Here is a 54,914-nt window from a genome sequence, read left to right on the forward strand (position 1 = left end):
CCCCCCGAAAGCCCAACCAGTCCGATCGGCAAGGGATAATACGTCCATGCGATTGTCCGCCCGGGTCGATTACGCCCTGCGCGCCGCCGCCGAGCTCGCCGTGGCCGGGAGTCACCCGGTGACCGCGGTCCAGCTCGCCGAGGCCCAGCAGATCCCGCCCAAGTTCCTGGAGAACATCCTCGGCCAGCTGCGGCGGTCCGGGCTGATACGCAGCCAGCGGGGTCCCGAGGGCGGCTACTGGCTCGCCCGCCCGGCCGCGGAGATCTCCCTCGCCGACATCATCCGCGCCATCGACGGGCCGCTGCTCGGCGTGCGCGGCGAGCGCCCCGAGCACGTGGGCTACGAGGGCCCCGCCGCCTCCCTCCAGGAGGTGTGGATCGCGCTGCGCGCCAGCGAGCGCAACATCCTGGAGCGGGTGAGCCTCCAGCACGTCGCCTCGGGCGAGCTGCCGGAGCCGGTGAAGAAGCTCACCGAGGACTCGGCGGCCTGGGAAAGCCCGTCCCTCATCTGACGGCCGCTGATCCGACGTGCCCGAGGGCGACACCGTCTACGCGACCGCCCGGCGCCTGCACGAGGCGCTCGCGGGGCACGCCCTGACGGTCACCGACTTCCGCGTGCCGCGGCACGCCAACGCCGACCTGCGCGGCCGCACCGTCCTGGAGGCGGTCTCGCGGGGCAAGCACCTGCTGGTGCGGGTGGAGGGCGGGTTCACCGTCCACACGCACCTGAAGATGGAGGGGGTGTGGCGGGTCTCGCCCGCCGGGCCGGTCCCCCGCTACCACAAGGTCCGCCTCGTGCTGGGCACCAGCCGGTCGCTGGCGGTCGGGTACTCGCTGGGCGCGGTCGACCTGCTGCGCACCGCCGAGGAGGACCGCGTGGTCGGCCATCTGGGGCCGGACCTGCTCGACGAGGCATGGGGGCCCGAACTCGCCGGGCGGGCCGTGGAGCGGCTGGCGGCGCAGCCGGAGCGGGCCGTCGGCGAAGCACTGCTGGACCAGTCGCGGCTGGCGGGGATCGGCAACATCTACAAGGCCGAGATCCTGTTCCTGCGGGGCGTCAACCCGTGGACGCCGGTGGGGTCGGTGCCCGACCTGCCGGGAATGGTGGAGCTGTCGCACCGGCTCCTGTACGCCAACCGGCTCCGGCACGGGCACATCACCACCGGCGACACGCGTCCGGGGCGGCAGCACTACGTGTACGGCCGGGCCGGAAAGCCGTGCCGCCGCTGCGGGACCCGCGTGGAGCGGGCGAACCAGGCGTCCGAGGTGGGGGAACGCATCACTTTCTGGTGCCCGCGCTGCCAGGCCGTATCCACGGCCTGACGAACTGCGCGTCGATGCGCACGGCGACGGCGGGAGGCGCGGGCCCAGCCGGGGCCCGAGGCGGCGACCGACCAAGGGAACGCGCCGCCGGGCCGGTGCGCCGAGGTCTCCACCACCCTGATCAGCGCCATGCGGCGACCCTGACCGAGGGTCGGCGCCCGTCCGGAAGCCGGCGTTTCCGGACGGGTCGCCGCCGTTGCCGGGTCGCCGGATCCCGCGCCCGTACCGGAATCGTGTCGCCGCGAGCTGACCCAAGTCAATTCTCGGGTTTACTTGGCCATCTCCAAGGTCTAGCTTGAGCCGCATGACGCTGGACGATCTCCGCGTGTTCGTGGCCGTGTGCGAGGCGGGCAACCTCAGCGCCGTGGCGCGGGACCTCGGGTGCAGCCAGTCGGCCGTCAGCCAGCACGTCAAACGGCTGGAGCGCGAGACAGGGCTGGCCCTGCTGGAGCGGCGGCCGCGCGGCGTCGCGGCCACGCGGGCCGGGCAGCTCCTGCACCGCGCCGCCGCCGAGGGCCTGTCCGGGCTCGGGGCCGCGCTGCGGCAACTGGACGATCTCCGGCGCGGGGTGGGCGGCACCGTGCGGGTGGCGACCGGCGCGACCACCGTCCGGCACTTCATGGCCGACGGGGTGGCGGCGTTCCGGGCGCGGCGCCCGGAGGTCGCGTTGCAGTTCCAGACCGCCGGGTCCAGCCGCCGTTGCCTGGAGGCGGTGCTCGCGCACGAGGCGGACCTGGCGTGGGTCACCAGCGGGCCGCCCGTGGACGGCATCGAGCAGCGCACCTCCTGCGAGCTGCCCTGGGTGCTGGCCGTCCGGACCGACGACCCGCTGGCCGATCGTGCCTCGCTCGACGTCGCCGAACTGGCCGGAATCGGCCACATCGAGCTGCCCGAGCACTCCACCTCCCGGCTGCACCTGGAGGGCCACCTCGAACGGCACGGTGTGCGGCTCACCTCCAGCACCAGCGTCGCCGACTGGGACACCGCGCTGCTGCTGGCCGAACTCGGCCTCGGACACGCGATCCTGCCCGCCCTCCCGGCCTGGGGCGGCGGCGCGGACGCTGTCCGGTTGATCCCGATCCCAGGGTTGCCGCCGCTCACCGCCGGATGGGCGGCGCGGCAGTGGGCGGCGCTGAGCCCCCTGGCACTGGAATTCGCCGACACCGTCGTGGAGCACCTGCCGTCCGTGTGAGGATCGGCGGATGCGCATCCTCACGTGGAACCTGTGGTGGCGTCGCGGGCCGTGGCGGGAGCGGCGCGCCGCGATCCTGGAAACGCTGCGCGACCTGCGGCCCGACATCGTCGGCCTCCAGGAGGTGTGGGGCGGGGACGGCGAGAACCTGGCGGGCTGGCTGGCCGGGGAGCTCGGCATGGAGTGGACGTGGGCGCCGTTCGACCGTCCCTTCGACGCCGCGTACGGCGAGTACGCCGAGGGCGTCGCGGTGTTGTCGCGCTGGCCGATCGTGGACCGTGACATTCTGCCGCTGCCCTCGCCCGGCAGCCCCGACACCGGCCGGGTGGCACTGTACGCGCTGGTGGACGCTCCGCCGCAGCCGGTCCCGTTCTTCACCGCGCACCTGAACTACCTGCCCGCGGAGTCGGCGGTGCGGTGCGCGCAGGTGCGGGCGCTGAGCGAGTTCGTCGCGGCGCACCAGGGAGAGGCTGCGTTCCCGGCCGTGGTGACCGGGGACCTGAACGCCGCGCCCGACTCGAAGGAGATCCAGCTACTGCGCGGTCCCGCCGTGCCCGGCCAGTACCTGCTCGACGCGTGGGACGCCGCCGAGCCGGGCGCGCCGTGGGCGACGTGGAATCCCGCCAACCCCTACGTCGGCCCGGGACAGCCGGCGATGCGGATCGACTACGTCCACGTCGGGGAGCCCGGCCCGGACGGGTTGGGGCGCGTGCGTTCGGTCCGGCGGGTGGGCGACGGGCCGGTGAAGGGCGTCTGGCCCAGCGACCACGCCGCCGTCCTGGCCGAACTGGACGGCCCTGCCACGACGTAGCCGCGCCCGACCCTGGCGGCTCAGGGGTTCCTGGTCGAGTCCAGGTAGTCCACGCAGCGGCCGAGCAGTTCGACCAGCGTCCGGCGCTCCTCGTCGGTGAAGCAGGCCGCGAGCCCGCGCTCGACCCGCACCGGCCCCTCGTCGGCGCGGGCCAGCACCTCCCCGCCCTTGGCGGTGAGGCGGGTCTCCAGGATGTTCTTGTGCCACTCGTGCGGGGTGCGCTCGACCAGGCCCAGCTCGCGCAGGTTCTTCAGCACGGTGTTCATGGTGGGCGGGGTGACCGCGCACGCGCGGGCGAGGGCCGCCGCCGACATGCCGGGGTTCGCCGACAGGTGCAGCAGCGCCGCGTACTGCGGCGACGTCAGGCCGGCGGGCTTCAGCGCGGCCGTCTTGGCCGCGCTGAGGGCCTGCTCGGCCCGCTTGAGGTGCGAGCCCAGGCGCTCGGAGACGGGCAACGACGTCATCTGGGCATGGTATCGGCGGGCACGGCCACCCTGACGTGCACGCCTTGACGATGATTAGGGTTCTAATTAACGTATGCGTTCATCCGATAGAGAACCACCTTACAGGAGCGGTCATGCCCTTCCCCCTGACACGGCCCGCCGTCACCGCTGGAGTCGCGCTCATCGCGGTGCTGCCCCTCGCGCCCACCGCCCAGGCGGCCCACGCCCCGGCTCCCCGCGTCTCCACCGCCCACGAGCTGCCCGGAGACCGCGTCTACCCCGAAGGAATCGCCGCCGACCCGCGAACCGGCGACCTGTACGCCGGTTCGTACGCGGACGGCACGATCTACAAGATGACCCCGGGGCGGCGCGTGGCCCGGGTGTTCCTGCCCGCGGGCGCGGACGGCCGCCGCACCGCCAACGGCCTGAAAGTGGACCGGGACGGGCGGTTGTGGGTCACCGACTCGACCAAGGGCGTCGCGGTGTACGACACGCGCGACCACCGCCTGCTCGCGCGCTTCACCGTGCCCGGCGACGGCGCGAGGTTCGTGAACGACCTGGCAGTCACCCGCGACGGCAGCGCCTACCTGACCGACAGCGCACGCGCGGTGGTGTACCGCGTCACACCGCGCCAGCTGGCCGCGGGCGGCGGGACGCTCGCGCCGCGCTTCGACCTGTCGAAGCGGCTTGAACCGCACGCGCCGAGCGCCTTCACGCTCAACGGGATCGTCGCGTCCGGCCGTCACCTGTACACGGTGGACATGACGGGCGGCGACCTGTACCGCCTGGACACGGCCTCGGGAGCGGTCCGCAAGGTCGCGCTGAGCGGCGGCGATATGGCAGCCGCCGACGGCCTGGAGATCCGGGGCGGGCGCTTGTGGGCGGTGCACAACACCGCCAACACCATCAGCCGGTGGCGGATCGCGCCGGACGGGGTGTCCGCGCGGGTCGAGCGGCGGCTGACCGACCCCGCGCTGCAACTGCCGACCACGCTGGCGCGCCGGGGCGGGACGTTGTACGTGGTGCGCTCGCAGTTCGACAAGGGCGGGCCGATGGGGCCGGGCGTGCCGCAGATCCCGTTCACGATCGCGGCGGTGCGCGGCCTCTGAAACCGCGTCCCCGGCCAGACCGTCCTAGTCGTCCGACACGATGACTCTCATGGCGGAAGGTTCGGGAATGACGCAATGGCACAGGTTCGAGAAGAAGCAGGGTGACCGGGTGCTCTGGTGGCGGATCCGCCAGGAGGGCATCCGGTGCTTCATGCAGTGGGGGCACGGGACCGAGCGGGCCCACGGGTCGACCAGCATGACGCTCGACGACGAGCGGATGGCCGCCCGCCACCTCCAGCGGAAGGTCCGGGAGCGGGAGCGCAAGGGGTACGCCGACGCGGGCGTCGAGACGGTCAAGCCACGGCGGAGTCCCGGGCCGCCTCTGGAAGGCCGCGAGCCGGTGGCGGGCCGCGAAGGCGTGTACGTGCAGCACTTCCCGTTCGAGGGCGGGCCGGGACCGTTCCGCGACTACCTGGTGATGTGCGGCGACGGCCACGCGCTGACGCTGATCGTGAAGGACCCCGGATACGACGCCGACGCCATGAGCACGCTGCTCGACTTCCTCGAACCGCGCTGCGACCTGGCCTTCGACGGGCGCTCGCACCACAAGGTGGCGCTGCCCGAGCCGATCCTGGGGTTCACGCACGCGCTGTTCTGCTCCCCCGCGCTGGCGGGCGGCGTCTACGCCGGTCAGGGCGTGGGCAAGGTGTTCCCGATCTTCGACTGCGAGATCGCCGGCACCGACACCGAGGTGCTGGTGGAGGCCCGGATCCGCGGGCGGGACAGCCTGCCGTTCAGCACCTGGGACCGCGAGCCGCATCCGGTGCGGGACTTCCGGTACGAGATCGCGTCGGCGAGCGGCGAGCCGTTCGGGTACACCGGGCGCACGGTGCTGCGGGACCCGAAGTTCAAGGCGTACGGGCGGCCGGTGATGCTGGCCGAGCGCCTGGACCTGCTCCCCCTGGCCACCCCGGACAGCTGGCTGGAGATCCGCTCCCACCGCGGGGCGACCCGGACGGTGACCCCGGCCGACCACACGCCCGCCCTGGCCGCCGAACTGGAGACCTTCCTCCGCGAGTGATCGTCACCCAGCGCGACATTATTCTCACTTTCCGGCGCGGGCGTTCGTCCCCCTGGGGCCATGGTGACCAGTGGTACCGGACGGGCATCGTGGGACCGCACCTCCCCCCACCGGAAGGACGACCCATGGCCAGTGAGTTCCAGCGCCGCAAGGTGGCCGGGGTGTTCGCCGCGATGGACGCCGACGGCGACGGCGCCCTGCGCGAGACGGACTTCTCGGCGCTGACCGCGCGGTGGGCGGAGATCCGCGGCTCCGCGCCCGGCTCGCCCGACCACGCCCGGCTGGCGGTCGTGATGATGGGCTGGTGGTCGACGCTGCTGTCGGCCGCCGAGCACGACGACCGCGTCACGCTGGACGACGTGTTGCGGGTGGTCGACCGGCTGGACGAGATGCCGGAGGCGGTGGCCGGGACCGCCGCGACGATGTTCGAAGCGATCGACGAGAACGGCGACGGCCGGATCGACGCCGCCGAGTACCGCCGGCTGATCGAGGCGTGGAGCGGCCGCCCCACCGACACCGACGAGATCTTCCCGCTGCTGGACCTGGACGGCGACGGCCACCTGTCGGCGGAGGAGTTCTGCCGGCTGTGGACGGAGTTCTGGGCCGGGGACGACCCGCGCCACCCGGGCACATGGGTGTTCGGCGACCCGGGCATCCCCGTCCCCCAACGCGCCTGAGGCCCTGCGGGCCCGGAGAGCGCGCGGGCATACGGGCGTGCGCGTCTCAGGGCATGCAGGCCAAGGCGGGCGCGTGCCTGCGGGCATGCGGATCGGGGAGCGTGTGCGTCTAGAGACGTGCAGGCCCAAAGGCACACGGGCCTGACGCGGGCGCGGGCCAGGCACGGGCACGGGGATAAATGGTTCGCGGGTGTCATGATCGCGCTGTTAGCTTCGCCGGGTCCGGTCCCGAGCACGGTGGAGGCGAACATGGCGATGGCCAAAAAGGGAACGCGGCTGATCACCGTTGACGGGATCGGCTACCGCTGGAAGGTGCGCCGCAGGCCGACCCACTCGCAGTCCTGCTACGGCGAGCCGCTGAGCTTCGTGGTGGAGGCGGCTGAGGAGCCGGGCGCCCTCCTGGTGGTGTCGTTGCCGTACGCGCATCCCGGTTCGGCTTGGCAGCCCGCGGCCGTGGTGTTGCCGAGCACGGTGGCCCAGGCCGTTCGCACGGCCCGGCGCGAGGGCTGGCGCCCGGAGGGGCGCGGTCCCGTCTTCTCCTTGAAGCTGGCGGAGTCGGACGTGGCCCTGGTCATCTGACCGGGCGCCGCGCTCATTCCGGCGGGGTCAGGTCCTCCGCCAGCAGGTCCATCAGCAGGCCGTCGTGCCAGCCCTTGCCGTCGGCGTCGCGCTCGTACGCGCGCATGACGCCCACCGGGCGGAAGCCGACCGCGCTGTAGCAGCGGATGGCCGGGGCGTTGTCGGCGGCCGGGTCGATGACCAGGCGGTGGTGGCCCCGGTCGTGGACCAGGTGGCGGGCCAGGGTGCGGACCGTGTCCTGGCCCAGCCCCCGGCCGTGCACGGACGGGTCCAGGAGGATGTCCACGGACGCGTGGCGGTAGGCAGGGTCCTGCTCCTCGCCGTACTGGACGAAGCCGATCACGGTGCCGTCCAGCGTGACGGCGTAGGCCGTGGTGCCGGGGTCGCCGTCGAGGGGCCAGTCCGGCTCGGCGTCCACGTCGCCCCAGCGGGCGCTCACCTCGGGGGTGCGGCGGATGCGCCGCAGGTCGGGCGTGTGCTTGTCGGTCACGGGTACCAGGACGACCCGTTCGCCGGAGAGGGCTGCCATCCGCGCAGCCTAGAGCCGGTCGACGCCCATGGTGTACAGGTGCGGGCGGCAGCCGCGCATCGAGGCCCGGTAGCGCAGCGTCTCCAGCGGGAGTCCGTAGGTCCGCAGGGCGTCCACCAGGATCTCGGCGGCGGCCCTGATGTGCACGCGGTGTGGAGAGGGGAACTCCGCGGTCAGGGTGCGGCCGTCGTTCTCGCGCCAGGACCGCTCCTCGCGCAGCCGTGCGGTGCTGGTCGCCTCCAGGCGGAGCGGGGATCCGCCGTCCACGAGGAAGCGGACCTGGTGGGGGTCCGACGCGTCGGCGGAGACCAGCGACACGACCGTCGGGTCGTCCAGCGCGGGCAGGTCCTCCACCAGCGTCCGCAGCGTCTCCTCCAGCCACTCCCGGAGCTCCTTCCAGCTCTCGGCGACGCAGTGGCCGGGCAGGGACGTCTCCGCGCAGGACGGGTGCGGCGTCTCGCCCAGCCAGATCCCCACCACCTCGGCCGCGATGTCCCGGTCGCCCCATTCGACGGCGCGGTGCTCGTCGGCCTCCACCACCTCGGCCGGGCGCAGGCACACCTCCACGCTCGACGCCGTGCGCTCCAGTTCCAGCAGGCTCACCGGGCGCCGCCAGCGCAACCAGGGGCCGGGCCCGCCGCGCAGTGGAGCGGGGCCTAACAGGTCCTCGGCCAGGCGGCGGGCCGTCCGGAAGGCCTCGTTCAGGGCCGGGCGGTCGCGGCCCCGGGCCAGCGGGCACGAGAACGACTCGTAGCCGTGCTGGCGGGGCGGCTCCGACAACTCGTCGGGGTAGGCGTGCCCCGGTCCGGTCGGCAGACCGCCGTGGAGGGCGACCGCGCCGCGTCCGGCGGCGACCTTCCAGCCCAGGACGGCCGCCGCCCGGTCCACCGCCGCGCGGTCCCAGTCCCCCATGTCGAGGGCGGCGAAGCGGCGGATCAGGGCCTTGATCTCTGCGTCGGGCAGGCGGGTGACGGTCATGCTCCGCAACCGTAAAGGGACGAACCGCCGGAAGCCGACCCCGGCGCGGGCGGAACGTGGCCGCATCCGGCCCCGCGCCGGTCGATCGTCGGGAGCGTTGAGACGCCGCCGGGCGGGCGGCACAGTGGGGGCATGACCGAGCCCGAGTACTTGGCCGACCTCCTGCTCTCCGCCGGACGGCTGGCGGACGAACGGTGGCGGGACGGCCTGCTGGCGGTCCCCCGGCACCTGTTCGTCCCCGCGCGGGCGTGCGCCGTGCCGGACCGGCCCCGCCACGCCGCCTTCGACATCGACCGGGACGCCGACCCGGACCTGTGGCGGGAGACCGTCTACTCCGACTCCGTCATCGCCGTCCAGGTCGACGGGCAGGGCACGTGGACCAGCTCGTGCTCGGCGCCGGGGATCGTGGTGCCCTTCCTCCAGGAGTTGCGGCCGCTGGAGCACCACCGGGTGCTGGAGATCGGCACCGGGACCGGGTGGACGGCGGCGCTGTTGTCCTGGCGTGTCGGTGAGAAGAACGTGACCTCGGTGGAGATCGACGCGGAGCTGTCGGAGCGGGCGCGGGCCAATCTTGAAGCCGCCGGGTACGCGCCCCGGCTGGTCGTCGGGGACGGGGCCAAGGGCTTCGCGGAGGGCGCGCCCTATGACCGGGTCCACGTGACGTGCGGGGTCGAGCGTGTTCCCTACGCGTGGGTCGAGCAGTCCCGGCCCGGCGCGGTCATGGTGCTGCCCTGGTCTCCCCCGTGGGGGCCGGGCCATCTCGCCCGGTTCACCGTCGCGGAGGGGGCGGCGGTCGGGCGGCTGCTCGGGTCCTGCGGGTTCATGATGCTGCGATCGCAACGACGGCCGCTGGGACCGCCGGACGGGGCCGTCGAGCAGCGGGCCGAGGCCGCCAGATCGGTCACGCGGGTCGATCCGCGCACCCTGGTGGGCGACGCGGCGGGACTCGACCTCGCCATCGCGGGCCTGGTGCCCGGAGTGCGGTCCCTGCTGGAGGGCGCCATGGACGGGTCGGTGCGGCTGTGGGCCATATCCGACGACCCCGCCTGGGCCACCGTGGACTTCGTGCCCGGCCGTGCGGAGTTCGAGGTCCGGCAGCACGGCGCGCGGCGGCTCTGGGACGAGGTGGAGGCCGCCTTCCTGCGCTGGGTCGGCTGGGGCCAGCCCGGACGCGAACGGTTCGGCGTCACGGTGTCGGCCGAGGGGCAGCGGGTGTGGCTGGACCGGCCCGACCAGCCGCTGAGCCTGGCCTGAGAGCCACAGTCCCCGGGCCCGGAAACGCCGAAGGCCCCGGCGGGGCCGGGGCCGTTCGTCGTCGTCTCAGCTCGGACGCGTCTCAGGTCAGGACTGCGCCTGGAACATCCAGTGCTGCTTCTCCAGCTCCGCGGTGATGCCGATCAGCAGGTCCTGCGACACCGGGTCCGGCTCGTCGGTCGCGGCGATGCGGTCGCGGAACCGGCCGATGATCTGCGCCAGCGTGTCGGTGATCGCGGCGACCACCTTGTCGTCGCCCAGGTAGCCGGCCTCCAGCTGGGGCAGCTCGGTGCGGTCGGCGACGGTCTGCGCGCGGCCGTCGGGGCTCACGCCGATCGCGACGGCGCGCTCGGCCACGTCGTCCTGCGACTGGCGGGCGAGGTCCACCACCTCGTCCAGGTGCTCGTGCACGACCTTGAAACGCGGACCGGTCAGGTTCCAGTGCGCCTGCTTGGCGAGCAGCGCCAGGTCGATCAGGTCGACGAGGGCCCCCTGGAGCGCCTCACCGGCGGCCTTCTTCTCCTTGGCGCCGAGCGGGCTCTTGATCTTCGCCATATCGGGCTCCTTCCGCGTCGTTTCCGGACTGGTGTTTACAACGAGGAAGGATGCCCCAATATGCCGTTGTCACTCGTGAGGCCGCCCACACCGGCGGCCTCGGCCGGGTCAAGGAGGTCTCAGGCCGCCACCATGTCGGCGCGGAACTCGCCGGTGATCTCCTCGGGCGTGGCGGGAATGCTCTCGGACGTGATGCGCTCGTGCTCGGGGGGCGCGCCCGCCATGACGGGCTCGTGCTGCAGTTCGGCGAGGGCCAGGGCGTCCGCGACCTCGCGGAGGACGTGGGACAGCGGCACACCGAGCGCCTTGCAGATCGAAGCCAGCAGCTCCGACGACGCTTCCTTCTGCCCTCGTTCGACCTCGGAGAGGTAGCCGAGGGAAACCCGTGCCGCCGCGGACACCTCGCGGAGGGTGCGTCCCTGGCGCAGCCGCAGCTGCCGCAGTACGTCACCGAGCAGCTGGCGAAGCAGGACCATCGTCTCGCTCCCTCCCTCAGTTCGGACCATCTGCCGGTTCCACCGTACCCGGCTTGGCGGTGACCGTGGCAGACCGCTGATTTCGTGTTCGCTCGAAACGTAACGCTGTAATCATCCCGTCTCTTCCCGATCTTCGGTCCCGGCGGCCTCGCCGTCGCCCGGCGGCAGCCCCAGCAGCTCGCGTCGTAGCAGGTCAAGGGCGTGCACCACGGTCATCCGGCGGATGACGGCGCGGATCTCGGGGCCGGTGCCGGGCACCGGGAGGCGCGGGGCGGACACGGTCGGCTCCTTTCCAGGTCCGGCCACGCCGATGTAGACCGTTCCGACCGGCCTGCCGTCCTGCGGGTCGGGACCGGCCACGCCGGTCACCGCCAGGCCGTAGTCGGCGCCGAACCGGTCGCGCGCCCCGGCGGCCATCTGGCGGGCCACCTCCGGGTGCACCGCGCCCTCGGCGGCCAGCAGCTCCGCCGACACGCCGAGCCCGCGCTCCTTCTGCGCGGTGGCGTAGGCGACCAGCCCGCCGACGTAGGTGGCCGACGCGCCCGGCACGGTGGTCAGCTCCGCGCCGATCAGGCCGCCGCTCAGCGACTCGGCGGTGGCCACCGTCGCCGAGCGTTCGAGCAGCAGCCGGTGCACGACCTGGGCCAGCGGCTCCTCGCCCGCGCCGTACACCGCCGGGCCGATCAGGGTGCGGGCCCGGCCCTCGGCCTCGGCCAGCAGGCCGCCGGCGTCCGCGCCGGTGGCGGTGATGCGGACCTTCACCTCGGCCGGGTCGGGCAGGTAGGCGAGCCGGACGCCGTCCATGCCCTCCACGGTCTCCAGGCGGTCGGCCAGGACCGACTCCCAGAGCCCGGCGGTGCGCAGGGTGCGGCGGGCGGCGTCGGGCAGCCCGGCGCGCTCGGCCAGCTCGGGCAGCACGACCTCGTCCATGATCGTGCGCATCTCGAACGGCACGCCGGGCAGCGCGTACACCGCGCCGCCGGGCAGCTCCACGCGCAGGCCGGGCGCGCTGCCCGCGGAGTTGGCCAGCACCCGGGCGCCCTCGGGGACCTCGGCCATGCGCAGCGCCATCGGCTGGAGCTCGCGCCCGGCCGCCGCCGACCGCTCGCGCAGCCGCCGCTCCAGGCCGGCGTCGCGGAGCAGCGGCACCCCGGCGGCCTTGGCGAGCGCGTCGCGGGTGAGGTCGTCGGAGGTGGGGCCGAGCCCGCCGGTGGTGATCACCGCGTCGGCGCGCTCCAGCGCGCTGCGCACCGCCGCGACGATCACCTCCAGCTCGTCGCCGACCACCACGCTGCGCGTGACGGTGACGCCGCGCTCGGCCAGGCGCTGCCCGAGCCAGGCGGCGTTGCCGTTGACCGTGTCGCCGAGCAGCAGCTCGTCCCCGATCGTCAGAAGTTCGACCCGCAGCACGTGTTGCCCCTCATCCTCTTGATCGCGTCTCTCCCCGGAATCTACGCCAGCCCCCTGTCAGCGCGCTTGGGACAGGCGGCGCAGGACCGCCCCGCAGCGGCGCGCGTAGGCGCGCTGCATCACCGGGACGAGCGGCCCGGCGGCCCTGGCCAGCCGGGACGCCGGGAGGCTGAAGGCGGTGACGGTCAGCCACACCTCGCCCTCGTCGTCCAGATGCACCACGAACGACTCCTCGCCGCGCTCGGGATGGCCCGGCAGCGTGCCGTAGGCCCATCCGGCGCGGCGCTCCTCCTCGACCGTCCAGATGATCCGGCACGGCGCGTTGAGCCGGAACGGCCCGACGCCCAGGCCGACCACCACACTCGCGTCCGGCCGGGCGCGCGGCGCGGAGGCGTTCAGGCGGACCGGGATGGCCCGGTGCATCCAGAACTCCATGAGCGCGTCGGCGGCGTTGCGGAACACCACCGGCCCCTCCCCCACCGGTACGCGCACCCGCAGGTGGTTGTAGCCGGGCGGCAGGTCCAGGGTCTCGGTGGCCCCGACCTCGTCGTAGGTGAACCCGTTCACAGCGCCTCCTCCTTCAGGCAGGCCCAGGCCAGGATGCCGCACAACGCGAATCCGAAGGCGTTCCCCACCCCGTGGGTGGCGACCATCCACGACAACGACGGGTGCGGCAGCCCCGACGCCTCCCCCAGCGCCCAGCTCAGCGCCAGGACCATCGTGGCGGCGAGGACGGCGGACGAGACCAGCAGCAGGACGCGGACGGCGCCGCCGGACCGCACCGAGCGCCACGTCAGCCAGCCCGTCAGCCACATCCCGCAGGTCAGCACGACCGCGCCCGCGAACTCGGCCCACTGCCCGGCGAAGTAGCCCGCGAGGACCAGCAGCGTCCCGGCGGGGACGCTGAGCGCGGCGGCGGTCGCGGCCCGGCGGTGTTGCGGCCGGGCCGCCGCCGCCCGCCCGACCAGGCCCGCGATGAGCGCGGCGGCGAACCCGGCGTAGTGGAAGTGCGCGACGGTCAGCGACAGGATCGTCAGCGAGAACCCGAACAGCTCCACACCGCCGCGCTCGGCGACCAGTGCCGTCCCCGCCACGGCCGGGGCGGCGAGCGCGGTGGCGACCGCGATCTCCACCGGGTCCCACCGCCGCAGCCGCCGCACCGCCTGGCCCGCCAGCGGCAGCGTGGCGGCCGCGTAGAGGGCCGCCAGGGCGACGGCGGGCGCGCCGCGCGGCAACCACAGGGACACCGACCCGGCGGCGGCCCCGGCGAGCCAGACGCCGCGCAGCGCGGCGGGCAGCCCGACCAGCCGCAGACCGAGCGGGACCACCACCAGCATCCCGGTCATGACGATCACGTGCACCAGCGCGACCACGGGGCGCCCCCAATTTTTGAACGTGTTCAGACAGGGGCGACGCTACACCCGACTGAACGCGTTCAAAAGGAGGGACGGCCTGGTGTGACCGGCGTTACCGGGGCGCGGAACGGAACCGGCCGCCCCCGGATCGGCGGGGACGGCGGAACGGCACGACGCAGAAAGCGGCGCGGGGCAACAGGCAGCGCGGGCCAGCGGGCGGCGCGGGTCAGCAGGCCGCGCCGGTCAGCAGGCCGCGCGGGTCAGGCTTTCGCGCGGCCCGCCTTGCGCAGCCGCCATGCCTGGACGACGTAGTCCGCGCCCGTCACCACCGTGACCACCAGCGCGGCCGCCATCGTCGCCCAGCGCACCGGGTCCAGCGGGCCCGGCAGGATGTACAGGCCGATCGCGATGACCTGGAGCGTGGTCTTGAGCTTGCCGCCCTTGCTGGCCGGGATCACCCCGTACCGGATCACCACGAAGCGCAGCAGCGTGACGCCGATCTCGCGGACCAGGATCGCGGCGGTCACCCACCACCACAACTCGCCCAGCAGCGACAGGCTGATCAGCGCCGCGCCGGTCAGCGCCTTGTCGGCGATCGGGTCGGCGATCTTGCCGAAGTCGGTGACCAGGTTGTACCGGCGGGCCAGATCACCGTCGATCTTGTCGGTGACCGAGGCCAGCGCGAACACCCCGAACGCCGCCAGCCGCCAGCCGGTGCCCTCCAGGAACAACAACCACACGAACACCGGCACCAGCGCGATGCGCGCCATCGTCAGCAGGTTGGCGATGTTGTAGAGGCTGACCCGGTGCGGGCCGGGGTCCGGGGCGCCCGCCACCGGCTCCGGCGCTCCGGCGATCATGAGACGTCCGCGATCAGGTCCACGCCGTCGTTGCCGGCGACGCGGGCGCGCACGATCTCGCCGATGGACAGGCCCTCGCCGCGCACCAGCACCGTGCCGTCCACCTCGGGGGCCTGGTGCTCGGAGCGGCCCTCGTACTGGCCGTTCTCGGTCTTCTCCTCCACCAGCACGGCGATCTCGGTGCCGATGCGGTCTTCAGCGCGCTGGGCGGTCAGCTCCTCGGCCAGCGCCGACAGCTCCTCCACCCGGCGGGCGACCTCGTCGGGGTCCACCTTGCCGCCGAGCGTCGCGGCCTCGGTGCCGTCCTCGTCGGAGTAGCCGAACACGCCGATCGCGTCCAGGCGCGCGGCGCTCAGGAACTGCACCAGCTCCTCGAAGTCGTCCTCGGACTCGCCGGGGAAGCCCACGATGAAGTTGGAGCGCACGCCCGCCTCCGGGGCCTGGGCACGCACGGCCTCCAGCAGCTCCAGGAACCGCTCGCGGTCGCCGAACCGCCGCATCGACCGCAGCACCGGGCCGCTGGCGTGCTGGAATGACAGGTCGAAGTAGGGCGCCACGCCCTCGGTCTGGCAGATCACGTCGATCAGGCCGGGCCGCGTCTCGGCGGGCTGCAGGTAGCTGACGCGCACCCGCTCGACGCCGTCGACGGCCGCCAGCTGCGGCAGCAGCTTCTCCAGCGCCCGCAGGTCGCCCAGGTCCTTGCCGTAGGAGGTGGAGTTCTCGCTGACCAGCACCAGCTCGCGCACGTCGTGCCCGGCCAGCCAGCGCGCCTCCTCCAGCACCTCCGCCGGGGGCCGCGACACGTACGCGCCGCGGAAGGCGGGGATGGCGCAGAAGGTGCAGCGCCGGTCGCAGCCGGAGGCCAGCTTCAGCGGGGCCACCGGGCCGCCGCCGAGCCGCCGCCGCAACACGCGCGGGCCGGTCGCCGGGGCGAGGCCGTCCGGCAGGTCCGCCGGAGCGCTCGGGCGCGGGGCGTGGCCGGGGATCGCGACCGACGCCGCGGACGCCGAGCGCTCGACGGGGCTGATCGGCAGCAGCTTGCGGCGGTCGCGCGGGGTGTGCGCGTCGTGCCGCCGGCCCGCCATGACGTCGTCCAGCCGCTCGCCGATCGCGGTGTAGTCGTCGAAGCTGATCACCGCGTCGGCCTCGGGCAGCGCCTCGGCCAGCTCGGCGCCGTACCGCTCGGCCATGCAGCCGGCCGCCACGACCTTGGCGCCGGAGTCGTGCGCGGCCAGCAGGGTGTCGATGGAGTCCTTCTTCGCGGCGTCGATGAAGCCGCAGGTGTTGACCACCACCACGTCGGCGCCGTCGGCGGAGTCGGACAGCTCCCATCCGGCGCCCTCCATGCGGGCGGCGAGCTCTTCGGAGTCGACCTCGTTGCGGGCGCAGCCGAGCGTGACGAGGGAGACGGTACGACGTGAGGACATGCCTCTAAAGGTAATGGTCCCCGGCCGCCGAACCGACCAGGACCCGGTGGGAGAAGGCGGTCACAGTCCCTCGGGATCGCCCGGGGTGAACGACAGGTGCAGCACCCGGCCGCTCTCGCCCGGCGCGCCCAGGTCCTTGCCGTTGACGGTCAGCCGCACGCCGCTGCCGTTGCCGATCAGCACGCTGATCTTCTTCTTGGCGGTCCACGCCCGGGTGTCGCCGCCGCGCAACATGCCGCTGAACAGCGCCTTGCCCTTGTCACCGCGGATGTTCACCCACGTGGAGCGCTTGGCCTTGAGCCGCACCTCCACGTTCTTGCGCGGCGCGGCGGCGACCGGGTCCTTGCTCGGCGCCCGCGTCGTCGGGGCCGGGGCGGGCGCGGCGGGCGACCCGGCGGGCGACTCGGCCGACCGTGCCGGGCTGCCCGCGACCTTCTGCGCGGTGCGCTGCTCGGCGGGGCCGCTGACCAGCTGGACGATCCCGTAGACCACGACCAGCGCCAGCGCGACCGCCATCGCCGCGCTCCAGTTCGGCGAGCGCCGCTCGCGGAACGACACCGGCCGCTCGGGCTCGAACGCGGTGACCGCCGAGACGGGCTGCGGCGCGCCGCCGTGGGTCTCGTCGTACTCGCGCACCAGCGGCTCGGGGTCGACGCCGATCGTCCGGGCGATGCTGCGGATGTGGCCGCGGGCGTAGAAGTTGCCGCCGCAGGAGGTGAAGTCGTCCTGCTCGATCGCCCGGATCACGCTCTCGCGGATGCGGGTCTGCAGGCTGACCTGCGTGACCGTGAGACCGGCCCGCTGACGCTCCGTGGTCAAGGTCTCACCGATGCTCACGCCGAGCCTCCCTTAGAGCGCACCACTGTCCAAACCCACACTCCAGCGACACCAGTCTAGAAACCGCAATGCCCGGAGGGCGACAGCCAACACGTTCGAAACAGGGCAAGATTTCGCATCATTCCGGCCATGCCAGTCCCGTCGGCGCTCGGCACCGCGCACGGGGACGGAGCGTGCGAAGAGGACGCACGGGAAAAAGGCGCGACGAGGAAGCGCCGGGCGCGGTGCGCCCGGCGCCGGGTGGCGCGGGACGGCGTCAGGCCGAGCCGCGCAGCTCGGCCAGCACGCCCGGCAGGTCGTCGGGCTTGACGAGCACGTCGCGGGCCTTGGAGCCCTCGCTCGGGCCGACGATGTCGCGGCTCTCCATCAGGTCCATCAGGCGGCCCGCCTTGGCGAACCCGACGCGCAGCTTGCGCTGGAGCATCGAGGTGGACCCGAACTGGGTGGACACCACCAGCTCGATGGCTTGCACCAGCAGGTCCATGTCGTCGCCGATGTCCTCGTCGATCTCCTTCTTGGGACCGGCCGCGGCGGCGACGTCCTCCTGGTAGACCGCCTCCAGCTGCGTCTTGCAGTGCTCGACGACGCCGTGGATCTCCTTCTCGGCGACGTAGGCGTTCTGCAGGCGCATGGGCTTGCTCGCGCCCATCGGCAGGAACAGCGCGTCGCCCTGCCCGACCAGCTTCTCGGCGCCGGGCTGGTCGAGGATGACGCGGCTGTCGGCCAGCGAGGAGGTCGCGAACGCCAGCCGGGAGGGCACGTTGGCCTTGATGAGGCCGGTGACCACGTCGACGCTGGGCCGCTGGGTGGCCAGCACCAGGTGGATGCCGGCGGCGCGGGCGAGCTGGGTGATGCGGACGACCGAGTCCTCGACGTCGCGCGGGGCGACCATCATCAGGTCGGCCAGCTCGTCCACGATCACCAGCATGTAGGGGTAGGGCGTGTAGACGCGCTCGCTGCCGGGCGGCGCGGTGAGCTTGCCCGCCTTGACGGCCTTGTTGAAGTCGTCGATGTGCCGGAAGCCGGAGGCGGCGAGGTCGTCGTAGCGGCGGTCCATCTCGCCGACCACCCACTCCAGGGCCTCGGCGGCCTTCTTGGGGTTGGTGATGATCGGCGTGATCAGGTGCGGGATGCCCTGGTACATGGTCAGCTCGACCCGCTTGGGGTCGACCAGGATCATCCGGACCTCGTCGGGGGTGGCCCGCATCAGGACCGAGGTGATCAGCCCGTTGATGCAGGTGGACTTGCCCGCGCCGGTGGCGCCCGCGATGAGGATGTGCGGCATCTTGGCGAGGTTGGCCACCACCGTGCGGCCCTCGACGTCCTTGCCCAGGCCGACGATCATCGGGTGGTGCTCGTTGGTGGCGGCGGACGAGCGCAACACGTCGCCGAGGCTGACGATGTCCTTGTCGACGTTGGGGATCTCCACGCCGATCGCCGACTTGCCGGGGATCGGGGAGATGATCCGCACCTCGGGGCTCTTGACGGCGTAGGAGATGTTCTTGGCCAGCGCGGTGATCTTCTCGACCTTCACCGCCGGGCCCAGCTCGATCTCGTAGCGCGTGATCGTCGGGCCGCGGGTGAAGCCGGTGACCTGCGCGTCGATGTTGAACTGCTCCAGCACGCCGGTGAGCGCGGCGACCACGGTGTCGTTGGCCTTGGTGCGCGCCTTGGTGACGCTGCCGGGCCGCAACATCGCGGGGTCAGGCAGCAGGTACGCCTCGCCGGAGGCCAGCGGGAGCTGCTCGGAGCTGCGCGGCGCGGGCGTGGGGTCGGGGACGTCGGGCGGCGGGGGCGGCCCGGCCACGACCGCCTCGGGCTCCGGCTCGGGTTCGGGGTCGGGCACCGGCGGGGGCGGGGCGTCCTCGAACGGGTCGAGGTCGAAGATCTCGTCGGCCAGGTCGCGCTGCGGCTTGGCGGCGCCCTTCTTGGGCTCCTCGTCCAGCAGCGGGGTGTCGTAGGGCTTGGAGTGCTCGCCGACCTCCAGCTCCGCCTCGTCGTCGTCCTTCTTGGACTTGCGGCGGCGCTTGGGCCGGTCGGCGTCCTCGTCCTCGGCGGTGAGCCCGCCGCGGCCCTGGAGGGTGGCCAGCGCCCACAGCTCCATGGCCCGGTCGGGCACCCGGGCGATCGGCGTCGCGGTGATCACCAGCAGGCCGAAGAAGGCCAGCAGGAGCAGCAGCGGGACGGCGACCCAGCCGCTGAGCGCGGCGTGCAGGGGCGCCCCGGCCAGCCAGCCGACCACCCCGCCGCCCGCGCGGACGCCGGGCATGTCCTCGGCCGGGGCGGGGCTGCCCGAGCCGATGTGCACGATGCCGAGCACGCCCACCGCCAGCGCGGAGATGCCGATGACGACGCGGCCGGTCTCCTCGTTGTGCTCGGGGTGGCGCAGGGTGCGCCAGGCGAGGGCGGCCAGCAGCACCGGCAGGCCCATCGCCAGCACGCCGATGCCGCCGACCACGACCTGCTCCAGCGCCTTGGTGACCACGCCCTCGGGCTTCCACCAGGTGACCGAGGCGAGCACGATCGCCGCGCCCAGCAGCGCCAGGCCGAGGCCGTCGCGCTGGTGCTCGACGTCCAGGTTGCGCGCGCCCTGGCCGTAGGCGCGGAACACCGAGCCGACCGCGACCGCGCACAGGTGGTAGAGCTTGAAGATCAGCTTGAAGAAGCCGACGACGAGCTGGGAGAAGGGGTCGGGCCGTTGCGGGGGGCGCTGCGCGGGCCGCTTGGCGGGGGCGCGCCCGCCGCCGCTCCGGCCGCCGCCCTTGGCGGCTCCGGCCTTGCCGCGGGGAGCGGGCGGCTTGGCGCCCGCGGGCTTGCGAGCCGCGTTGCCCCCGGTACGAGACGACGTCTTCGCTCCCCCGGACGCACGTGTGGCCATGGTGATGAGGGTAACCAAGGACCCCGAGGGTTCCCAGCACCGCGCCCCTGGCGTGTCAGGCGGCCGGACGGAGCGCGGCGGCCCCGGGACCGGAGGGTGTCCGGTGCCGGGGCCGCCGCGCGTGCCGCCGGGGTCGCTCAGACCTCGACGACCACCGGGATGATCATCGGGCGGCGGCGGTAGTTGTCGCTCACCCACTTGCCGACGGTGCGGCGGATCAGCTGGTTGAGCTGGTGCAGGTCGTTGACGCCGTCGCCGGCCGCGTCGTTCAGCACCGACTCGATCCGGTCGAGGATCTCGTTGAAGTCCTCGTTGGCGATGCCCGCGCCGCGCGCGTGCACGTCCGGCCCGGAGACGATCTTGCCGGAGGAGGAGTCCACCCCCACGACGATGGAGACGAAGCCCTCCTCGCCCAGGATGCGGCGGTCCTTCAGCGAGGTCTCGGTGACCTCGCCGACCGACAGGCCGTCCACGTAGACGTACCCGGCCGGGACCGCGCCGACGATCTTCGCCTGGCCGTCGACCAGGTCCACCACCACGCCGTCCTCGGCGATGACGATGTTCTCGTCGGGCACGCCGGTCAGCGCGGCGAGCTTGGCGTGCGCCCGCAGGTGCCGCCACTCGCCGTGGATCGGCATGAAGTTGCCGGGCTTGGTCAGGTTCAGCACGTACAGCAGCTCGCCGGCCGAGGCGTGGCCGGACACGTGCACCAGGGCGTTGCCCTTGTGCACGATGCGCGCGCCCCACCGGGTCAGGCCGTTGATCACGCGGTTGACCGCGTTCTCGTTGCCGGGGATCAGCGAGGACGCCAGCATCACGGTGTCGCGGTCGGTGATGCGGATCTGCTGGTGGTCGCGGTTGGCCATCCGCGACAGCGCCGACATCGGCTCGCCCTGGGAGCCGGTGCACACCAGGACGAGCTTGTCCGGCGGCACGTTCTCCAGGTCCTTGACGTCCACCATGATGCCCTCGGGCACGTCCAGGTAGCCGAGCTCGCGCGCGACGCCCATGTTGCGGACCATCGAGCGGCCGACGAAGGCGACCTTGCGGCCGTTGGCGACCGCGGCGTCCAGCACCTGCTGCACGCGGTGGATGTGCGAGGCGAAGCAGGCGACGATGAGGCGTTCCTGGGCGGTGCGGAACACCTCGTCGATGACCGGGCCGATGTTGCGCTCGCTGGTGACGAACCCGGGCACCTCGGCGTTGGTGGAGTCCGACATCAGCAGGTCGATGCCCTCGGCGCCGAGCCGGGCGAAGCCGCCGAGGTCGGTCAGCCGGCCGTCCAGCGGCAGCTGGTCCATCTTGAAGTCGCCGGTGGCCAGCACCAGCCCGGCGGGCGTGCGGATGGCGACCGCGAGCGCGTCGGGGATGGAGTGGTTGACCGACAGGAACTCGCAGTCGAACGGGCCGAACGAGCGGTGCTCGCCCTCGGCCACCACCTGGGTGTTGGGCCGGATGCGGTGCTCGACGAGCTTGGCCTCCAGCAGCGCCAGGGTGAGCCTGGACCCGATCAGCGGGATGTCCCGCCGCTCGCGCAGCAGGTAGGGCACCGCGCCGATGTGGTCCTCGTGGCCGTGCGTCAGGATGATCGCCTCGATGTCGTCGAGGCGGTCACGGATGTAGTCGAAATCGGGCAGGATCAGGTCGATGCCCGGCTGTTCGGTCTCGGGGAACAGCACCCCGCAGTCCACGATGAGCAGCCGGCCGCCGTACTCGAAGACGGTCATGTTGCGCCCGATCTCCCCCAAGCCGCCGAGCGCGACGATGCGCAGGCCGTTGTCGGGAAGGGCGGGCGGGCTGGACAGCTCGGGGTGAGGGTGGCTCACCTGTCGACCTCCGGAATGGTGACCTCCGGCACTTTGACTCCCCCTATCGTGAGGTCCTCGCGCAGGCGCGCCGCGAACTCCGGCGGGGCCTCCACCAGCGGCAGGCGCACGGCGCCCCCGCCCGGCAGGCCCAGCAGGTTCAGCGCTGCCTTGACGGCGATGGCGCCCTGCGTACGGGTCATGATGGCGGTGACCACGGGCAGCAGCCGGCGATGGATCTCCAGCGCCCGTCCCTGGTCACCGGCACGGTATGCGTCGATCATCTCATGCAGTTCGGCCCCCACCACATGGCCGACCACGCTGACGAACCCCGCGGCCCCGACCGACAGCCAGGGCAGGTTGAGGTTGTCGTCGCCGGAGTACCAGACCAGGTCGGTGGCGGCCATCACCCGCGAGGCGCCGAACAGGTCGCCCTTGGCGTCCTTGACCGCGATGATCCGCGGGTGTTCGGCCAGCCTGAGCAGGGTGTCGGTCTCGATCGGCACCCCCGAGCGGCCGGGGATGTCGTAGAGCATGCTGGGCAGCCCGGTCGCGTCCGCCACCGCGGTGAAGTGGCGCAGCAGCCCCTCCTGCGGGGGCTTGTTGTAGTACGGGGTGACCACCAGCAGGCCGTGCGCGCCCGCGGCCTCGGCCTGGCGCGCCAGTTTCAGGGTGTGCTCGGTGTGGTTGGTCCCGGCACCGGCGACGATGACGGCGCGGTCGCCGACCGCCTCGATCACCGCGCGCAGCAGGCGCTCCTTCTCGGCGTCGCCGGTGGTCGGCGACTCGCCGGTCGTCCCGTTGACGACCAGGCCGTCATGACGCTGCTCGTCGACCAGGTGGGTCGCCAGGCGGGCGGCGCCGTCGTAGTCGACGCCGCCGTCCGGCAGGAACGGGGTGACCATCGCGGTCAGCATCCGCCCGAACGGAGCGTCCGTCGTTGTGCTGGGTGCCATGCACCGAACGGTACCGTTCCGGCCGGGCCTGTTGGACCCGCAGGTCCCCACCAGTGTGTCATCCCCGGCGGGCCGGGGTGGGGACGGGGGTCCGGCGACGGGCCGGCGGCGGTCACGCGCCGGGCGTGGAACCGGGCACCGAAGCGGTCACGGAGCCGGGCGCGGAGCCGGCCATGGAACCGGCCACGGAGCCGGGCGTGGAAGAGGCCGCCGCCCACGCTCGGGGGTACGCGGACGGCGGCCTCACACCCACATCGTGGCACGCAAAAGCCGCGTTACGGGGTCACTCCGGCCACGTGCCGGACTCGGTTGCATAACGCGCCGGTCCGGGCTTTCGGCGCGATCCCGGGGCGGCGCACCGGGCGCGGTCGGGCGGGCACGGCGGGTCAGCCGAGCCCGGGTTCCGGGGCGAGATCCGGGTCGAGTGCGCGCAGCCGCACGCGCAGCTCGTCCACGTCGAGGGTGCGCACCAGTTCGTTGCCGCGCACCGCCCACCAATGGCCCGAGCCGCCCCGGCCGATCCGCCAGTCGGCGAATTCCGCGGTCAGCCGGCTGACGTGGTCGGTCTCATGCCACGCGGTCTGCTGAATGCTCATCGGCCTCGTTCACCACTTTCCCTTACCATCCGCCAGGGAGGTGCTACGCACCGATGAGTACCCTGTGGACCGCGACCTATCCGGGGTTTCTGACCTGGAAGAACGCGCAAATGGGAACGTGACAAGCAGGGTGCCCTAAGCGCCAAAATTATCTGTCCCGGACGGCAGCCAAGTTGCTCGGTAACGGGCCCATTCCGCCGGATCGGTGGTCCATTCCGCGTAGATCCCGACGCCGTAGGGGCGGCGCGGGGCGCGGTCGAGGGCGTCCAGGCCGCGCCGGACGCCGCGCAGCGCGACGTCCAGATCCTCGGCCCAGGGCATCAGCGGCCGGTAGGTCGGCACGCCCATGATCACGGTGGTGCGGTCGCCGATGAGCCGCAACGTGCGCTCGGTGTGCCAGGCGAAGTGCCGCCCGGCCATGGACCGGGTGGGCAGCGACACGTCGTAAGTCATGATCGCGACCTGGTCGGCGCGGTCGGCCAGCGCCCGCAGGTAGTCGGCGGTGGGGCGGGGTGGATAGTGCACGGGCTCGGCGCCCCAGCCGCGCGGGACCAGCGCCTTCAGGACGGGCTGGACGGCGTCGACGAGGGTGAGCTGCTCGATCGCCACCGACAGCAGGGCCCCGCGCGGGCGGGTCAGCTCGCGGGTGCGGTCCAGCAGTTCCAGGAAGGCGCGGTCGTCGGGGTAGATCGGCTCGAAGTCGTAGTGGATGCCGCCGAACCCGAGGTCGAGGAAGGTCTTGCCGGTGGCCAGCACCCGCCCGCGCACCGCCGGGTCGTCCAGGTCGGTGATGCCCCGGCCGTCCACCTTGCGGATCTGGCCCAGGTACGCCTGGGAGCGCACGCCCGGCGCGTACCGGCGCATGGCCTCCACGAGCCTGCCCGCGTTGCGGTACTTGGCGGCGGGCACGGTGCCGTCGGCCTCGAACGGCCCGGCGTGGAAGTACACGTCGGTGATGCGGTTCTCGCGCAGCAGCGCGCCGAGGCGGCGGTACTCCTCCTCGGTGTGCGGCTCCCCCACCCACTGGTGGCGCGCCCACAGGGCGTTGGTCGTGGTGCCGCGCGCGGTGGGCTCGGTCTGCCACCACGCCCAGATCCCGGCCGTCGCGACCGCCGCCGCCACCAGCGCCAGGGCCGTCAGCCGGGCCGCCCACCGCAACGTCCGGCGGGCGGCGCGGCGCGCTCCGTGTCGTGTCATCCGGCAATGATCACTGACGAACGGGGCGGCGCGCCCTGTTGATCAAGTTTTGCCCCACCGTCCGCGCGTCGCACCTGGCGTTCCGCACCCCGGGTGCACCATGGCCGCAGGTGGCTCAGCGGGCGGAACTCGTGCACGTGCCGGGTGGGCCCACCCCTGCGCCAGCGGGGAACGGAGGTCTGCCATGCCAGGACGCTCCCACCGGAACCGGACCCGCCGGGACCAGGCGCGACGGCGACGGCCCCGGCCGGACGCCGACGCCGGGCCGGGCCCGCTGCTCAGCACCCGGGCCCTGGTGATCCTGCTGACGGGCGGCATCGCGGCCACCGTCGCCGCGATCGTGCCGGACGCCGCCGTGCCGATCGGCGTCGCGGTCGGCGTGGTGACGCTGCTGGCGCAGATCGTGCGCGACTGAGAACCGCCCCCGTTCAGTGCGAGGCGAGTTCGCGCTGCACCGGCTCGTGGATCTCGGTGAACCCGCCCGTCGGCGACATCACGATCCGGCCCGTCTCGCGGCCGTGGGCGGCCTCCTCGCGCTCGCGCCGGGTCAGGGCCAGGCACAGGCGGTGGGTGACGGCGTAGGCCAGCAGCGGGCCCACCAGCACCGCGACGCGGAAGAACCAGGTGACGGTGAACAACGACAGGTGGAACTCGACGGCGATCTGGTCGTTGGCCGACGCCGCCCACAGCAGGCCGTAGAACGTCGCCCCGGCCGCGCCGACGCCCGTGCGGACGGCCGCGTCGCGGGGACGGTCCAGCAGGTCGTGGACGCGGTCGTCGCCGGTGAGGCGGCGCTCCACCCACGGGTAGGCGGCGAGCACGGTGAAGAACGCGCCCGGGATCAGCAGGGCGGGGACCAGGACCGCCAGGGTGAGCGGGTGGCCCGCGACGCTCGGCTCCCAGTTGGGCATGATGCGGATCGCGCCGTCCAGGAAGCCCATGTACCAGTCGGGGACGGCTCCGGCCGTGGTGTCGCCGGGGCGGTAGGGGCCGTAGTTCCAGATCGGGTTGATCTGCGCGACCGTGCCCAGCATCGACAACACGCCCGCGACGAACAGGAACAGCGCCGCCGACGCCGCCCGCGCGGGCACCTCCGGAGCGGGCCGGAAGCGGGTGTGCCCGTTCCGGCGGACCATGCGGCCGCGCAGCAGGAACAGCCCGCCCATCACGACCGGGATCAGCGTGATGTGCAGCCAGTACGCCCCCGGGATGGCGGCGTCGCCGGGGAAGTCCCCGCCGAAGACCAGGTGGGCCAGGTCGGTGCCGACGAACGGGATCGCGAGGGTGATGCTCTGGACCAGGCCGAGGGTGCCGCCCGACAACATGTCGTCGGGCAGCAGCCCGCCGGTCACGCCCGCGACCATCGCCAGCACGAACAGCGCGACCCAGACCAGCCACCCCACGGCGCGGGGCCGCCGGAACGCGCCGGTGAAGAACATCCGGAGCAGCTGGCAGGCGATCGCGGCGGGCAGGAGCAGCGCGGCCCAGTGGTGGATCTGCCGCACCAGCAGGCCGCCGCGCGTGTCGAGGCTGAGGTCCATGGTCGACTCGTAGGCGCGGCTGACCGGGACGCCGCGCAGCGGCTCGTAGGAGCCCTGATACGGGGCCTGGGTCATGTCGGGGGTGTAGAAGAACGTCAGGAACGCGCCGGTGACCAGCAGCACCGCGAAGCAGTACACCGCGATCTGGCCGAACAGGAACGACCAGTGGTCGGCCGTCGCGCGGCGGGGGAGGTGGAGGCGCATGAGCGTCGTCCCTTCGCGAAGGGGATGTCACTCATGAAGACCGCACCCGGCCCCCGGACGTGACAGGCGCGGGCTGTGAGCCCCGTCTCAGACGCCCACCCTCCCCTCACGTACGGCTTTCTCGGGCGTCACGAGGAGCGGCGCGGCGGGGGCCGTCCGGCGCACGCGCGTGCGCTGGGTGAGCGCGACGCACACCAGCACGCCGAGCGCGGCCAGGAGCGTGGCGGAGTCGATCTCGTCGCCCAGCAGCAGCGCCGCCCACGCCATCGTCAGCACCGGCTGGGCGAGCTGGACCTGGCTGGCGCGGGCGATCCCGGCCCGCGCCAGGCCCTCGTACCAAGCGAAGAAGCCGAGGTAGGCCGAGAACAGCGCCACGTAGCCGAAGGCGGACGCCGTGCGGGCGGTCCAGTGCTGGTCGGTGGTCGCCAGCAGCCACCCCGTGGCGGGGAAGGTGATCGGGGCGCAGAGGATCAGCGCCCAGGAGATGACCCGCCAGCCGGGCATCTCGCGCGCCAGCCGCCCGCCCTCGGTGTAGCCGATCGCGGCGGCGGCCAGCGAGCCGAACAGCAGCAGGTCCGCGCCGGTCACCTGGCCCGCGCCCCGGACGACGGCGAAGGCGGTGACGCACGCCGCGCCGCCCATGCTGGCCAGCCAGAACGCGCGGGAGGGGCGTTCCCCGGCGCGCAGCACGGCGGCGACGGCGGTCGCGGCGGGCAGCAGGCCGACCACCACGGCCGAGTGCGCCGAGGACGCGCCCCGGTCCAGCGCCAGCGTGCTCAGCAGCGGGAACCCGAAGATCACACCCGCGCCCACCGCCGCCAGCGCGGGCCACTGGTCGCGGCGCGGCGGCCGGGCGCGCACCGCCAGCAGCGCGACGGCCGCGACGACGGTGGCGACGGCCGACCGGCCGATGCCGATCAGGTAGGGGTCCAGGCCGTCCAGCCCGACGGCGGTGGCGGGCAGGGTGAAGGAGTAGACCAGCACGCCGAGCGCGGCGAGCCCGAGGCCGCCGAGCGCTTTCGACGGCGGGGCAGTAGCGCTATCGTTATCTCTCATGCAACAGGATAGCAGTGCGGCGGCTCTGGCGGATCGGCTGCGGCCCGAGATCGGCCGGCTGCGGCCCGGCGACCGGCTGCCGTCCAGCCGCGCGCTGGTGGAGCGGCACAAGGTCAGCCCGGTCACGGTGGCGCGGGCGCTGCAACTGCTGAGCACCGAGGGGCTGGTGGTGACGCGGCCGGGCAGCGGCACGTTCGCCGCCGCGCGGCCCGGCCCGGCCGCCCGGCCCGCCGACCTCGGCTGGCAGGCGCTCGCGCTCGGCGACCGCGCGGTGGACGCCTCCGGGGTGTCGTGGCTGCTCACGCCGCCGCCGGAGGGCGCGATCGCGCTGAGCGGCGGCTACCTGCACCCGACGTTGCAGCCCACCCGCGCGCTGGCGGCGGCCGCGGCCCGCGCGGCGCGGCGGCCCGACGCCTGGGAGCTGCCGCCGCTCGGCGGGTCGGCCGAGTTGCGCGCCTGGTTCGCGCGGGCGGTCGGCGGGCACGCCGCGCCGTCCGACGTGCTGATCACCAGTGGCGGGCAGCAGGCGCTGACCACGGTCCTGCGAGCGCTACTGCCTCCGGGCGCGCCGGTGCTGGTGGAGTCGCCCACCTACCTGGGCGCGCTGGCGGTCGCGCGGGCCAGCGGGCTGCACCCGGTGCCGGTCCCGATGGACGGCGACGGATTGCGCCCGGACCTGCTGGCCGAGGCGTTCGCGGCGACCGGCGCGCGGGCGCTGTACTGCCAGCCCACCTTCCACAACCCGACCGGCGCGGTGCTGACCGCCGCGCGGCGGGCGGAGGTGCTGGCGGTGGCGCGGAGCGCGGGCGCGTTCGTCGTCGAGGACGACTTCGCCCGGCACCTCGGCATCGAGCCAGGCCCACCGCCGCTGGCCGCGCTGGACGGCGACGGCCGGGTGGTCCACATCGCCTCGCTGACCAAGGCGACCGCGCCCAGCCTGCGGGTGGCGGCGGTGATCGCGCGCGGTCCGGTCGCCGAGCGCATCCGCGCCACCCAGCTGGTGGAGGAGTTCTTCCCGGCCCGGCCGCTCCAGGAGACGCTGCTGGAGTTGGTCAGCTCGCCGGGCTGGCCGCGCCACCTGCGCGCGGTGCGCACGGCGCTGAAGGCGCGGCGCGACGCGGTGGCGGCCGCCTTCGCCGAGCACCTGCCGGGCGTGCCGATCAGCCGCCCGGCGGGCGGCATGCACCAGTGGGCGCGGCTGCCCGACGGCACCGACGACGTGGAGCTGGCCGAGGCCGCGCTGCGCGCCGGGGTGCTGGTGAGCGCCGGGCGACCGTTCTTCCCGGCCGAGCCGCCGGGCCCCCACCTGCGCGTCAGCTACGGCTCCGCGGCGTCGGAGGGCGAGCTGGTCGAGGGGGTCCGGCGGCTGGCCGCCGTGCTCGGCTGAGCCGTCAGGGGCGGAAGAAGGCGAGGGCCCGCTCGGTCAGGAAGGCCGGGTTCTCCTCGGGGATGAAGTGGCCGGAGTCGGGGGCGACCACCTCGCGGACGTCGTCGGCGACGTTGCGGAACGACTGGGCGATCAGGCCCTGCATCGCGTACTGGCCGCCCATCGCGAGCACCGGCATCCTCAGCCGCCTGGCCGCGTTCGCGCGGTTGTCGGCGGCGTCGGCGCCGAAGGCGCGGTAGTACTCGAAGCCCGCGCTGCGGTCGGCGGGGTCGGCGTAGGCGCAGAAGTAGCGTTCCCGGTCCACGGCCTCGGGGTGGCGGGTGCCGTTGTAGATGGAACCGTAGAACGGGCGCACGTCGTCGTTGTCCACGATCTGCTCGGGGACGGGCCTCGGCATCTGGTTGAACTCGATGTGCCAGGTGACGGCGTACAGGTCCGCCAGCCCGAAGCCGGGCAGCGGGGATTCCAGCGCCGCGAGCCGGGTCACCTCGTCGGGGAAGTCGCGGGCGTAGGGATAGCCGATCGAGACGCCGAGGTCGTGGGCCAGGATGCCGATCTTCCGGTAGCCCAGCTTGTGGACGGCCTCGCGCAGGCGCTTGGCGGTGGTGGCCTTGTCGTACCCGCCGGGCGGCGCGGTGGAGTCGCCGAGGCCGGGCAGGTCCACGGCGATCACCGTGTGCTCGCGGGCCAGGGCGGGCATGACCTTGTGCCAGGACCACCAGGTCTCGGGCCAGCCGTGCACCAGCAGCAGCGGCGGGCCGGAGCCGCCGCGCACGTAGTGCAGGACCCCGCCCGCCACCTGCACCCTGCCGTGCTCGAACCCGGGGGCGAAGCGGGCCGGTCCCGTGGCCGGCTCCCCGGGCGGCTCGGCTCCGGCGGGGCCCGCCGAGCCGGTCGCGAGCGCCACGGTTGCGGCCAGCGCGGCGAGGCCCCCGGCCAGGGCCCGCCAGGACCGGCGGGCCCGTGCTTCGATCTTGGACGTTGGACGGCTCCGCGGCATGGGCGCTCCCGTGCGTCGGTCACGATCGGTCAGTGGAGAGGACCGCCGCGACGGCCGGAAGTCATCGCTTCCCGCCCAGATCGCCGCAAAGTCGGGTGAATGCCCAGGTCACTCGGGGCAGAGGCAGAACTCGTTGCCCTCCGGGTCGCGCCAGACGCGGAAGGCGCGGCCGGGGTAGTTCTCGATCGGCTCGCCGGCCGGGGTCGCCCCCAGCGCGCGAGCCCGCTCCCCCGCCTCGTGGATGTCGGGGACCGCCAGGTCCAGGTGCAGGCGGTTCTTGACCCGCTTGCCCTCGGGCACCAGCTGGAACGAGAGCACCGGGCCGCCCGGCCCCAGCGGCTCCAGGTCGGCCCAGTCCCCCTCCAGGGAGGTGATCTTCATATTGAGCAGCGCGCTCCAGAACGTGGTCACCGCGTCAAGGTCGGCGCAGTCGAACACCAGGTTCGTCACCTTCGGGATGGTCATGTCGCTCCTGTTTCCGCCGAACCGTTTCGTCACCAGTGAAAACCGTACGGTGGTGTCACCGGCTGCGCAACCGGCCAACCGGGAAAGCCGGTGTCCCCGCTGCTAGGCTCGGAGGCGGAAGGAAGGACCCCGATGACCGACGTACCGCCGGGCGTCCCCGGTCCCGCGCCGCTGCTGCGGGACTTCGTCAACACGCTCGACGTGGAGTGCGACGCCGACGAGCTGGCCACGCCCGCGCGCCTGGCGCAGTGGCTGAACGCCCGGGAGCTGGGCCCCGCCGACCTGACCGCCACCCCCGGCGACCTGGCCACCGCGCTCGGGCTGCGCGAGGGGCTGCGCGCGGCGATGCTCGACCACCACGGGCCGCCCCTGCCCGCCCTCCCGCCGGGCCTGGACGCGGCGCTCGCCCGGCTGCCGCTGCGCGTCGCCCTCACCGAGGACGGCCCCGCGCTGGTCCCGGTCGGCACCGGCGCCGCCGCCGCGCTGGCCCGGCTCGCCGCCGCCGTGGTGGCCGCCGACGCCGAGGGCAGCTGGTCCCGGCTCAAGGTCTGCCAGGAGGACACCTGCCGCTGGGCGTTCCTGGACACCTCCAAGAACCGCTCCCGGTCCTGGTGCTCGATGCGCGTGTGCGGCAACCGCACCAAGACGCGCGCCTACCGGGCCCGGCGGAAGGCCGGCACGCCCTAGGCTGGGCCCGCATCCGGACGAGAGGACCAGACCCCCATGGCAGATGTAGGCGTACGGCCCGCCCGCCGCGCGGACGCCGCCGCCGTCGCCGACATCCAGGTCCGCGCCTGGCGGCAGGGCTACCGCGACCTGCTGCCCGCCGCCGCGCTGGAGCGGGTGACCGGGCCCGAGGCCCGCGACGCCTGGCGCGAGCAGTGGGCCGCGTCGGTGAGCGCGCCGCCCAGCCCGCGGCACCGGCTGCTGGTCGCGGTCGCCTCCGACCTGGTGGTGGGGTTCGCCGCGCACGCGCCCGCCGAGGACCCCGACCACGACCCGGCGGCCGCCGCCGAGCTGCTGACCCTGCTGGTCGACCCGGTGCACGCCCGCGCCGGGCACGGCAGCCGCCTGCTGGCGGCCACCGTGGACCTGCTGCGCGAGGACGCCGCCGAGACCTTGATCACGTGGGCGTTCGAGGGCGACCGGGTGCTGCGCGGCTTCCTGGCCACCGCGGGCTGGGCCCCCGACGGCGCCGCCCGCACCCTGGACATGGGCGAGCCGGTCCGCCAGGTGCGGCTGCACACCGACATCCGGCCCGCGCCCTGACCCGCGCCCCGAACGGAGGGGCCGGTGAGGGGCATCAAGGGCCCGGCCTTATGTTGGACATCGTGCCCCAGCCCACCTCTCTGACCTCCGAGCGGCCCCTGCGCCCCGGCGGGACCGGCGGCGACCCCGCCCGCCGCCGCTGGCTCGGCGTGATCGTGATCAGCCTCGGCGTCTCGATGATCATCGTGGACGCCACGATCGTCGGCGTGCTGCTGCCGCAGATGGTCGCCGACCTGCGGATGTCCACCGGGCAGGCCGAGTGGGTCACCTCGGTCTACGCCCTGGTGTTCGCCGCGCTGCTGATCCCGTTCGGCCGCGCCGGCGACGTGGTGGGGCGCCGCCGCATGTTCCTGCTGGGCGTGGCGGTGTTCACGCTGGCCAGCCTGGCGGTCGCGGCGGCGGGCGACGGCAGCGCGCTGATCGCGGCGCGCGCGGCACAGGGCGTGGGCGCGTCCATGGTGATGCCCGCCGCGCTCGCCACGCTGAACGCGCAGTTCACCGGACGCGACCGCGCGCACGCCTTCGGCGTCTGGGGCGCGCTGCTCAGCGGCATGGCCGCGCTCGGCCCGCTGGTCGGCGGCGCGCTGGCCACCGGCGGCGGCTGGCGCTGGGCGTTCTGGATCAACCTGCCGGCGGGCGTCGTGCTGATCGCCGCGGCCGTCGCGCTGCTGCCCGAGACCCGGGAGGCCGCCGGGCGGGCGCTGCGCAAGGAGATCGACTGGCCGGGCGCGGCGTTGTCGGCGCTGGCGCTGGGCGCGCTGGTGTGCGGGCTGATCGAGGGCCCCTTCTACGGCTGGTGGACCGCCACCCGCGACCTGTCGGTCGCGGGGTTGTCGCCGGTGCCGGTCGTGCTGGGGCTGGGCACGGTGCTGCTGGCGGCGCTGGTGGCGGTCGAGCGGGCGCGGGCGGCGGCCGGGCGGCCGGTCATGCTGGACCTGTCGCTGTTCACGATCCCCAACTTCCGCAACGGCAACCTGGCGTCCGCGCTGATCAACGTGGGCGAGCTGGGCCTGGTGTTCGTGCTGCCGCTGTTCCTGCTCGGCGTGCACGGCACCTCCCCCGTGCAGATCAGCCTGGCGATCCTGCCACTGGCGGTCGGCGCGTTCCTGTCGGGCGGTTACGCCGGGAAGCTGGCGCGCAAACGCGGCGCGCACCGCGTCGTGCAGATCGGCATGGTCCTGGAGGTCGCGGCGGTGCTCGGCCTCGGCCTGACGATCACCGCGACCACCGGCGGGCTCGGCATCGCGCCGTGGATGCTGGTCTACGGGTTCGGCCTCGGCCTGACCTCGGCGCAGCTCACCAACGTCTCCCTCGCCGACGTGCCGCCCGCTCGCGCCGGGCAGGCGTCCGGCACCCAGTCCACCGCGCGCCAGGTCGGCGCGGCGCTCGGCATCGCGCTGATCGGGACGGTGTTCGCCACCGGTCTCGGCCGCACGATGGCCGACCGGCTGGAGCACACCGACCTGCCCGCCGAGCGGCGCGCCGCGCTGGTGCACGAGCTGCGCGACAGCGCGGGCACCTCGGCCCGCGACCTGCACCGCGCGCCCGGCACGGAGACGGCGGCGCGGGCCGCCGACCAGAGCCTGGCGGCGGCGGCGCGGGGCGGCGTGCTCACCACCGCCGCGATCCTGGCGTTCGGCCTGGTCCTGTCGTTGCGGTTGCGTCCCGGCCGCACCGATGTCCAAGATCGGGAAGAATCGAAGGCATAGTCCCCTGTCGTCCCACGAGAACCAACGGTAACCAGTGGCCACGCTCTCCCAATGGGTCGCCGGGTCCCGGCCCCGCACCCTGCCCGCTTCCCTCGTCCCCGTCATCGTCGGCACCGGCGTCGCGATCGGCGAGGGCCACGCCGTGTGGTGGCGCGCCGCGCTGGCCGCCTTCGTCGCCCTGATCCTCCAGGTCGGGGTGAACTACTCCAACGACTACAGCGACGGCGTGCGCGGCACCGACGAGGACCGCGTCGGCCCGCTGCGGCTGGTCGGTTCCCGGGTCGCCAAGCCCAAGCAGGTGCTGGCCGCCGCCCTGCTGTGCTTCGCGCTGGCGGCCGTCGCGGGCCTGGTGCTGGCGGCGGTGACGAGCTGGTGGCTGCTGCTGATCGGCGCGGCGGCGATCCTGGCGGCCTGGTTCTACACCGGCGGCAAGACGCCCTACGGGTACCGGGCGCTGGGCGAGATCTCGGTGTTCGTGTTCTTCGGCCTGGTCGCGGTGGTCGGCACCGTCTACGTGCAGACCGAGACGCTGCCGTGGGAGGCGTGGGCGGCGGCCGTGCCCGTCGGCCTGCTGGCCTGCGCGATGCTGGTGGTCAACAACCTGCGCGACATCCCCACCGACCGGGAGTCGGACAAGCGCACCCTGGCGGTGCTGCTGGGCGACAAGTGGACCCGCATCCTGTACTCGGCGTGCGTCTCGCTGCCCTACACGTTCGTGCTGGCGCTGGCGGCACCGCACCCGTGGGTGTTGCTGGCGCTGCTGTCCGCGCCGCTGTCGGTGCCGCCCACGCAGAAGGTCCTGAACGGGGCGAACGGTCCCTACCTGATCCCCGTGCTCGGCGAGACCGGCCGCCTCCAGATCGCCTACGGGGCGCTGCTCGCCGTCGGCCTGGCGCTCTGACGGGCGCTCTCTCCGGCGTTGCGGGCTGACGCCTCCGCCAGCAGGAACATCCCGGTCAGGCCCATGACCAGGCCGCCCAGCAGCGCGGCGAGCTGGGTGTAGCCCATGGCCACGGTGGTGTCGGCGCCCATCCCGCCCGGCTGGGCCAGCGTGCTCAGCGACGAGTACAGGCCCCACGCGAAGGCGGCTCCGGCGCCCGTCCACACCGCGACCAGCGCCGGCACGGCCCGGCCGCGCCGGTGGACCAGCGCCAGCAGGCCCGCCACGGCGGCCAGGGCGACCAGGCCGGAGACCGCCGCGACCGTCTGCTGCGCGATCGTCAGCCCGCGCGCCGGGTCGTCGGGCTGGCCGAGCCCGCTGCCCGCCGCCCAGACCAGCTCCATCGCCGCGTAGCCGACGGTGGGCACGGCGGCGGCGTAGGCCAGCACCTGCTGGACGGGGCGCGTCGCCCCCTGGGCCAGGTCCGCCGCGCGCAGGGCGAACACGTGCGGCCAGCGGGCGCGGGCGTACAACACGAACGTGGTGACCAGGCCGATGCCCTGGACGCTGAAACCGCCGTAGACCATCACGAACACCCAGCCCCGCAACATCTCGTCCTGCGTGTCGGGGACGATGGGCGCGGAGCTGGTGAGGCCCTGGAGGGCGGCGCCCAGCGGGAGGCCCAGCACGATGGGGGCCAGCAGCCCGGTGCCCACCCACATGGGGATCACCACCAGCCACGCGGGCAGCCGCCGACCCCACGCGAAGGTGAAGGCCAGCACGATCGCGACCGCCACCGCGTCCATCGCCATCGTGACGGCGTTGGCCGCGTACAGGGCGGTGTCCTGCGGGGCGGAGCCGTCGCGCCAGCCGATCGAGCCGCCCGCCAGCCAGCTCAGCTTGAGGGTGAGGTAGGGGACGCAGGCCAGGATCGTCAGCGCGCACACGGCGAGGCGGAGGACGCCCGGACGCGCGCCGGGCGCGGCCGGGGCGGCGGGCGCGGGGAGTACGGCGGAAGGGGTCGTGGTCATGCCCCCGACTCTGCCGCCGGGGCCGCCGCGCGGCCTCCCGCCCCGAGGTGAACCGCTTCCCCCGCGCGGGGGAAGCGGCCCGGCCCACCGGGATCGACCGGGGTCAGTCGACCGCGTGCTCCCAGCGGATCTCCGGCTCGCCGGCGTCGGCCAGCGCCTTGTTGACCTTGCTGAACGGCTTGGTGCCCAGGAACTTCTTGGCGCTGAGCGGGCTGGGGTGCGCCGACTCGATCACCACGTGCCGGTCGTGGGTGACCAGCTTGGCCTTCTTGCGCGCGTAGGCGCCCCACAGGACGAAGACGACCCGCTCGTCCTTGTCGTTGAGGGCGCGGATGGCGGCGTCGGTGAACTCCTCCCAGCCCTTGCCCGCGTGCGACCCGGCGTCGCCCGCGCGGACGGTCAGCACCGCGTTGAGCAGCAGCACGCCCTGGTCGGCCCACGGCGTGAGGTCGCCGGTGGTGGCCATCGAGACGTCGAGGTCGCCGGCGAGCTCCTTGTAGATGTTGCGCAGCGACGGCGGGATGCGCACGCCCGGCCGCACGCTGAAGCTGAGGCCGTGGGCCTGGCCGGGGCCGTGGTAGGGGTCCTGGCCGAGGATCAGCACCCGCGCCCGGTCGTAGGGGCAGTGCCGGAAGGCGTTGAACAGGTCCTCGCGCGGCGGGTAGACGGTCTGCTCGTCGTACTCCTGGGACACGAAGGCGCTCAGGGCCGCGACCTTGATGGGGTCGAGGTACGGGTCGATCTTGCCCCGCCAGTCCGCGGGCAACGATTCCATCAGGTCGAGCGACATTCCAGGGCCTCCGAGGACGTGTTCTCCAGCTACCGGAAACCCTAGTGGCCGCCACTGACACGCCCGGCGGGAATCACCGGAGCGAAGCGCCCGACTCCGTAGGATGGGGCCATATGCCCGACTCCCCCCGCTGGCGGCGCCCCCTGGCCGCCGTGCTCGCCGCGTGCGGTCTGGCCGCCTCCCTCCAGGGTTGCGGCGGTTCCGGCACCGCGACGCTCACCGTGCTCGGCGCGTCCTCGCTGACCGAGGTCATGGCCGAGCTCGCCGCGACCTACGACCGCACCCACCCCCGGGTGCGGGTGCGCGCCGAGTTCGGCGGGTCGCAGGAGATGGTGGCCCGGCTGGGCGACCACGAGCGCGGCGACGTGCTGGTCACCGCGGGCGAGGCGGCGATGACCAAGGCCAAGGCGTACCTGACCGAGCGCCGCCGGGTGGTGGCGCACAACTCGCTGACGATCGCGGTCGCGCCGGGCAACCCCCGGCGGGTCACCGGCCTCGCCGACCTGGCCCGGCCGGGGCTGCGGGTCACCGTCGGGGCGGCCAGCAACCCGGCCGGGGTCTACGCCCGGCAGATCTTCGCCCGCGCCGGGTTGCAGGTGCGCTGGACCAGCGAGGAGATCAGCGCGCGGGCGGTGCTGGACCGGGTGCGCGGCGGCCGCGCCGACGCCGGGCTGGTGTACATCACCGACATGCGCTCGGCGGGCATCGCGGCCGACAGCGTGCCGATCCCGGCCGACGCGAACGTGACCGCCACCTACCCGGCCGCGGCCGTCAAGGGCGGCGACCACGAGGAGGAGGCCGAGGCGTTCGTGGGGTGGCTGGCCTCCGCCGAGGCGGCGCAGGTGTTCCACAAGTACGGGTTCGCCACGCCCACCCCGCCGAAGTAGCGGCGCGGCGGCCCGCCCGGCCGCGCCCGGCGCCGGTCACGCGCGCTCGGCCCGCGCCTTGAGCGCGGCGTTCATCGCGGCGAACTCGTCGGCCATGTCGAGCAGGCCGCCCGCGACCGGCACCAGCGCGCCGCTGAACCGCTCCCCCTGCGTGAGGCGCACCCTGCCGCCGCCCATGGGCTCGATCGTGAAGTAGTGCTCGCCGTCCACGATTCCGGGCGCCCACGCACGGCCGATCCAGCGCAGCTCGCGGCCGGGCTCGGCGGCCAGGACCTTCGGCTCGAACGCCATGACGCCGCCGGTGTCCCGGAGCCGGTTGTGCAGGGTGGCGCCCTTCCGGGCCTCGCCCTCGGCGCTGACGATGAACGGGTTCCAGTGGGGATAGCTGCCGAAGTCGGTCAGCTCGGCCCAGACGCGGTCGGCGGAGGCGGCGATCTCGACGCTGGTGGTGACCTCGCGCGGGGCCAGGTGGCCCCAGGCGGCCAGGGTGGCGGCCGGGACCAGGACGGCGGCGGACAGGGCGGCGGCGACACGACCGATCATGACGGCTCCTCGAAGCTAACGGGTCTTTTGTTTTGGCTAATACCGTTAGCTGAACATTAGCTAACGGTATTAGCTTTGGCAAGGGGCCGTTTCGCGGGGTTCCGGCCGGGAAGACCTTGATCACTCCGGTCGGGGGGCCGCAGTGATGCGTACGGGGGGATCAGTCGTGCCGTCGAAGCCGACAGGGCAGCCGACAGGACAGCCGTCAGGGCAGCGGACGGGACGATCCGACCAGCGGCGGTCGGTGCCGCCGCGCGACCGGCCCGACCAGCCCTGGCGCGCCGAGGGCGTGCCGCCCGGCAAGAAACCGGCCAAGGACGGCGACGGCGCCCGCGGGCGCGGCTTCAAGCCCAACCGCACCACCTACTTCTGGCTCCTGCTGCTGGTGGTGTTCGGCCTCAGCTACCTGTCGATGCACTTCACCGGCCAGCGCGAGACCGCCACCATCCCCTACACCGCCTTCACCCAGCAGGTGGCGGCGGGCAACGTCAAGGACGTCTACACCAAGGGCTTCCAGATCCAGGGCGAGCTGAAGTCCCCGCAGCAGGTCCCCGGCCAGGACGACGCCAAGAAGACCTACACCGGGTTCGAGACCCTGCGCCCCGCCTTCGCCGACGACAAGATCTACAGCGACCTGGTGAACAAGGGCGTGGTCGTGGCGGCCAAGCCCGTCACCGAGGACCGCGGCTTCCTGGCCAACCTGCTGCTGTCGCTGCTGCCCACGCTGCTGTTCGTAGGCCTGTGGATCGCGGCGATCGTGTGGATCCAGCGGCGGATGGCCGGGGGCGGCGGCGCGGGCGGGCTGATGCGCGGCTTCGGGCGCTCGCCCAAGCCCGTCACGCCCGACGAGAAGCGCGCCACCTTCGCCGACGTCGCCGGGATCGACGAGGTCGAGGCCGAGCTGAGCGACGTGGTCGACTTCCTCAGGCACCCCGACAAGTACCGCCGGCTGGGCGCGCGCGTGCCGCGCGGCGTGCTGCTGGCCGGGCCGCCCGGCACCGGCAAGACGCTGCTGGCCCGCGCGGTGGCCGGGGAGGCCGACGTGCCGTTCTACTCGGCGGCGGCCTCGGAGTTCATCGAGATGGTGGTGGGCGTGGGCGCGGCCCGGGTGCGCGAGCTGTTCACCGAGGCCCGCAAGACCGCGCCGTCCATCATCTTCATCGACGAGATCGACACCATCGGCCGCACCCGGGGCGGCGGGGCCAGCATGGGCGGCCACGACGAGCGCGAGCAGACCCTCAACCAGATCCTCACCGAGATGGACGGCTTCTCCGGCTCCGAGGGCGTGGTGGTGATCGCCGCGACCAACCGGCCCGACATCCTGGACCCGGCGCTGATGCGGCCGGGCCGCTTCGACCGCACGGTGGTGGTGTCGCCGCCCGACCAGGACGGCCGGGTCGCGATCCTGAAGGTGCACACCCGCGAGGTGCCGCTGGCGCCGGACGTGGACCTGACCGCGATCGCGCGGATGACGCCCGGCATGACCGGCGCCGACCTCGCCAACCTGGTCAACGAGGCGGCGCTGCTGGCGGTCAAGCGCGGCAAGGACGCGGTGGACATGGCCGACGTGCAGTCGGCGGTCGAGCGGGTGCAGCTCGGCACCCGCCGCACCCTGGTCATCCCGGTCCAGGAGCGCCGCCGCACCTCCTACCACGAGTCCGGGCACGCGCTGCTCGGCATGCTCCAGCCGGGCGCCGACCCGGTCCGCAAGATCACGATCGTGCCGCACGGCCGCGCGCTGGGCGTGACCGTCTCCACCCCCGACTCCGACCGCTACGCCTACGACCAGGAGTACCTGCGCGGCCGGATCATCGGCGCGCTGGGCGGGATGGCCGCCGAGGAGCTGGTGTTCGGCGTGGTGACCACCGGCTCCGAGAGCGACCTGGAGCAGGCCACCAAGATCGCCCGCAGCATGGTGGGGCGCTGGGGCATGTCGCAACGCGTCGGCCCGATGTCGGTGCTGCCGTCGGAGAACGCCGACCCGATGGCCCAGTACGCGGCGCAGGGCACCCTGACCGTGGTGGACGAGGAGACCCGGCGCATCGTCGAGGACTGCTACGCCGACGCGCTGCGGATGCTGGGCGACAACCGCGACAAGCTGGAGTCGCTGGCCGACACGCTGCTGGAGCACGAGACGCTGGACGAGGAGGCGGCCTACCGCGCCGCCGGGATCACCCGCGTCCTGCCCGCCGGTGACGAGGCCCCGGCCATCACGGCGGGCGGCTCCGGCGCTGACGGCGACCATGACATCGGCCATGCCGACGACCGACGTGGGGACGACACCGAATGACCAGGCTCCTGGGGGCCGCGCTGCCCCTCGCCCTCGCCCTCTCCCTGACGGCCTCCGGCACGGCCGAGGCTCACCAGAAGCCCGACGTGGCCCTGACGGGCACCGCCCCGGAGCAGATCGCCCCCGGGGAGACCTTCACCATCGAGATCACGGCGTCCAACCGGGGCGGGCGCGGCGCGGTGCGCCTGCTGGACCGGGTTCCCGAGACGCTGCTGGACGTCACCTGGACCTGCGCCCCGCTGGACGAGGCCGAGTGCCGTCCCGGCGGAGGCCAGGGCAACGACGTGGACGTGCGGGCCTGGTTGCCGCCCGGCGGACGGGTCGTGCTGCGCGTCGAGGGCGTCGCGGCGCACGCCCCCGAGGACGCCCTGATCCGCAACACCGCCGTGCTCGACCCGCCGTCGCGGCGCTCGGTCACGACCGTCACCCGCGTGCGCGGCCCTATCTTTTGACGCGTCCGCGCAGCGCCAGCACCGCCAGGCCGAACAGCACGGGCCCGGTGAAGCGCAACACCAGCTCGATCCACTCCCCCGTGGCCGTCAGCTTCTGCTCGGGGCCGCGCAGGAACGACGTCGCCGCGCGCAGGCTGTAGCGGATCGAGTCGGCGTAGTCCATGCGGGCGCCGGGCGGATAGCCCCAGGCCAGGAAGGCGGCCGCGCACAGCGCCACCAGGACCGCCAGCGCCGCGAACGCCCGCCAGGCCCGCAGCCCGTAGCCGGACACCGCCCAGTACGACCACAGCAGCGCGTACTCGCCGCGCGCCGCCAGCCAGCCGCGCCACTGGCGGTCGCGCAGCAGCTCGCGGGCACGGACGCGGAGGGCCAGGCGGCGCAGGTCCATCTCACCGTAGTAGAAGTCGGCCGCGCCCGGCTCGTCCTTGGCGTCCTCGCGGCTCTTGCGCAGCGCCCGGTAGGTCTTGACGACCTCGGTGGCCGACGCGGGCGGCACGCGGGCGGGCCAGTCGGCGGGCAGCGCCCAGAGGGCGGCGTGCGGGCCGTTGGCCGCGCGCCAGCGGCGCTCGTCGCCGGTGATCCGGCGGCGGCTGACCCGGACGCTGCGCGGCGTCCAGCCGAACGCGTCCTCCTGCTCGATCTTCACCTTCTCCAGGTTGTGCGCCACGGTGAACTTGCAGGCCGACAGGTCCACGTCGCCGAAGGTCAGGTTGCTCAGGTCGGTGCCGCTGACGCTGACCATGCGCGGCCGTCCGCCCTCGCGGCCGGCGACGCGGTTCGGCGCGACCAGCGAGGCCGGCCCCAGCTCGCAGTCGGTCAGCAGGACGTCGGCGCCGGAGACCAGGAGCTGGACGCCGCCGGAGAACCGGACCCGGGTGGCGTCGACCTGCGGGGTGTCGGCCTCGACGCGGACCCGCCGCTCGAAGACCGCGCTGCGCAGCACGATGCGGCCAGAGCGGAACGGGCCCAGCAACGAGGCGTCCTTGAAGACCGCGCGGTTGAGCCGCACCGTCCCGGTGATCTCAGCGCCGTCCAGCTGCGGCCCGTCGGCGAAGGACACGCCGCTGAACCGGAGGCTCCCGGCCACCTCGACGTTCCGGAAGTCGGCGTACCTCGCGAAGCGGCCGTTGTAGAAGTCGGCCTCCGCCTCGAAGACCGCGCCGTTGAACGACGTCCAGCCCTGGAAGACCGCGCCGCCGAAGTCGGCCCCGCCGCGGAAGACGCATCCGGAGAAGTCGGCGTCGCCCTCGAAGACGTGGCCGTGGAAGTCGGCGTCCGCCTCGAAGACCTGCCCGGAATAGTCGACATCGCCGGTGTGCACGCGTTCGTCGGAGATCACCCGCGCACTGTAGCGATCCTCAGCCCGCCGGTTCGATCGCCTCCAGAGGCGACGGGGGCGGGCTCGCGTAGATGGTCGTGCCGTCCTGCTCACCGCGCGCGGGGTCGGCTTGGACGGCCACGCGGTCCTCGTCGGCGGAGAACTCCACGTCACCGCGCGGGTCGAGCCGCACCCAGCGGTCGTCGATCAGCGCGGCGACCAGGCCGTGCACGACGAAATCCGGACCGTCGCCGTCGCGCAACCGCTGGTAGCACAGCCCCGCCTGGACGCCCCCGGCCCGCAGCAGCGCCACCAGCAGGTGCACCCTGCCGGAGGGAGAACCACCGCCCTCGGCGAGGACGTCGGAGGCGCGCCAGCGGCCGCCGGCTCCCCCGTCGTCGGTGATCTGGTCGCGGACGAACACGAACGCCAGCCGCGCGAGCGCGATGTCGTCGCCGGTGCGCAGCTCCGCCGCCTTCGCCTGGACCAGCGGGTGCTCCAGGTCGACGGCCTCGCCCGCGCCCAGGTAGTCCCAGGGTTGGTCCGCGAACTCCATCACAGGCCGAGCAGCGACTCGATGCCGAGGGTGAGGCGGTCGGGCAGCCCGGCGACCTTGCGCACCGACAGCAGCACGCCCGGCATGAACGACTCGCGGTTCATCGCGTCGTGCCGGATGGTGAAGGTCTCGCCGTGCCCGCCCAGCAGCACCTCCTGGTGCGCGATCAGGCCCGACAACCGCACCGCGTGCACCCGCACGCCGTCCACGTCCGCGCCGCGCGCGCCCGGGACCTCGGAGGTGGTGGCGTCCGGCGACGGCTCGACCTTGGCCTCGGCGCGGGCCGCGGCGACCAGCTCGGCGGTGCGGAACGCGGTGCCCGAGGGCGCGTCGGCCTTGTTCGGGTGGTGCAGCTCCACGATCTCGACCGACTCGAAGAACGGCCCGGCCTTCTGCGCGAAGCTCATCATCAGCACCGCGCCGATGCCGAAGTTCGGGGCGATCAGCACGTTGCCCGAGGCTCCGGCCGCCAGCCAGGAGCGCACGGTGTCCAGCCGGGACGCGTCGAACCCGGTGGTGCCGACCACGGCGTTCAGGCCGTGCTCCACGCACCACCTCAGGTTGTCCATGACCACGTCGGGGTGGGTGAAGTCCACCACGGTCTCGGCGCCGGCCAGCGCGTCGAGCGGCTCGCCCTGGTCCACCGCGGCGACCAGCTCCATGTCGTCCGCGCCCGCGACGGCCCGGCACACCTCGGCGCCCATGCGGCCCCGCGCGCCCAGCACCCCAACCTTGATCACGTCGTCCTCCCGGCTTGACTCGGCGTCGAGCCTATCGCGGCCGGGCGGACGCCGTTCCCGCTGGTCGCGGGGCGCGCAGAGCCAGTCGGCCCCCGGTCAGTCGTCGTCGGAGACGAACAGGTTCAGCAGCCAGCTCACCACGCCCACGATGATCGCGCCCCAGAACGCCGGCCAGAACCACTCCACGTGGAAGGGCAGGTTCATCTTGCCCGCCAGCCAGCTGGTGAGCATCAGCAGCGCCGCGTTGACCACCAGGGCGAACAGCCCCAGCGTCAGCACGTAGAAGGCGCAGCCGAACACCTTGATGAGCGGTTTGAGCACCGCGTTGACGATGCCGAAGATGACCGCGACCACCAGCAGCGTGAGGGCCTGCTTGCCCCAGGACGCCGCGGTGACGTCCACGCCCCGGACCAGCGCGGTCGCCGCCCACAGCGCGATCGCCGAGATCACGACCCGAATGAGGATCTTCATGTCCGGCTTACTACCCGAGCGGTGATCATTTGTAACGGGTCGCGCACCGAGCGGAGTTAACGCAGGTCGCGCCGGGGAAGGTAATGATCAATCACTTCGGGGAGGGCGTATGGCGGCGGCACCGGACCGGTCCCGGTCTCCCGGCTGGGCCCCCGGCCTGGTGCTGCTCATCGGGGGCGCGGCCGCGGTGCTGGTGGTGGCCGGGCTGAAGGCCACCTCCTCGATCGCCGGGCCCACGCTGCTGGCGCTGGTCATGACGATCGCGGTGAGCCCGCTGCGCCGCTGGCTGGAACGGCACCGGATGCCGTTCTGGCTGTGCGTCGCGGTGCCCCTCGCCACGGTGATCATTCTCCTGCTCGCGCTGGGCGCGGCGCTGGCGCTGTCGGCGGCGCAGCTCGCCTCGATGTTGCCGGGCTACAGCCAGGAGTTCAACGACCTGCTCAAGAGCGTCACCGACCAGCTCGCCGCGCACGGCATCGACCAGGGCAAGATCCAGACCGCGCTGTCGAAGCTCGACCCGGGTCAGCTGTTCTCGTTCGTGCAGGGCTTCCTGGACGGGCTGCTCAGCGCCTCGTCGGCGATCGTGCTGATCGTGCTGATGCTGGTCGGCATGTGCATGGACGCCACCGGCACCGCGCGGGTGCTGGAGCAACTCCAGCCCCGGCAGCCGGAGCTGGTGGCGGCGCTGCGCGGCTTCGCCCGCGACATCACCCGCTACCTGGTGGTCAGCACCGTCTTCGGGCTGATCGTGGCGGCGCTGGACGTGGTGGTGCTGTACGTGTTCGACGTGCCGGTGCCGCTGCTGTGGGGCCTGCTGGCGTTCCTCACCAACTACATCCCCAACATCGGCTTCGTGGTCGGGCTCGCGCCCCCGGCCGTGCTCGGGCTGCTGAACGGCGGCTGGACCGACATGGTGTGGATCATCGTGGCCTACTGCGTCATCAACTTCGTGTTGCAGACGCTGATCCAGCCCAAGTTCCTGGGCAACGCGGTGGGCCTGTCGTTCACGCTGGTGTCGTTGTCGCTGCTGCTGTGGGCCTGGGTGCTGGGACCGCTCGGCGCGATCCTGGCGGTGCCGCTCAGCAGCCTGGCCCGCGCCCTGCTGGTGGACGTCGACCCGTCCAAGAAGTGGCTGGGCTCGCTGCTCAGCTCGGCGGTGGACGGGCCCGCGCCCCGGGTGAAGCCCGACGGCGGCGTCAAGGACTGAGCGGGCCGCCGGGCCGTACGCGCCGGAGGATCGGTCAGAGCGCGAAGTCGCGGTCGCCGAACGGGCCGATCACCGTCAGCGCCTGCGGCTGCGCCAGCACGTCGGCGGCGACCTCGCACACCTCGTCCAGCGTCACCGCCTCGATGCGGGCCAGCACCTCGTCCACCGGCAGCAGCGACTCGTACACCAGCTCGCTCTTGCCGATCCGGCTCATCCGGGACCCGGTGTCCTCCAGGCCCAGCACCATCGCGCCGCGCAGCTGGCCCTTGCCGCGGGCGAGCTCCTCGGCGTCCAGGCCGTGCTCGGCGGCCTTGGCGACCTCGTCGCGGCAGATCGACAACACCTCGTCGACCTTGCCGGGCTGGCACCCGGCGTAGACGCCGAACACGCCGGTGTCGGCGTACTGGGAGGTGTAGCTGTAGACCGAGTAGGCGAGGCCCCGCTTCTCGCGGATCTCCTGGAACAGCCGCGAGGACATGCCGCCGCCGAGCGCGGCGTTCAGCACGCCCAGCGCGAAGCGGCGGTCGTCGGTGCGGCACACGCCGAGGCCGCCGAGCACCAGGTGGGCCTGCTCGGTGTCCTTGTCGATCACCCGCACGGTCGGCGCGGCGGGCCAGGCGTCGCCGCCCAGGCGCGGCGCGGCCGGGCGGCGGTCGCCGTCCAGCCGGTCGCCGAACGCGGCGGCGGTGAGCCGCACGACCTCGTCGTGGTCGATGTTGCCCGCCACCGCGACGACCAGGTTCTCCGGGACGTAGTGCTCGCGGTAGTAGCCGTGGATGCGGTCGCGCGACAGCGCGTTGATGGAGTCGACGGTGCCGAGGATCGGGCGGCCGACCGGCACGTCGCCGTACAGCGCGGTGGAGAACTCGTCGTGGATGAGGTCGCCGGGGTCGTCGTCGCGCATGTGGATCTCTTCGAGGATCACCCCGCGCTCGGCCTCGACGTCCTCGGGCCGGTTCACCGACGCCGCGACCATGTCCGACACCACGTCCACCGCCAGCGGCAGGTCCTGGTCCAGGACCCGCGCGTAGTAGCAGGTGTACTCCTTGGCGGTGAAGGCGTTGAGGTCGCCGCCGACCGCGTCCAGCGCCGCCGAGATCTCCAGCGCCGAGCGCCGCTCGGTGCCCTTGAAGAGCACGTGCTCCAGGTAGTGGCTGGCGCCCGCGTCGGCCGGGGCCTCGTCCCGCGAGCCCACGCCCGCCCAGACGCCGAACGCCGCCGACCGCACGGTCGGCAGGGTCTCGGTGATGACGCGCAGCCCGCCGGGCAGCACGGTGCGGCGCACCACGCCCGCGCCGTCGTGCCCGGGGTGGATCGTGTGGGTCGTGCCGGGCTCCTGGGCCCGCGCGGGCAGGGTCACGTGACGGCTCGCATTCACAGGTGTCGGAGGGGTGGAAACGGGCCGACCGGCCTGCCCCGCGAGGGGAGCAGGCCGGTCGGTCGCGCGACCTCAGGTCAGGAGTTGCGCTGGCCGGAGTCGTCGCCGGTGCGGCGGGTGCGGCGGCGGCGCGGGGCGCGCTTGTCGCCCTCGTCGTCGCCCTCGCCCTTGCCCTCGGAGCGGGCCTCGGCGGCGGCGGGGGCGGCCTGCGCCGGGGCGTCGCCCGCTCCGGCGTCGGCGCCGCCCTCCTTGGCGGCGGCCTCCCGGTCGACGACCTCGACCGGCACCAGCGACAACTTGCCGCGCTGGTCGATCTCGGTGACCTCGACCTGGATCTTCTCGCCGACCTTGATGACGTCCTCGACGTTCTCGATCCGGGCGCCGCCGTGCAGCTTGCGGATCTGCGAGACGTGCAGCAGGCCGTCCTTGCCGGGCAGCAGCGACACGAACGCGCCGAACGTCGTGGTCTTGACGACGGTGCCCAGGTAGCGCTCGCCGACCTCGGGCATGTGCGGGTTGGCGATCGCGTTGATCGCCTGCCGCGCGGCCTCGGCCGACGGGCCGTCGGTGGCGCCGACGTAGATGGTGCCGTCGTCCTCGATGGTGATGTCGGCGCCGGTGTCGTCCTGGATCGAGTTGATCATCTTGCCCTTGGGGCCGATGACCTCGCCGATCTTGTCGACCGGGACCTTGATGGTGATGATCCGCGGCGCGAACGGCGACATCTCGGCGGGCGCCTCGATGGCCTCGTTCATCACGTCCAGGATCGCCAGGCGCGCGCCCTTGGCCTGCTTCAGCGCGGCGGCCAGCACCGAGGCGGGGATGCCGTCGAGCTTGGTGTCGAGCTGCAGCGCGGTGATCAGGTCGCGGGTGCCGGCGACCTTGAAGTCCATGTCGCCGAACGCGTCCTCGGCGCCCAGGATGTCGGTCAGCGTGACGTACTCGCCGCCCTCGAAGATGAGGCCCATGGCGATGCCGGCCACCATCTGCTTCAGCGGGACGCCCGCGTCCATCAGCGACATGGTGGAGGCGCAGACCGAGCCCATGGAGGTCGAGCCGTTGGAGCCCAGCGCCTCCGACACCTGGCGGATGGCGTAGGGGAACTCCTCGCGCGTCGGCAGCACCGGCAGCAGGGCGCGCTCGGCGAGCGCGCCGTGGCCGATCTCGCGGCGCTTGGGCGAGCCCACCCGGCCGGTCTCGCCGGTGGAGTAGGGCGGGAAGTTGTAGTTGTGCATGTAGCGCTTGGTGCGCTCGGGGTTCAGCGTGTCGATCATCTGCTCCATGCGGAGCATGTTCAGCGTGGTGACGCCCAGGATCTGGGTCTCGCCGCGCTCGAACAGCGCCGAGCCGTGCACCCGCGGGATCACGTGCGCCTCGGCGCTCAGCTGGCGGATGTCCTTGACGCCGCGGCCGTCCATGCGGACGCCGTCGCTGACCACGCGCTCGCGGACCAGCTTCTTGGTCAGCGCGCGGAAGGCGGCCGAGACCTCCTTGTCGCGGCCCTCGAAGTCGGCGGCCAGCTTCTCGGCGGTGGCGGCCTTGACCTCGTCGATGCGGGTCTCGCGGTCCTGCTTGCCGGCGATGGTGAGCGCCTCGGCCAGCTCGGCGCGGGCGGCGGCGGTCACCGCCTCCAGCGCGTCGTCGTTGTAGTCGAGGAAGATCGGGTAGTCGGCGGTGGGCTTGGCGGCCTCGGCCGCTAGGCCGCTCTGCGCCTCGCACAGGACCTTGATGAACGGCTTGGCCGCCTCCAGGCCCTCGGCCACGACCTCCTCGGTGGGGGCGGTCGCGCCCTCGCCGACGAGCTTCAGGGTGCCGGGGGTGGACTCGGCCTCGACCATCATGATCGCGACGTCGCCGTCGGCCAGCATCCGGCCGGCCACCACCATGTCGAAGGTGGCGCGCTCCAGCTCGGAGTGGCGCGGGAAGCCGATCCACTGGCCGTCGATCAGCGCGACGCGCACGCCGCCGATCGGGCCGGAGAAGGGCAGCCCGGCGAGCTGGGTGGACATGGAGGCGGCGTTGATCGCCACCACGTCGTACAGGTCGTCGGGGTGCAGCGCCATGATCGTCTCGACGACCTGGATCTCGTTGCGCAGGCCCTTCTTGAAGGACGGGCGCAGCGGGCGGTCGATGAGGCGGCAGGTGAGGATGGCGTCCTCGGAGGGGCGGCCCTCGCGGCGGAAGAACGAGCCGGGGATGCGCCCGGCGGCGTACATGCGCTCCTCGACGTCCACCGTCAGCGGGAAGAAGTCCAGGTTGTCCTTGGGCTTCCTGGACGCGGTGGTGGCCGACAGCACCATGGTCTCGTCGTCGAGGTAGGCGACGGCCGAACCCGCGGCCTGGCGGGCCAGGCGGCCGGTCTCGAAGCGGATGGTGCGGGTGCCGAACGACCCGTTGTCGATCACGGCTTCGGTGCTCAGGGCACCGTCGATGCGCGGAGCATCGGTCACGGAAACCTCCAGGTTTCGAGTACGTGCCCCCTGCGGTCGTTACCCGTGGCTTCGCGTGGCGCCGGTCTTCGATCGAAGCGTCCGGGACGGCCGGTCCCGCCGGTCGGGCGGGGGCGTTCCGGAGGCCACTACCGAGGACCGGCCGCAGCCGACGGTGTCCACGAGGGGCTTTGTTTCCAGTTATACGACCTGTGCGGCCGGTGAAACCGGCGCGGCCGTAAAAAGAGGGGGAGCGGCCCGGACGGGCCGCTCCCCCAGCGCGCTAGCGGCGCAGACCGAGACGCTCGATCAGCTGGCGGTAGCGGTTGATGTCCTTGTTGGCGAGGTACTTCAGGAGCCGGCGGCGACGGCCGACCAGCAGCAGCAGACCACGACGGCTGTGGTGGTCGTGCTTGTGCTCCTTGAGGTGCTCGGTCAGATCGTTGATCCGACGGGTGAGCAGCGCGACCTGGACCTCCGGGGATCCGGTGTCACCCTCAGTGGTCGCGTATTCAGCGATGATCTTGTTCTTGGTGGCGGTGTCGAGCGACACGAGGCTCCTTCAGTGAGATCGTCACCCGCAGAGTCCGGGCCCGGTGGGCGCGCGGGTCCGCATGGTGCGTTACATGGTGCGTCAGGGATCGTGGCGGACCGCATGAGGGTGCAGTCCACCGAGCCGGGGCCCATCCCGGCGACTATTCACCGTATCAGTTCTTTCCGCTGCCGTGGCCGGGCGGCCCCGCGGCCTGATACCGGGGCGCACGTTCGGGCGGAACTGGGCGGATATGGGGAGGAACGTCCGCCGATCCGGCGGCTATTCCCGGCCGGGCCGCTACGGGGCCAGGATCCGCCGCGCCTTGGCCACGTCGTTGTTCATCTCCTCGACCAGGGACTCGATCGAGTCGAACTTCAGGGTGTCGCGGATCCGCGCCTCGAAGTCGACCGCCATGTGCTCGCCGTAGAGGTCGAGGTCGTCGCGGTCCAGGGCGTACGCCTCCACCGTGCGCTCGCCCGCGCCCTCGAAGGTGGGGTTGGTGCCGATGGAGATCGCCGCGGGCCAGCGGGCCTGCGGGTAGCGGTCGGAGTCGCAGACCAGCCAGCCCGCGTACACGCCGTCGGCCGGGATGGCGGTGTGCGGCAGGGTCTCCAGGTTGGCGGTCGGGAAGCCCAGCGCGCGACCGCGCTGGTGGCCGCGCACCACCACGCCCTCGACGCGGTGCGGGCGGCCCAGCGCGTGCGCGGCGCCCTCGACGTCGCCGGACTCCAGCTTGGCGCGCACGTAGGTGGAGGAGATGGTGTCGCCGTTGGCCACCAGGGGCACCCCCTCGGCGGTGAAGTCGTACTTCTCGCCCAACTCCTGGAGCAGGGCGACGTCGCCCTTGGCCTTGTGACCGAAGCGGAAGTCCTCGCCGACGATGACGTGGGCGGTGTGCAGCCGCTCCACCAGGACCTGCCGGACGAACTCGTCGGGCGGGGTCTGCGACAGCTCCAGAGTGAAGGGCACCACCACGACCGCGTCGGTGCCGAGGCCCTCCAGCAGCTCGATCCGCCGCCGGGCGCCGGTCAGCAGCGGCGGGTGGGTGCCGGGGCGGACCACCTCGTCGGGGTGCGGGTCGAAGGTGACGGCCACCGACCGCAGCCCGCGCTCGGCGGCCTGCGCGCAGGCGGCGGCGACGATGCGCCGGTGCCCGCGGTGCACGCCGTCGAAGACGCCGATGGTGACCACGGACCTGCCCCAGTCGGCGGGAACCTCGTCGAGGCCATGCCAGCGCCGCACCATGCTCTCCCTGCGTAGGACTGCCTGCCCGGTCTTGTGTCGCCCTCAAGAGTGCCATGCGCCGTCCGGCGCGACGACCGAGGGGTTCCCGGTACCGGAACGGCGCACCCGGGATTCTACTCGCCGGTAGCCCGCGGCGGCGGCCCGCGGCGGTGTGCCGGGCACCGGGTGATCACGGGTAGCGTCGTCGCGTGACCCTCCAGACCAGGCCGCTGAGCCGGGGTGATCAGCCGCCGGACCGCCCCTCCGCCCGCCCGGGCCGCCGCGGCGCGATCATCGCCGCCGCGGCCGTGGTGCTGGCGGCGCTGCTGGCCGGGCACCGGCTGGTGCCCGGCAACGCGGGCACCCTGCTCGACACCGCGCTGCCGTGGGTGGGCCTGCTGATCCCGCTGTTGCTGCTGGCCGCCGCCCTCCGCCGGGCGCGGCTCGGCCTGGTCGCGACGGCGCTTCCGGCGGTGGTGTGGCTGGCGCTGTTCGGCACCGCCTTCCTTCCGGGCGGCGGCGGTTCCTACGACGTGCGCGCGGTCAGCCAGAACATGTACGCCGACAACCCCAGCCCCGCCGCGACCGCCGCCGCGCTGGTCGGCACCAAGGCCGATCTGCTGGCGCTCCAGGAGATGCCCTCCGGCGACCACCCGGCCCGGCTCAGCCGCGTCTACCCGCACCACGTGGTCAAGGGCACCGTCGGGTTGTGGAGCCGGTGGCCGCTGCGCGGCGCGAAGGTGGTGCCGCTGGGGCTGGGCTGGCCCCGGGCGCTGCGCGCGACGGTCGCCACCCCGAAGGGCGACCTGGCCGTCTACGTCGCCCACCTCGGCTCGGCGCGGCCCGGCCGCACCGGCGGGCGCGACGCGACCATGGACCGGCTCGCCGCCGTCGTGCGCGCCGACCGGGCCCGCCGGGTGCTGGTGCTGGGCGATCTGAACACCGCCACCACCGACCGCAAGCTGGGCGCGCTGGTGCCGCCCCTGCGGGAGTCGCAGCGCAGCGCGGGGACGGGGCTCGGTTTCACCTGGCCATCCCGGTTCCCGGTGGCCCGGCCCGACCACATCCTGTTCCGGGGCGTGGACGCCGTCGGCGCGGGCACGGTGCCCACCCCGGGCAGCGACCACCACGCCGTCCGGGCCGACTTCACGCTGTAGCCCCTGATCGGCTCCTCCCCGCCCCCATGGGAGGATGGGCCCGCTCATGCCCGATCAGCCCTTCACCCGACTCGCCCGCGCGGTCGTCTTCGCCACGGTCTGCCTGGCCCTGACCACCGCCGGTCACGCGTACGCCTCGTGCACCGACGTGCCGGGCGGCGCGGTGGCGCTGGGGTTCGTGCTGGTGACGGGCCTGGCGCTGGTCCTGGCGGGCGCCGAGCGCTCCTACCGGACGATCCTGGGCGCGCTGCTGGGCGCCCAGTTCGGGCTGCACGTCCTGTTCGCCCAGGCGACGGCGGGCACGGTCCACCACGCGGGGGTCCCGCTCGCCGAGGAGTCCGCGCGGGGCGGGACGGCCATGACGCTGGCCCACCTCGGCGCGGCCCTGGTCGCCGCCTGGTGGCTGCGCCGGGGCGAGGCGGCCGTCTGGGGGCTGGCCCGGCGGGTCGCCGCCGCGACCGGGGCGTCCTGGCGCGGGTTGTTCGACGCCCTCGCCCCGACCGCTCCTCCCGCCCGTCCCGCCGTCCCGGTCCCGGTCGCCGACCGGCCGGTGATCCACGCTCCGCTGCGGCACATCCTGATCAGCCGCGGGCCGCCCGCGGCGCTCTCCACCACGCCTTCCTGATCTCTCCCCCGCCGCGGCGGGGGCTCGTCTTTCGACTCGTGGAGAGTTCCGCATGCGTACTTCGACCTTCGCCGCCCTGGGCCTGGCCGGTGTGCTGCTCGGCACGGCGGCCTGCGGCGGCGACCCGGACCCCGCCGCCCCGGCGGCCGAGGCCGCCGGGCGCACGGCGTCCCCTTACAAGGCCACCGCGCTGCCCGCCTCGTACAAGATCCCCGACGTGCGGCTGACCGACGGCGACGGCCGCCCCTACGACCTGGCCGGGCGCGCCGAGGGCAAGGTGACCCTGCTGTTCTTCGGTTACACCCACTGCCCCGACATCTGCCCCACCACCATGGCCGACGCGGCGGGCGCGATGACGCTGCTGTCCCCGGCCGAGCGCGACCGGGTGCGGGTGGTGTTCGTGACCGCCGACCCGCGCCGCGACACCCCCAAGGTGCTCAAGGACTTCCTGGGCCGCTTCGACCGCTCGTTCGTCGGGCTCACCGGCCCGATGAAGACCATCCAGCGGGCGGCCGCCGACGCGAAGGTGTCGATCACGCCGCCGCCCGCCGACGCCAAGGGGAACTACCCCGTCTCGCACGGCAGCAACGTCATGACCTACGGGCCGGACGGGGCCGGGCGGCTGATGTTCCCCTACCAGTTCGGCAGCGCCGCCATGGCCAACGACCTCAAGGCGCTGCTGGCCAGGGAGAACGCCGGTGAGAACGCGGGACGCGCCGAGGTGCGCGTCACCGACGCCCGCGTGCGCGTGCCGTCCAGCCCCGACGTGACCGCCGGGTACTTCACCCTGACCAACTCCGGCCTGCCCGACACCCTCGTCGGGGTCTCCTCCCCCGCCGCTGAGACGGTGGAGATGCACCGCATGGTGATGGGCGACGGCACGATGAAGATGGAGCCGGTCAAGAGCGTCCCGGTGCCCAGGGGCACGGTGAAGTTCGAGCAGGGCGGGCTGCACCTGATGCTGATGAAGCCCCGCGCTCTCAAGGCGGGGACCACGGTGCCGCTGACGTTGCGGTTCGCCAAGGCGGGCGAGGTGACCGTCAACGCGACCGTGGTCCCGGCCGGGTCCTAGGAGGCTCTGGGCCTCAGGAGACGAAGACCGCCAGGGGCTTGGCGGCCTTGCCCTGCTCCTCCACCAGCGCCAGCAGGGTCCCGTCGGGGTCGAACACCCCGACGGGGCCCGGCCCCAGCCCGGCGGCGGGCAGCCGCCCGCCGTGCCGGACCTTGCGGGCGTCGTCCTCGGTCACGTCGCGGCGCGGGAACGCCGCCGTGACCGCCTCGCCGATCGGCAGGATCTCCGTCCGCTCGGCGAGCTGGTCGAGCGTGCGGGCCATGCCCAGGTCGTAGGGGCCGACGCGGGTGCGGCGCAGGGCGGTCAGGTGGCCGCCGACGCCCAGGCCCGCGCCCAGGTCGCGAGCCAGCGCCCGGATGTAGGTGCCCGACGAGCACGACACCGACACGTCCACGTCGATCAGGCCGCCCTCTCGGCGGATGCCGGTGATCTCGAACTCGTGGATCGTGACCGGCCGGGCCTTCAGCTCGACCTCTTCCCCCTTGCGGGCCATCTTGTAGGCGCGCTCGCCGTTCACCTTGATCGCGCTGACCTGCGGCGGGACCTGCTGGATGAGGCCGGTCAGCGCCGCGATCCCGGCCGTGATCTGCTCGTCGGCGACGTGGGCCGCCGACGCCGTCGCGGTGGTCTCGCCCTCGGCGTCGTCGGTGTTGGTGGTCTGGCCGAGCCGGATCGTGCCGTCGTAGCCCTTCTCGGTCAGCGCCAGGTGCCCCAGCAGCCGGGTGGCCTTCTCCACGCCGATCACCAGCACCCCGGTCGCCATCGGGTCGAGCGTGCCGGCGTGCCCGACCCGGCGCGTCCCGGCCAGCCGCCGCATCCTGCCCACCACGTCGTGGGAGGTCCAGTCGGCGGGCTTGTCGACGATGACGAGTCCTGATTCCACCACTGCGGTCACTCCGGTCGTTCGCTGCCGGGCGCCCGCAGGACGGCGCGCAACCGGTCGATGATGTCGGACGGGTCGCCGCTCGCGGTGAACGCCGCGGCCGTGCTGTGGCCGCCGCCGCCCAGCTCCACGCACGCCGACCCGACGTCGATGTGCCCCTTGGAGCGGATGGACACGTACCAGTCGTTCTCGTCGGTCTGCTTGCACACCACCGAGACCTCGGCCTCGTCGGTGCGGCGGAGCTGGTCGATGACCCCTTCGAGCTGGTCGTAGGGCACGCCCCGCGCGTCGCGGTCGGCGCGGCCGATGGTCGTCCAGACCAGGCCGAGCCCGCCCGCCGCGTCGCGCTCCAGCCGCGCCCGCGCCAGCGCGCCCGCCAGCACCTGGAGGTAGCCGAACGGGGCGCGGTCCCACAACTCGCGGCTGACGGTGTCGGGGCGCACCCCGGCCTTGAGCAGGCGGCCCGCCAGGTCGTGGTCCTGCGAGGTGGTGCAGGGGTACTTGAACGAGCCGGTGTCGCTGGCCAGCCCCGCGTACAGGCACTGCGCCACGTCGCCGGTCAGCGGCGCGCCCAGCCGCCGGATCAGCTCGTCCACCAGCACGGCGGTGGCGGCCGCGGCCGGGTCCACCAGCCGCACGGTGCCGAAGCCGCCGCCCGAGGCGTGGTGGTCGACCACCAGCAGCGCGCGGGCGCGGCCCGCGTTGGCCGCCAGTGAGCCGAGCCGGTCCGGCCCGGCCGCGTCCAGCGTGATCATCAGTTCCGGCGCGGCCGGCAGCAGCCCCGGCTCCACCAGAAGCTCCTGGCCGGGCAGGAACCGCAGGCTGGCCGGGACCGTGTACGGCTCGCCGAACGAGGCCAGCACCCGCTTGCCCTGGCCGCGCAGCACCTGGGCGAGCGCCAGCATCGAGCCGAGCGCGTCGCCGTCGGGCACGATGTGGCAGGCCAGGCAGATCTCGTCGGCGGCGTCGACCAGCTCCAGTGCGCCGGCCCAGTCCAGACCGGGCCACCGGTCGTCCCGGGGGCCCGGATCGCGCCGCGCCACCGGGACGGTCATGAGGAGGTACGCCCCGCGGCGTCGGCCTCGCCGGCGCCGTCGTCGTCATCCTCGTCGCCCGCCGCCTCGCCCGGCTCCTTGTAGGGGTTGGCGTCCCCGGCCGGGGTCGCGGTCTGCGCGGCCTTAGCCACCTCGGCGTCCCTGGCGCGCGCCTGGGCGAGCAGCTCGTCGATGTGCTGCACGTTCTCCATGACGGAGTCGAGGGCGAAGGTGATGCTGGGCGTGTGCCGGACCCCCGTCTGCCTGCCGACCTCCGAGCGGATGACGCCCTTGGCGCTCTCCAGCGCCGCCGCGCTGTCGGCGCGCTCGGCCTCGGTGCCGTACACCGTGTAGTAGACGGTGGCGTCGCGCAGGTCGTTGGTGATGCGGGTGTCGGTCACGGTCACGAAGCCGAGCCGCGGGTCCTTGATCCGCCGCTCCAGCATCTCGGCCACGATCTGCTGGATGCGGTCGGCGAGCTTACGCGCCCGTGCTGCGTCCACCACGATCGCAC

General features: G+C 73.5%; 56 protein-coding genes. 22 read left to right on the top strand and 34 right to left on the bottom strand.

Features of this window, described 5'->3' with window-relative positions; all coding sequences use genetic code 11:
- Positions 1 to 46 precede the first annotated feature (46 nt).
- From AH6_RS28500 to AH6_RS28515, 4 genes are all read left to right on the top strand, one after another.
- A complete protein-coding gene (locus AH6_RS28500) occupies positions 47 to 511 on the top strand; it encodes an RrF2 family transcriptional regulator (protein WP_067485965.1) in 465 nt (154 codons plus the stop codon).
- Between the two features lie 16 nt (positions 512 to 527).
- On the top strand, positions 528 to 1,322 hold the full coding sequence (locus tag AH6_RS28505) for an Fpg/Nei family DNA glycosylase (protein WP_067485968.1): 795 nt from the start codon (positions 528 to 530) through the stop codon (positions 1,320 to 1,322).
- A gap of 304 nt (positions 1,323 to 1,626) precedes the next feature.
- Positions 1,627 to 2,514, top strand: coding sequence for a LysR family transcriptional regulator (locus tag AH6_RS28510; protein WP_067485969.1), 888 nt, complete (start codon positions 1,627 to 1,629; stop codon positions 2,512 to 2,514).
- Between the two features lie 10 nt (positions 2,515 to 2,524).
- On the top strand, positions 2,525 to 3,325 hold the full coding sequence (locus AH6_RS28515; RefSeq protein WP_067485970.1) for an endonuclease/exonuclease/phosphatase family protein: 801 nt from the start codon (positions 2,525 to 2,527) through the stop codon (positions 3,323 to 3,325).
- Positions 3,326 to 3,345: 20 nt separating this feature from the next.
- Here AH6_RS28515 and AH6_RS28520 read toward each other — a convergent pair whose 3' ends face one another.
- A complete protein-coding gene (locus AH6_RS28520; RefSeq protein WP_067485971.1) occupies positions 3,346 to 3,789 on the bottom strand; it encodes a MarR family winged helix-turn-helix transcriptional regulator in 444 nt (147 codons plus the stop codon).
- A gap of 113 nt (positions 3,790 to 3,902) precedes the next feature.
- Between AH6_RS28520 and AH6_RS28525 the strand changes: the two genes are divergently transcribed.
- The 4 genes from AH6_RS28525 to AH6_RS28540 all read left to right on the top strand — a co-directional run bounded on the left by AH6_RS28525 (position 3,903) and on the right by AH6_RS28540 (position 7,154).
- Entirely contained in the window at positions 3,903 to 4,877 is a 975-nt protein-coding gene (locus AH6_RS28525; protein WP_067485973.1) for an SMP-30/gluconolactonase/LRE family protein, read from the top strand.
- Between the two features lie 67 nt (positions 4,878 to 4,944).
- On the top strand, positions 4,945 to 5,898 hold the full coding sequence (locus AH6_RS28530; RefSeq protein ID WP_067485974.1) for a hypothetical protein: 954 nt from the start codon (positions 4,945 to 4,947) through the stop codon (positions 5,896 to 5,898).
- A gap of 125 nt (positions 5,899 to 6,023) precedes the next feature.
- Entirely contained in the window at positions 6,024 to 6,575 is a 552-nt protein-coding gene (locus tag AH6_RS28535) for an EF-hand domain-containing protein (protein ID WP_067485975.1), read from the top strand.
- Between the two features lie 249 nt (positions 6,576 to 6,824).
- Positions 6,825 to 7,154 (top strand): hypothetical protein, encoded by a 330-nt coding sequence (locus AH6_RS28540; protein WP_067486042.1) that lies wholly within the window; start codon positions 6,825 to 6,827, stop codon positions 7,152 to 7,154.
- Between the two features lie 13 nt (positions 7,155 to 7,167).
- On the opposite strand, the gene AH6_RS28545 is transcribed toward AH6_RS28540, so the two are convergent.
- Positions 7,168 to 7,683 carry a GNAT family N-acetyltransferase gene (locus tag AH6_RS28545; protein ID WP_067485977.1) on the bottom strand — a complete coding sequence of 172 codons (516 nt, stop codon included), beginning with the start codon at positions 7,681 to 7,683 and terminating at the stop codon, positions 7,168 to 7,170.
- A gap of 9 nt (positions 7,684 to 7,692) precedes the next feature.
- Positions 7,693 to 8,661: a hypothetical protein gene (locus AH6_RS28550; RefSeq protein ID WP_067485983.1), complete on the bottom strand. Its 969-nt coding sequence runs from the start codon at positions 8,659 to 8,661 to the stop codon at positions 7,693 to 7,695.
- Between the two features lie 132 nt (positions 8,662 to 8,793).
- Here AH6_RS28550 and AH6_RS28555 point away from each other — a divergent pair, with 132 nt between their 5' ends.
- The gene (locus AH6_RS28555) at positions 8,794 to 9,915 is read left to right on the top strand and encodes a methyltransferase domain-containing protein (protein ID WP_067485985.1); all 1,122 of its coding nucleotides are present in this window, start codon (positions 8,794 to 8,796) and stop codon (positions 9,913 to 9,915) included.
- An 87-nt stretch (positions 9,916 to 10,002) separates the two neighbouring features.
- Here AH6_RS28555 and AH6_RS28560 read toward each other — a convergent pair whose 3' ends face one another.
- From AH6_RS28560 to AH6_RS28620, 13 genes are all read right to left on the bottom strand, one after another.
- On the bottom strand, positions 10,003 to 10,470 hold the full coding sequence (locus AH6_RS28560) for a Dps family protein (RefSeq protein ID WP_067485987.1): 468 nt from the start codon (positions 10,468 to 10,470) through the stop codon (positions 10,003 to 10,005).
- Between the two features lie 119 nt (positions 10,471 to 10,589).
- Positions 10,590 to 10,946, bottom strand: a complete 357-nt coding sequence (locus AH6_RS28565; protein ID WP_067485992.1) for a helix-turn-helix domain-containing protein — start codon at positions 10,944 to 10,946, stop codon at positions 10,590 to 10,592.
- A 111-nt stretch (positions 10,947 to 11,057) separates the two neighbouring features.
- Positions 11,058 to 12,356 (bottom strand): CinA family nicotinamide mononucleotide deamidase-related protein, encoded by a 1,299-nt coding sequence (locus tag AH6_RS28570; RefSeq protein WP_245679509.1) that lies wholly within the window; start codon positions 12,354 to 12,356, stop codon positions 11,058 to 11,060.
- A gap of 57 nt (positions 12,357 to 12,413) precedes the next feature.
- A complete protein-coding gene (locus AH6_RS28575; protein WP_067485993.1) occupies positions 12,414 to 12,923 on the bottom strand; it encodes a DUF1990 domain-containing protein in 510 nt (169 codons plus the stop codon).
- A complete protein-coding gene (locus AH6_RS28580; protein ID WP_157431781.1) occupies positions 12,920 to 13,729 on the bottom strand; it encodes a YndJ family protein in 810 nt (269 codons plus the stop codon). The genes AH6_RS28575 and AH6_RS28580 overlap by 4 nt, the downstream gene beginning before the upstream one ends.
- A 242-nt stretch (positions 13,730 to 13,971) precedes the next feature.
- Positions 13,972 to 14,571: a CDP-diacylglycerol--glycerol-3-phosphate 3-phosphatidyltransferase gene (pgsA, locus tag AH6_RS28585; protein ID WP_083983555.1), complete on the bottom strand. Its 600-nt coding sequence runs from the start codon at positions 14,569 to 14,571 to the stop codon at positions 13,972 to 13,974.
- Positions 14,568 to 15,998 (bottom strand): 30S ribosomal protein S12 methylthiotransferase RimO, encoded by a 1,431-nt coding sequence (gene rimO / locus AH6_RS28590; RefSeq protein WP_067485994.1) that lies wholly within the window; start codon positions 15,996 to 15,998, stop codon positions 14,568 to 14,570. The genes pgsA and rimO overlap by 4 nt, the downstream gene beginning before the upstream one ends.
- Before the next feature lie 60 nt (positions 15,999 to 16,058).
- Positions 16,059 to 16,835 carry a helix-turn-helix domain-containing protein gene (locus tag AH6_RS28595; protein WP_067485996.1) on the bottom strand — a complete coding sequence of 259 codons (777 nt, stop codon included), beginning with the start codon at positions 16,833 to 16,835 and terminating at the stop codon, positions 16,059 to 16,061.
- Between the two features lie 256 nt (positions 16,836 to 17,091).
- Complete coding sequence (locus AH6_RS28600; protein ID WP_067485997.1) at positions 17,092 to 19,713, bottom strand: DNA translocase FtsK; 2,622 nt, start codon at positions 19,711 to 19,713, stop codon at positions 17,092 to 17,094.
- Between the two features lie 137 nt (positions 19,714 to 19,850).
- Positions 19,851 to 21,539, bottom strand: coding sequence for a ribonuclease J (locus tag AH6_RS28605; protein ID WP_067485999.1), 1,689 nt, complete (start codon positions 21,537 to 21,539; stop codon positions 19,851 to 19,853).
- A complete protein-coding gene (gene dapA, locus AH6_RS28610) occupies positions 21,536 to 22,474 on the bottom strand; it encodes a 4-hydroxy-tetrahydrodipicolinate synthase (RefSeq protein WP_083983556.1) in 939 nt (312 codons plus the stop codon). The genes AH6_RS28605 and dapA overlap by 4 nt, the downstream gene beginning before the upstream one ends.
- A gap of 386 nt (positions 22,475 to 22,860) precedes the next feature.
- Entirely contained in the window at positions 22,861 to 23,070 is a 210-nt protein-coding gene (locus AH6_RS28615) for a hypothetical protein (RefSeq protein WP_067486001.1), read from the bottom strand.
- Positions 23,071 to 23,205: 135 nt separating this feature from the next.
- On the bottom strand, positions 23,206 to 24,267 hold the full coding sequence (locus AH6_RS28620; RefSeq protein WP_245679510.1) for a glycoside hydrolase family 18 protein: 1,062 nt from the start codon (positions 24,265 to 24,267) through the stop codon (positions 23,206 to 23,208).
- Between the two features lie 184 nt (positions 24,268 to 24,451).
- Between AH6_RS28620 and AH6_RS28625 the strand changes: the two genes are divergently transcribed.
- A complete protein-coding gene (locus AH6_RS28625; protein WP_067486002.1) occupies positions 24,452 to 24,682 on the top strand; it encodes a hypothetical protein in 231 nt (76 codons plus the stop codon).
- A 13-nt stretch (positions 24,683 to 24,695) separates the two neighbouring features.
- Here the strand turns inward: AH6_RS28625 and qcrB are convergent, their stop codons facing one another.
- Together qcrB and AH6_RS28635 are read right to left on the bottom strand one after the other, a co-directional pair.
- Positions 24,696 to 26,012 carry a cytochrome bc1 complex cytochrome b subunit gene (gene qcrB, locus AH6_RS28630; protein WP_067486004.1) on the bottom strand — a complete coding sequence of 439 codons (1,317 nt, stop codon included), beginning with the start codon at positions 26,010 to 26,012 and terminating at the stop codon, positions 24,696 to 24,698.
- Between the two features lie 87 nt (positions 26,013 to 26,099).
- On the bottom strand, positions 26,100 to 27,068 hold the full coding sequence (locus AH6_RS28635) for a DMT family transporter (protein ID WP_083983557.1): 969 nt from the start codon (positions 27,066 to 27,068) through the stop codon (positions 26,100 to 26,102).
- Between AH6_RS28635 and AH6_RS28640 the strand changes: the two genes are divergently transcribed.
- Positions 27,067 to 28,455 (top strand): aminotransferase-like domain-containing protein, encoded by a 1,389-nt coding sequence (locus tag AH6_RS28640; protein ID WP_067486007.1) that lies wholly within the window; start codon positions 27,067 to 27,069, stop codon positions 28,453 to 28,455. The genes AH6_RS28635 and AH6_RS28640 overlap by 2 nt on opposite strands.
- A 4-nt stretch (positions 28,456 to 28,459) precedes the next feature.
- Here AH6_RS28640 and AH6_RS28645 read toward each other — a convergent pair whose 3' ends face one another.
- Positions 28,460 to 29,455, bottom strand: a complete 996-nt coding sequence (locus AH6_RS28645; protein ID WP_067486008.1) for an alpha/beta fold hydrolase — start codon at positions 29,453 to 29,455, stop codon at positions 28,460 to 28,462.
- Between the two features lie 108 nt (positions 29,456 to 29,563).
- On the bottom strand, positions 29,564 to 29,920 hold the full coding sequence (locus AH6_RS28650) for a VOC family protein (RefSeq protein WP_067486009.1): 357 nt from the start codon (positions 29,918 to 29,920) through the stop codon (positions 29,564 to 29,566).
- 132 nt (positions 29,921 to 30,052) lie between these two features.
- Here AH6_RS28650 and AH6_RS28655 point away from each other — a divergent pair, with 132 nt between their 5' ends.
- The 4 genes from AH6_RS28655 (at position 30,053) to AH6_RS28670 (ending at position 33,799) form a co-directional block, all read left to right on the top strand.
- Positions 30,053 to 30,607 (top strand): CGNR zinc finger domain-containing protein, encoded by a 555-nt coding sequence (locus tag AH6_RS28655; RefSeq protein ID WP_067486010.1) that lies wholly within the window; start codon positions 30,053 to 30,055, stop codon positions 30,605 to 30,607.
- Between the two features lie 36 nt (positions 30,608 to 30,643).
- Entirely contained in the window at positions 30,644 to 31,189 is a 546-nt protein-coding gene (locus AH6_RS28660) for a GNAT family N-acetyltransferase (RefSeq protein ID WP_067486011.1), read from the top strand.
- A 62-nt stretch (positions 31,190 to 31,251) separates the two neighbouring features.
- Entirely contained in the window at positions 31,252 to 32,898 is a 1,647-nt protein-coding gene (locus tag AH6_RS28665) for an MFS transporter (RefSeq protein WP_245679511.1), read from the top strand.
- 34 nt (positions 32,899 to 32,932) lie between these two features.
- The gene (locus AH6_RS28670; protein WP_067486013.1) at positions 32,933 to 33,799 is read left to right on the top strand and encodes a 1,4-dihydroxy-2-naphthoate polyprenyltransferase; all 867 of its coding nucleotides are present in this window, start codon (positions 32,933 to 32,935) and stop codon (positions 33,797 to 33,799) included.
- Here the strand turns inward: AH6_RS28670 and AH6_RS28675 are convergent.
- Both AH6_RS28675 and AH6_RS28680 read right to left on the bottom strand, forming a co-directional pair.
- Positions 33,763 to 34,809, bottom strand: a complete 1,047-nt coding sequence (locus AH6_RS28675) for a hypothetical protein (protein WP_067486015.1) — start codon at positions 34,807 to 34,809, stop codon at positions 33,763 to 33,765. The two genes, AH6_RS28670 and AH6_RS28675, sit on opposite strands and share 37 nt — an antisense overlap.
- A 103-nt stretch (positions 34,810 to 34,912) precedes the next feature.
- Complete coding sequence (locus AH6_RS28680) at positions 34,913 to 35,599, bottom strand: uracil-DNA glycosylase (protein WP_067486017.1); 687 nt, start codon at positions 35,597 to 35,599, stop codon at positions 34,913 to 34,915.
- Between the two features lie 113 nt (positions 35,600 to 35,712).
- Between AH6_RS28680 and modA the strand changes: the two genes are divergently transcribed.
- On the top strand, positions 35,713 to 36,486 hold the full coding sequence (gene modA / locus AH6_RS28685; protein WP_067486019.1) for a molybdate ABC transporter substrate-binding protein: 774 nt from the start codon (positions 35,713 to 35,715) through the stop codon (positions 36,484 to 36,486).
- A gap of 36 nt (positions 36,487 to 36,522) precedes the next feature.
- Here the strand turns inward: modA and AH6_RS28690 are convergent, their stop codons facing one another.
- The gene (locus tag AH6_RS28690; RefSeq protein ID WP_083983559.1) at positions 36,523 to 37,029 is read right to left on the bottom strand and encodes an SRPBCC domain-containing protein; all 507 of its coding nucleotides are present in this window, start codon (positions 37,027 to 37,029) and stop codon (positions 36,523 to 36,525) included.
- Positions 37,030 to 37,273: 244 nt separating this feature from the next.
- On the opposite strand from AH6_RS28690, the gene ftsH reads away from it, so the two are divergent.
- Both ftsH and AH6_RS28700 read left to right on the top strand, forming a co-directional pair.
- Positions 37,274 to 39,319 (top strand): ATP-dependent zinc metalloprotease FtsH, encoded by a 2,046-nt coding sequence (ftsH, locus tag AH6_RS28695; RefSeq protein WP_245679512.1) that lies wholly within the window; start codon positions 37,274 to 37,276, stop codon positions 39,317 to 39,319.
- Positions 39,316 to 39,771: a hypothetical protein gene (locus tag AH6_RS28700; protein WP_067486021.1), complete on the top strand. Its 456-nt coding sequence runs from the start codon at positions 39,316 to 39,318 to the stop codon at positions 39,769 to 39,771. The genes ftsH and AH6_RS28700 overlap by 4 nt, the downstream gene beginning before the upstream one ends.
- Here the strand turns inward: AH6_RS28700 and AH6_RS28705 are convergent.
- The 4 genes from AH6_RS28705 to AH6_RS28720 all read right to left on the bottom strand — a co-directional run bounded on the left by AH6_RS28705 (position 39,761) and on the right by AH6_RS28720 (position 42,856).
- The gene (locus AH6_RS28705; protein ID WP_067486022.1) at positions 39,761 to 41,110 is read right to left on the bottom strand and encodes a pentapeptide repeat-containing protein; all 1,350 of its coding nucleotides are present in this window, start codon (positions 41,108 to 41,110) and stop codon (positions 39,761 to 39,763) included. The genes AH6_RS28700 and AH6_RS28705 overlap by 11 nt on opposite strands.
- A gap of 19 nt (positions 41,111 to 41,129) precedes the next feature.
- Positions 41,130 to 41,645, bottom strand: coding sequence for a transglutaminase-like domain-containing protein (locus AH6_RS28710; protein ID WP_067486024.1), 516 nt, complete (start codon positions 41,643 to 41,645; stop codon positions 41,130 to 41,132).
- Positions 41,645 to 42,385: a 4-hydroxy-tetrahydrodipicolinate reductase gene (gene dapB / locus AH6_RS28715; RefSeq protein WP_083983562.1), complete on the bottom strand. Its 741-nt coding sequence runs from the start codon at positions 42,383 to 42,385 to the stop codon at positions 41,645 to 41,647. The genes AH6_RS28710 and dapB overlap by 1 nt, the downstream gene beginning before the upstream one ends.
- Positions 42,386 to 42,481: 96 nt before the next feature.
- Positions 42,482 to 42,856, bottom strand: coding sequence for a phage holin family protein (locus AH6_RS28720; RefSeq protein WP_067486026.1), 375 nt, complete (start codon positions 42,854 to 42,856; stop codon positions 42,482 to 42,484).
- Between the two features lie 109 nt (positions 42,857 to 42,965).
- Here AH6_RS28720 and AH6_RS28725 point away from each other — a divergent pair, with 109 nt between their 5' ends.
- The gene (locus tag AH6_RS28725; protein WP_067486027.1) at positions 42,966 to 44,063 is read left to right on the top strand and encodes an AI-2E family transporter; all 1,098 of its coding nucleotides are present in this window, start codon (positions 42,966 to 42,968) and stop codon (positions 44,061 to 44,063) included.
- Between the two features lie 34 nt (positions 44,064 to 44,097).
- Here AH6_RS28725 and AH6_RS28730 read toward each other — a convergent pair whose 3' ends face one another.
- The 4 genes from AH6_RS28730 to AH6_RS28745 form a co-directional block, all read right to left on the bottom strand.
- A complete protein-coding gene (locus AH6_RS28730; protein WP_067486029.1) occupies positions 44,098 to 45,423 on the bottom strand; it encodes a M16 family metallopeptidase in 1,326 nt (441 codons plus the stop codon).
- Positions 45,424 to 45,518: 95 nt separating this feature from the next.
- Positions 45,519 to 47,873, bottom strand: coding sequence for a polyribonucleotide nucleotidyltransferase (locus AH6_RS28735; RefSeq protein WP_067486056.1), 2,355 nt, complete (start codon positions 47,871 to 47,873; stop codon positions 45,519 to 45,521).
- 280 nt (positions 47,874 to 48,153) lie between these two features.
- Complete coding sequence (gene rpsO, locus AH6_RS28740) at positions 48,154 to 48,423, bottom strand: 30S ribosomal protein S15 (RefSeq protein ID WP_030164035.1); 270 nt, start codon at positions 48,421 to 48,423, stop codon at positions 48,154 to 48,156.
- Between the two features lie 279 nt (positions 48,424 to 48,702).
- Positions 48,703 to 49,647 carry a bifunctional riboflavin kinase/FAD synthetase gene (locus AH6_RS28745; RefSeq protein ID WP_067486058.1) on the bottom strand — a complete coding sequence of 315 codons (945 nt, stop codon included), beginning with the start codon at positions 49,645 to 49,647 and terminating at the stop codon, positions 48,703 to 48,705.
- 191 nt (positions 49,648 to 49,838) lie between these two features.
- On the opposite strand from AH6_RS28745, the gene AH6_RS28750 reads away from it, so the two are divergent.
- Genes AH6_RS28750 through AH6_RS28760 form a run of 3 tightly spaced genes read left to right on the top strand, consistent with a single transcriptional unit; the run spans position 49,839 to position 52,483 of the window.
- Positions 49,839 to 50,786, top strand: coding sequence for an endonuclease/exonuclease/phosphatase family protein (locus tag AH6_RS28750; protein WP_245679513.1), 948 nt, complete (start codon positions 49,839 to 49,841; stop codon positions 50,784 to 50,786).
- Positions 50,787 to 50,832: 46 nt separating this feature from the next.
- On the top strand, positions 50,833 to 51,411 hold the full coding sequence (locus AH6_RS28755; RefSeq protein ID WP_067486031.1) for a hypothetical protein: 579 nt from the start codon (positions 50,833 to 50,835) through the stop codon (positions 51,409 to 51,411).
- A gap of 52 nt (positions 51,412 to 51,463) precedes the next feature.
- Positions 51,464 to 52,483 (top strand): SCO family protein, encoded by a 1,020-nt coding sequence (locus tag AH6_RS28760; RefSeq protein ID WP_067486032.1) that lies wholly within the window; start codon positions 51,464 to 51,466, stop codon positions 52,481 to 52,483.
- Between the two features lie 13 nt (positions 52,484 to 52,496).
- Here AH6_RS28760 and truB read toward each other — a convergent pair whose 3' ends face one another.
- Genes truB through rbfA form a run of 3 tightly spaced genes read right to left on the bottom strand, consistent with a single transcriptional unit; the run spans position 52,497 to position 54,906 of the window.
- On the bottom strand, positions 52,497 to 53,369 hold the full coding sequence (truB, locus tag AH6_RS28765; RefSeq protein ID WP_067486033.1) for a tRNA pseudouridine(55) synthase TruB: 873 nt from the start codon (positions 53,367 to 53,369) through the stop codon (positions 52,497 to 52,499).
- Positions 53,370 to 53,374: 5 nt separating this feature from the next.
- The gene (locus tag AH6_RS28770) at positions 53,375 to 54,421 is read right to left on the bottom strand and encodes a DHH family phosphoesterase (RefSeq protein WP_067486035.1); all 1,047 of its coding nucleotides are present in this window, start codon (positions 54,419 to 54,421) and stop codon (positions 53,375 to 53,377) included.
- Positions 54,418 to 54,906: a 30S ribosome-binding factor RbfA gene (rbfA, locus tag AH6_RS28775; protein WP_067486037.1), complete on the bottom strand. Its 489-nt coding sequence runs from the start codon at positions 54,904 to 54,906 to the stop codon at positions 54,418 to 54,420. The genes AH6_RS28770 and rbfA overlap by 4 nt, the downstream gene beginning before the upstream one ends.
- Positions 54,907 to 54,914 lie beyond the last annotated feature (8 nt).

It is taken from the genome of Actinomadura hibisca NBRC 15177 (genome assembly GCF_001552635.1).
Classification (GTDB): Bacteria; Actinomycetota; Actinomycetes; order Streptosporangiales; family Streptosporangiaceae; genus Spirillospora; species Spirillospora hibisca.

Excerpts from the sequence above, each read along its gene's own strand:
- AH6_RS28520 (WP_067485971.1), bottom strand. The coding sequence starts at position 3,789 with ATGACGTCGTTGCCCGTCTCCGAGCGCCTGGGCTCGCACCTCAAGCGG.
- AH6_RS28555 (WP_067485985.1), top strand. The coding sequence starts at position 8,794 with ATGACCGAGCCCGAGTACTTGGCCGACCTCCTGCTCTCCGCCGGACGG.
- AH6_RS28725 (WP_067486027.1), top strand. The coding sequence starts at position 42,966 with ATGGCGGCGGCACCGGACCGGTCCCGGTCTCCCGGCTGGGCCCCCGGC.
- AH6_RS28640 (WP_067486007.1), top strand. The coding sequence starts at position 27,067 with ATGCAACAGGATAGCAGTGCGGCGGCTCTGGCGGATCGGCTGCGGCCC.
- AH6_RS28660 (WP_067486011.1), top strand. The coding sequence starts at position 30,644 with ATGGCAGATGTAGGCGTACGGCCCGCCCGCCGCGCGGACGCCGCCGCC.
- AH6_RS28635 (WP_083983557.1), bottom strand. The coding sequence starts at position 27,068 with ATGAGAGATAACGATAGCGCTACTGCCCCGCCGTCGAAAGCGCTCGGC.
- AH6_RS28655 (WP_067486010.1), top strand. The coding sequence starts at position 30,053 with ATGACCGACGTACCGCCGGGCGTCCCCGGTCCCGCGCCGCTGCTGCGG.
- AH6_RS28540 (WP_067486042.1), top strand. The coding sequence starts at position 6,825 with ATGGCGATGGCCAAAAAGGGAACGCGGCTGATCACCGTTGACGGGATC.
- AH6_RS28560 (WP_067485987.1), bottom strand. The coding sequence starts at position 10,470 with ATGGCGAAGATCAAGAGCCCGCTCGGCGCCAAGGAGAAGAAGGCCGCC.
- pgsA (WP_083983555.1), bottom strand. The coding sequence starts at position 14,571 with ATGATCGCCGGAGCGCCGGAGCCGGTGGCGGGCGCCCCGGACCCCGGC.
- AH6_RS28545 (WP_067485977.1), bottom strand. The coding sequence starts at position 7,683 with ATGGCAGCCCTCTCCGGCGAACGGGTCGTCCTGGTACCCGTGACCGAC.
- modA (WP_067486019.1), top strand. The coding sequence starts at position 35,713 with ATGCCCGACTCCCCCCGCTGGCGGCGCCCCCTGGCCGCCGTGCTCGCC.
- AH6_RS28675 (WP_067486015.1), bottom strand. The coding sequence starts at position 34,809 with ATGACCACGACCCCTTCCGCCGTACTCCCCGCGCCCGCCGCCCCGGCC.
- AH6_RS28680 (WP_067486017.1), bottom strand. The coding sequence starts at position 35,599 with ATGTCGCTCGACCTGATGGAATCGTTGCCCGCGGACTGGCGGGGCAAG.
- AH6_RS28525 (WP_067485973.1), top strand. The coding sequence starts at position 3,903 with ATGCCCTTCCCCCTGACACGGCCCGCCGTCACCGCTGGAGTCGCGCTC.
- AH6_RS28690 (WP_083983559.1), bottom strand. The coding sequence starts at position 37,029 with ATGATCGGTCGTGTCGCCGCCGCCCTGTCCGCCGCCGTCCTGGTCCCG.
- AH6_RS28615 (WP_067486001.1), bottom strand. The coding sequence starts at position 23,070 with ATGAGCATTCAGCAGACCGCGTGGCATGAGACCGACCACGTCAGCCGG.
- AH6_RS28565 (WP_067485992.1), bottom strand. The coding sequence starts at position 10,946 with ATGGTCCTGCTTCGCCAGCTGCTCGGTGACGTACTGCGGCAGCTGCGG.
- AH6_RS28700 (WP_067486021.1), top strand. The coding sequence starts at position 39,316 with ATGACCAGGCTCCTGGGGGCCGCGCTGCCCCTCGCCCTCGCCCTCTCC.
- AH6_RS28625 (WP_067486002.1), top strand. The coding sequence starts at position 24,452 with ATGCCAGGACGCTCCCACCGGAACCGGACCCGCCGGGACCAGGCGCGA.
- AH6_RS28650 (WP_067486009.1), bottom strand. The coding sequence starts at position 29,920 with ATGACCATCCCGAAGGTGACGAACCTGGTGTTCGACTGCGCCGACCTT.
- AH6_RS28720 (WP_067486026.1), bottom strand. The coding sequence starts at position 42,856 with ATGAAGATCCTCATTCGGGTCGTGATCTCGGCGATCGCGCTGTGGGCG.
- dapA (WP_083983556.1), bottom strand. The coding sequence starts at position 22,474 with ATGGCACCCAGCACAACGACGGACGCTCCGTTCGGGCGGATGCTGACC.
- AH6_RS28770 (WP_067486035.1), bottom strand. The coding sequence starts at position 54,421 with ATGACCGTCCCGGTGGCGCGGCGCGATCCGGGCCCCCGGGACGACCGG.
- qcrB (WP_067486004.1), bottom strand. The coding sequence starts at position 26,012 with ATGCGCCTCCACCTCCCCCGCCGCGCGACGGCCGACCACTGGTCGTTC.
- AH6_RS28510 (WP_067485969.1), top strand. The coding sequence starts at position 1,627 with ATGACGCTGGACGATCTCCGCGTGTTCGTGGCCGTGTGCGAGGCGGGC.
- AH6_RS28500 (WP_067485965.1), top strand. The coding sequence starts at position 47 with ATGCGATTGTCCGCCCGGGTCGATTACGCCCTGCGCGCCGCCGCCGAG.
- AH6_RS28755 (WP_067486031.1), top strand. The coding sequence starts at position 50,833 with ATGCCCGATCAGCCCTTCACCCGACTCGCCCGCGCGGTCGTCTTCGCC.
- AH6_RS28760 (WP_067486032.1), top strand. The coding sequence starts at position 51,464 with ATGCGTACTTCGACCTTCGCCGCCCTGGGCCTGGCCGGTGTGCTGCTC.
- AH6_RS28515 (WP_067485970.1), top strand. The coding sequence starts at position 2,525 with ATGCGCATCCTCACGTGGAACCTGTGGTGGCGTCGCGGGCCGTGGCGG.
- AH6_RS28530 (WP_067485974.1), top strand. The coding sequence starts at position 4,945 with ATGACGCAATGGCACAGGTTCGAGAAGAAGCAGGGTGACCGGGTGCTC.
- AH6_RS28710 (WP_067486024.1), bottom strand. The coding sequence starts at position 41,645 with ATGGAGTTCGCGGACCAACCCTGGGACTACCTGGGCGCGGGCGAGGCC.
- rimO (WP_067485994.1), bottom strand. The coding sequence starts at position 15,998 with ATGTCCTCACGTCGTACCGTCTCCCTCGTCACGCTCGGCTGCGCCCGC.
- AH6_RS28620 (WP_245679510.1), bottom strand. The coding sequence starts at position 24,267 with ATGACACGACACGGAGCGCGCCGCGCCGCCCGCCGGACGTTGCGGTGG.
- AH6_RS28535 (WP_067485975.1), top strand. The coding sequence starts at position 6,024 with ATGGCCAGTGAGTTCCAGCGCCGCAAGGTGGCCGGGGTGTTCGCCGCG.
- AH6_RS28645 (WP_067486008.1), bottom strand. The coding sequence starts at position 29,455 with ATGCCGCGGAGCCGTCCAACGTCCAAGATCGAAGCACGGGCCCGCCGG.
- AH6_RS28550 (WP_067485983.1), bottom strand. The coding sequence starts at position 8,661 with ATGACCGTCACCCGCCTGCCCGACGCAGAGATCAAGGCCCTGATCCGC.
- AH6_RS28600 (WP_067485997.1), bottom strand. The coding sequence starts at position 19,713 with ATGGCCACACGTGCGTCCGGGGGAGCGAAGACGTCGTCTCGTACCGGG.